The organism is Butyribacter sp., assembly GCF_056818865.1.
In genome coordinates, this window is the sequence record NZ_DBLYGC010000021.1 from 1 (window position 1) to 57,671 (window position 57,671).

General features: G+C 37.2%; 53 protein-coding genes (1 of these 53 running past the window's edge). 51 read left to right on the forward strand and 2 right to left on the reverse strand.

What is annotated here, in order from left to right:
* Positions 1-176: transposase (locus ACZLXV_RS10235; protein WP_482383382.1), on the forward strand; the 176-nt coding region annotated here is incomplete at its 5' end.
* 458 nt (positions 177-634) lie between these two features.
* A complete protein-coding gene (locus ACZLXV_RS10240) occupies positions 635-850 on the forward strand; it encodes a hypothetical protein (RefSeq protein ID WP_482383341.1) in 216 nt (71 codons plus the stop codon).
* Between the two features lie 178 nt (positions 851-1,028).
* Here the strand turns inward: ACZLXV_RS10240 and ACZLXV_RS10245 are convergent, their stop codons facing one another.
* Together ACZLXV_RS10245 and ACZLXV_RS10250 are read right to left on the reverse strand one after the other, a co-directional pair.
* Complete coding sequence (locus ACZLXV_RS10245) at positions 1,029-2,366, reverse strand: MATE family efflux transporter (protein WP_482383342.1); 1,338 nt, start codon at positions 2,364-2,366, stop codon at positions 1,029-1,031.
* A 416-nt stretch (positions 2,367-2,782) separates the two neighbouring features.
* Positions 2,783-3,967, reverse strand: a complete 1,185-nt coding sequence (locus tag ACZLXV_RS10250; RefSeq protein WP_482383343.1) for a glycosyltransferase family protein — start codon at positions 3,965-3,967, stop codon at positions 2,783-2,785.
* Between the two features lie 247 nt (positions 3,968-4,214).
* On the opposite strand from ACZLXV_RS10250, the gene ACZLXV_RS10255 reads away from it, so the two are divergent.
* The 49 genes from ACZLXV_RS10255 to ACZLXV_RS10495 all read left to right on the forward strand — a co-directional run.
* Positions 4,215-4,358, forward strand: a complete 144-nt coding sequence (locus ACZLXV_RS10255) for a hypothetical protein (protein ID WP_482383344.1) — start codon at positions 4,215-4,217, stop codon at positions 4,356-4,358.
* Positions 4,355-4,555, forward strand: coding sequence for a CAP domain-containing protein (locus tag ACZLXV_RS10260; RefSeq protein ID WP_482383345.1), 201 nt, complete (start codon positions 4,355-4,357; stop codon positions 4,553-4,555). Before ACZLXV_RS10255 ends, ACZLXV_RS10260 begins: the two co-directional genes overlap by 4 nt.
* Positions 4,556-4,583: 28 nt before the next feature.
* The gene (locus ACZLXV_RS10265) at positions 4,584-4,979 is read left to right on the forward strand and encodes a hypothetical protein (RefSeq protein WP_482383346.1); all 396 of its coding nucleotides are present in this window, start codon (positions 4,584-4,586) and stop codon (positions 4,977-4,979) included.
* 137 nt (positions 4,980-5,116) lie between these two features.
* Positions 5,117-5,953: a diaminopimelate epimerase gene (gene dapF / locus ACZLXV_RS10270; RefSeq protein ID WP_482383383.1), complete on the forward strand. Its 837-nt coding sequence runs from the start codon at positions 5,117-5,119 to the stop codon at positions 5,951-5,953.
* An 84-nt stretch (positions 5,954-6,037) separates the two neighbouring features.
* Positions 6,038-7,507: a UDP-N-acetylmuramoyl-L-alanyl-D-glutamate--2,6-diaminopimelate ligase gene (locus ACZLXV_RS10275; RefSeq protein WP_482383347.1), complete on the forward strand. Its 1,470-nt coding sequence runs from the start codon at positions 6,038-6,040 to the stop codon at positions 7,505-7,507.
* A gap of 40 nt (positions 7,508-7,547) precedes the next feature.
* Entirely contained in the window at positions 7,548-9,794 is a 2,247-nt protein-coding gene (gene priA / locus ACZLXV_RS10280; RefSeq protein ID WP_482383348.1) for a replication restart helicase PriA, read from the forward strand.
* A gap of 64 nt (positions 9,795-9,858) precedes the next feature.
* Complete coding sequence (def, locus tag ACZLXV_RS10285) at positions 9,859-10,338, forward strand: peptide deformylase (RefSeq protein WP_022224847.1); 480 nt, start codon at positions 9,859-9,861, stop codon at positions 10,336-10,338.
* An 87-nt stretch (positions 10,339-10,425) separates the two neighbouring features.
* Positions 10,426-11,379, forward strand: coding sequence for a methionyl-tRNA formyltransferase (gene fmt, locus ACZLXV_RS10290; protein WP_482383349.1), 954 nt, complete (start codon positions 10,426-10,428; stop codon positions 11,377-11,379).
* Positions 11,372-12,796: a 16S rRNA (cytosine(967)-C(5))-methyltransferase RsmB gene (gene rsmB / locus ACZLXV_RS10295; protein ID WP_482383350.1), complete on the forward strand. Its 1,425-nt coding sequence runs from the start codon at positions 11,372-11,374 to the stop codon at positions 12,794-12,796. The genes fmt and rsmB overlap by 8 nt, the downstream gene beginning before the upstream one ends.
* A gap of 12 nt (positions 12,797-12,808) precedes the next feature.
* Complete coding sequence (gene rlmN, locus ACZLXV_RS10300; RefSeq protein ID WP_482383351.1) at positions 12,809-13,873, forward strand: dual-specificity RNA methyltransferase RlmN; 1,065 nt, start codon at positions 12,809-12,811, stop codon at positions 13,871-13,873.
* Entirely contained in the window at positions 13,851-14,570 is a 720-nt protein-coding gene (locus tag ACZLXV_RS10305) for a Stp1/IreP family PP2C-type Ser/Thr phosphatase (protein WP_022224851.1), read from the forward strand. Before rlmN ends, ACZLXV_RS10305 begins: the two co-directional genes overlap by 23 nt.
* A gap of 54 nt (positions 14,571-14,624) precedes the next feature.
* Positions 14,625-16,712, forward strand: a complete 2,088-nt coding sequence (gene pknB / locus ACZLXV_RS10310) for a Stk1 family PASTA domain-containing Ser/Thr kinase (RefSeq protein ID WP_367336350.1) — start codon at positions 14,625-14,627, stop codon at positions 16,710-16,712.
* On the forward strand, positions 16,712-17,590 hold the full coding sequence (rsgA, locus tag ACZLXV_RS10315; RefSeq protein ID WP_022224853.1) for a ribosome small subunit-dependent GTPase A: 879 nt from the start codon (positions 16,712-16,714) through the stop codon (positions 17,588-17,590). The genes pknB and rsgA overlap by 1 nt, the downstream gene beginning before the upstream one ends.
* Positions 17,591-17,611: 21 nt before the next feature.
* Positions 17,612-18,271 carry a ribulose-phosphate 3-epimerase gene (gene rpe / locus ACZLXV_RS10320; protein ID WP_022224854.1) on the forward strand — a complete coding sequence of 220 codons (660 nt, stop codon included), beginning with the start codon at positions 17,612-17,614 and terminating at the stop codon, positions 18,269-18,271.
* The gene (locus tag ACZLXV_RS10325; RefSeq protein WP_482383352.1) at positions 18,272-19,069 is read left to right on the forward strand and encodes a PilZ domain-containing protein; all 798 of its coding nucleotides are present in this window, start codon (positions 18,272-18,274) and stop codon (positions 19,067-19,069) included.
* Positions 19,070-19,071: 2 nt separating this feature from the next.
* Complete coding sequence (locus ACZLXV_RS10330; RefSeq protein ID WP_022224856.1) at positions 19,072-19,755, forward strand: thiamine diphosphokinase; 684 nt, start codon at positions 19,072-19,074, stop codon at positions 19,753-19,755.
* 89 nt (positions 19,756-19,844) lie between these two features.
* Complete coding sequence (locus ACZLXV_RS10335) at positions 19,845-21,371, forward strand: methyl-accepting chemotaxis protein (RefSeq protein ID WP_482383353.1); 1,527 nt, start codon at positions 19,845-19,847, stop codon at positions 21,369-21,371.
* 231 nt (positions 21,372-21,602) lie between these two features.
* On the forward strand, positions 21,603-22,061 hold the full coding sequence (locus ACZLXV_RS10340) for a ferritin-like domain-containing protein (RefSeq protein WP_482383354.1): 459 nt from the start codon (positions 21,603-21,605) through the stop codon (positions 22,059-22,061).
* A 123-nt stretch (positions 22,062-22,184) separates the two neighbouring features.
* A complete protein-coding gene (locus ACZLXV_RS10345) occupies positions 22,185-23,363 on the forward strand; it encodes a M20 family metallopeptidase (RefSeq protein WP_482383355.1) in 1,179 nt (392 codons plus the stop codon).
* 141 nt (positions 23,364-23,504) lie between these two features.
* Positions 23,505-24,923, forward strand: a complete 1,419-nt coding sequence (locus ACZLXV_RS10350) for an MFS transporter (protein WP_482383356.1) — start codon at positions 23,505-23,507, stop codon at positions 24,921-24,923.
* A gap of 292 nt (positions 24,924-25,215) precedes the next feature.
* Entirely contained in the window at positions 25,216-26,355 is a 1,140-nt protein-coding gene (locus ACZLXV_RS10355; RefSeq protein WP_022224269.1) for a leucine-rich repeat protein, read from the forward strand.
* Between the two features lie 76 nt (positions 26,356-26,431).
* Complete coding sequence (locus ACZLXV_RS10360) at positions 26,432-27,286, forward strand: hypothetical protein (RefSeq protein ID WP_482383357.1); 855 nt, start codon at positions 26,432-26,434, stop codon at positions 27,284-27,286.
* 191 nt (positions 27,287-27,477) lie between these two features.
* Positions 27,478-29,670 (forward strand): alpha-galactosidase, encoded by a 2,193-nt coding sequence (locus ACZLXV_RS10365; RefSeq protein WP_482383358.1) that lies wholly within the window; start codon positions 27,478-27,480, stop codon positions 29,668-29,670.
* A gap of 177 nt (positions 29,671-29,847) precedes the next feature.
* Positions 29,848-30,894: a LacI family DNA-binding transcriptional regulator gene (locus ACZLXV_RS10370; protein ID WP_022224272.1), complete on the forward strand. Its 1,047-nt coding sequence runs from the start codon at positions 29,848-29,850 to the stop codon at positions 30,892-30,894.
* Between the two features lie 267 nt (positions 30,895-31,161).
* Positions 31,162-31,809: a DUF4230 domain-containing protein gene (locus ACZLXV_RS10375; protein ID WP_482383359.1), complete on the forward strand. Its 648-nt coding sequence runs from the start codon at positions 31,162-31,164 to the stop codon at positions 31,807-31,809.
* 62 nt (positions 31,810-31,871) lie between these two features.
* The gene (locus ACZLXV_RS10380; RefSeq protein WP_482383360.1) at positions 31,872-32,498 is read left to right on the forward strand and encodes a DUF4230 domain-containing protein; all 627 of its coding nucleotides are present in this window, start codon (positions 31,872-31,874) and stop codon (positions 32,496-32,498) included.
* Positions 32,499-32,689: 191 nt separating this feature from the next.
* A complete protein-coding gene (locus ACZLXV_RS10385) occupies positions 32,690-33,970 on the forward strand; it encodes an O-acetylhomoserine aminocarboxypropyltransferase/cysteine synthase family protein (protein ID WP_482383361.1) in 1,281 nt (426 codons plus the stop codon).
* Between the two features lie 415 nt (positions 33,971-34,385).
* Positions 34,386-35,840 (forward strand): Ig-like domain-containing protein, encoded by a 1,455-nt coding sequence (locus tag ACZLXV_RS10390; protein WP_482383362.1) that lies wholly within the window; start codon positions 34,386-34,388, stop codon positions 35,838-35,840.
* 116 nt (positions 35,841-35,956) lie between these two features.
* Entirely contained in the window at positions 35,957-36,946 is a 990-nt protein-coding gene (locus ACZLXV_RS10395; protein ID WP_482383363.1) for an Ig-like domain-containing protein, read from the forward strand.
* Between the two features lie 25 nt (positions 36,947-36,971).
* Positions 36,972-38,606 carry a hypothetical protein gene (locus ACZLXV_RS10400; protein WP_482383364.1) on the forward strand — a complete coding sequence of 545 codons (1,635 nt, stop codon included), beginning with the start codon at positions 36,972-36,974 and terminating at the stop codon, positions 38,604-38,606.
* A gap of 21 nt (positions 38,607-38,627) precedes the next feature.
* On the forward strand, positions 38,628-39,407 hold the full coding sequence (locus tag ACZLXV_RS10405) for a CpsB/CapC family capsule biosynthesis tyrosine phosphatase (protein ID WP_022224279.1): 780 nt from the start codon (positions 38,628-38,630) through the stop codon (positions 39,405-39,407).
* Between the two features lie 11 nt (positions 39,408-39,418).
* Positions 39,419-40,177, forward strand: a complete 759-nt coding sequence (locus ACZLXV_RS10410; protein WP_482383365.1) for a YveK family protein — start codon at positions 39,419-39,421, stop codon at positions 40,175-40,177.
* Positions 40,170-40,853, forward strand: a complete 684-nt coding sequence (locus tag ACZLXV_RS10415; protein WP_022224281.1) for a CpsD/CapB family tyrosine-protein kinase — start codon at positions 40,170-40,172, stop codon at positions 40,851-40,853. Before ACZLXV_RS10410 ends, ACZLXV_RS10415 begins: the two co-directional genes overlap by 8 nt.
* Before the next feature lie 35 nt (positions 40,854-40,888).
* The gene (locus ACZLXV_RS10420; RefSeq protein ID WP_022224282.1) at positions 40,889-42,421 is read left to right on the forward strand and encodes a sugar transferase; all 1,533 of its coding nucleotides are present in this window, start codon (positions 40,889-40,891) and stop codon (positions 42,419-42,421) included.
* A 58-nt stretch (positions 42,422-42,479) separates the two neighbouring features.
* The gene (locus ACZLXV_RS10425) at positions 42,480-43,580 is read left to right on the forward strand and encodes a glycosyltransferase family 4 protein (protein ID WP_482383384.1); all 1,101 of its coding nucleotides are present in this window, start codon (positions 42,480-42,482) and stop codon (positions 43,578-43,580) included.
* Between the two features lie 298 nt (positions 43,581-43,878).
* A complete protein-coding gene (locus tag ACZLXV_RS10430) occupies positions 43,879-45,078 on the forward strand; it encodes a glycosyltransferase (RefSeq protein WP_482383366.1) in 1,200 nt (399 codons plus the stop codon).
* A gap of 24 nt (positions 45,079-45,102) precedes the next feature.
* The gene (locus tag ACZLXV_RS10435; RefSeq protein ID WP_482383367.1) at positions 45,103-46,113 is read left to right on the forward strand and encodes an acyltransferase family protein; all 1,011 of its coding nucleotides are present in this window, start codon (positions 45,103-45,105) and stop codon (positions 46,111-46,113) included.
* On the forward strand, positions 46,106-47,284 hold the full coding sequence (locus ACZLXV_RS10440) for a radical SAM protein (RefSeq protein ID WP_482383368.1): 1,179 nt from the start codon (positions 46,106-46,108) through the stop codon (positions 47,282-47,284). Before ACZLXV_RS10435 ends, ACZLXV_RS10440 begins: the two co-directional genes overlap by 8 nt.
* Before the next feature lie 27 nt (positions 47,285-47,311).
* Positions 47,312-47,773 (forward strand): acyltransferase, encoded by a 462-nt coding sequence (locus ACZLXV_RS10445; protein ID WP_482383369.1) that lies wholly within the window; start codon positions 47,312-47,314, stop codon positions 47,771-47,773.
* A gap of 55 nt (positions 47,774-47,828) precedes the next feature.
* Positions 47,829-49,064 (forward strand): hypothetical protein, encoded by a 1,236-nt coding sequence (locus tag ACZLXV_RS10450; protein ID WP_482383370.1) that lies wholly within the window; start codon positions 47,829-47,831, stop codon positions 49,062-49,064.
* Positions 49,065-49,159: 95 nt separating this feature from the next.
* Positions 49,160-49,969 (forward strand): 6-hydroxymethylpterin diphosphokinase MptE-like protein, encoded by an 810-nt coding sequence (locus ACZLXV_RS10455; RefSeq protein ID WP_482383371.1) that lies wholly within the window; start codon positions 49,160-49,162, stop codon positions 49,967-49,969.
* 13 nt (positions 49,970-49,982) lie between these two features.
* The gene (locus tag ACZLXV_RS10460) at positions 49,983-51,233 is read left to right on the forward strand and encodes a hypothetical protein (RefSeq protein ID WP_482383372.1); all 1,251 of its coding nucleotides are present in this window, start codon (positions 49,983-49,985) and stop codon (positions 51,231-51,233) included.
* 17 nt (positions 51,234-51,250) lie between these two features.
* The gene (ectB, locus tag ACZLXV_RS10465) at positions 51,251-52,498 is read left to right on the forward strand and encodes a diaminobutyrate--2-oxoglutarate transaminase (protein WP_482383373.1); all 1,248 of its coding nucleotides are present in this window, start codon (positions 51,251-51,253) and stop codon (positions 52,496-52,498) included.
* A 39-nt stretch (positions 52,499-52,537) separates the two neighbouring features.
* Positions 52,538-54,001, forward strand: coding sequence for a lipopolysaccharide biosynthesis protein (locus ACZLXV_RS10470; protein WP_482383374.1), 1,464 nt, complete (start codon positions 52,538-52,540; stop codon positions 53,999-54,001).
* A 16-nt stretch (positions 54,002-54,017) separates the two neighbouring features.
* Positions 54,018-55,184 carry a polysaccharide pyruvyl transferase family protein gene (locus ACZLXV_RS10475; RefSeq protein ID WP_482383375.1) on the forward strand — a complete coding sequence of 389 codons (1,167 nt, stop codon included), beginning with the start codon at positions 54,018-54,020 and terminating at the stop codon, positions 55,182-55,184.
* The gene (locus tag ACZLXV_RS10480) at positions 55,177-56,379 is read left to right on the forward strand and encodes a Coenzyme F420 hydrogenase/dehydrogenase, beta subunit C-terminal domain (RefSeq protein WP_482383376.1); all 1,203 of its coding nucleotides are present in this window, start codon (positions 55,177-55,179) and stop codon (positions 56,377-56,379) included. The genes ACZLXV_RS10475 and ACZLXV_RS10480 overlap by 8 nt, the downstream gene beginning before the upstream one ends.
* Positions 56,380-56,381: 2 nt before the next feature.
* Positions 56,382-56,684, forward strand: a complete 303-nt coding sequence (locus ACZLXV_RS10485) for an acyltransferase family protein (protein ID WP_482383377.1) — start codon at positions 56,382-56,384, stop codon at positions 56,682-56,684.
* 54 nt (positions 56,685-56,738) lie between these two features.
* Positions 56,739-57,473, forward strand: coding sequence for a 3-deoxy-manno-octulosonate cytidylyltransferase (gene kdsB / locus ACZLXV_RS10490; RefSeq protein WP_482383378.1), 735 nt, complete (start codon positions 56,739-56,741; stop codon positions 57,471-57,473).
* Positions 57,473-57,671, forward strand: the start of a protein-coding gene (locus ACZLXV_RS10495) for an aldolase catalytic domain-containing protein (protein ID WP_482383379.1). It continues 1,376 nt past the right edge of the window; the window shows 199 of its 1,575 coding nt (coding positions 1-199); it begins with the start codon at positions 57,473-57,475; its stop codon lies beyond the right edge, outside the window. The genes kdsB and ACZLXV_RS10495 overlap by 1 nt, the downstream gene beginning before the upstream one ends.

Here is a 57,671-nt window from a genome sequence, read left to right on the forward strand (position 1 = left end):
ATCTAAAGGGAAAAAGTACATTGATGATATTTGAGAGACATGCAAATTTAAAATATAAATATGGAAATAGACATTTCTGGTGTAGAGGATATTATGTTGATACAGCAGGAAAAAATGCAAAGAAAATAGAAGAATATATTCGAAATCAATTACAAGAAGATTTGGAATATGACTAGATGACAATCAAAGAGTATGTTGACCCGTTCACGGGTGAGCCAGTAAAGAGAAACAATTAATAATAAGCCCAGGGGGCTTAAGTAAGTAACTGATGTTGCGGTGGGCAGACCTTTCGGCGAGTCTTTAGACTCAGACGCCGGCAAAGAGGCCTTATAGGCCGCAAAGCAAACCACCGGCTAAGCCGGTGGTTGTTAGATTAGAAAAAAACATTAAAAAGAACCGTTGCAGTAATAGTTAAATGATGTTATTATTTTCCTAAAAAGCAGGAGAAAAAGAACATATATTTTTAAAGATTTTGAAAAGGGGGCTAAAAAGAGATACAGTAGATAATTTTTTTGATGAAGCATTTGAACTGCATGAGCCTTTTGAAAAAGCTTGCATAAATTCATTACTGGGAATAATGGTATCATCAAACCAGGAATTGTTTGACAGTATAAAGAATGGAGGGACAGGAATTATGAATGAGGTATTAAAAGAATTTTTTAAGGATGAGATAAAGGCAAATGAAGAACAGGCGATGAAAAAGGGAATAGAGCAGGGAATAGAACGAGGCAGGATAGAGACTTTATATACTGATTGTAATATGTCAGTACCTGATATAGCCAAAAAAGTGTCAAAATCTGAAGAGTATGTAAAAGAGATTATCAAGAAAATATCAGCAGCTTGTCTGTAAAAATGCGAAAATACAGATACAAAATAGAAAAATTAAAACAAAAAACATAAAAGATGGACTATCTAACATAAAGAGACTGTCGCATTAACAATTTTTAAGGTTTGATGCGACAGCCTCTTTATATTTATACGTTAGATTATTACACCGAAAGGTGTGTTTAAACAGTTACATCCCTAATCTAAGGCATTCTGTTTAATATCTTTCTTGCCATAATATAGCTAAATAGTGCAGTAACAGTCTCTGTAATCCAAAATGCATGCCAGACACCATAAGCACCTATAAATCTGCTTAATATAAATGAAGCAGGTATTATTATTACTACATATCTGAAAAGTGAAATTAAAAGAGATTCTATACCCATGCCGAGTCCTTCTAAAGCACCTGAGGCTGTGACGGATATTGTGGAAATGATGAAACCTAAGCATATGATGCGAAGTGCTGTCTCACCGGCTTTTACGGTTGCTTCATTTGCCGTAAACAGACTCATAAGCTTGTCAGGGAATATAAGGCATATGATTGTTCCGAATATCATTATCGTGCTGCTTAAAATAAGTGATGTATTGTATATTTTATGAACACGTTTTTTTTCGCCGGCACCATAATTGTAACCTATTATAGGACGCATTCCCTGAATCAGTCCGTTTGCCGGAAGATAAAGAAATGTCTGTAATTTATAATATATGCCTAAGATTACTACATACATTCCGGAAAATGAAGTCAGTATGGCGTTGAGTGCGGATGTCAGCACCGATGGGAGTGCCATGTTCAATGTAGCAGGAATGCCTACAGCATACAGTTTCTTTACTATCTGAAAATCAAAATTAAAATTTTTGATATTGAATTTTATTCCTATATCATATTTTGTATAGATGAAAATATAAAGTAAAAAAGTTGAGATTTGTCCTATTGCTGTAGCAAGTGCGGCACCGCTTATTCCAAGCCCTTTAAACGAACCGACTCCAAAAATGAGGATGGGGTCAAGTACAATGTTTACTATACAACCGAACATAAGGCTTATCATTGTGAATGTCATTTTTCCTACTGCCTGAATTACTTTTTCAAAAACAAGACTTATACATATAAATATTGAAAATGAAAAAACAATATGTGAATATCTTAATCCCAGATTTATAATATCTTTATCAGATGTGAACATTCCTAAAAACCGAGGGATGATAAGGTTACATATAAATGTGAGTAAAACTCCGTGTATAATGGAGAAAAACATACCAAGGGATGCTGCATTGTCGGCTTTTTCTTTGTTTTTGGCACCTAGAAAATATGATATTACAGCATTGATACCTACACCAAAGCCTATTGCTATGGCATTGATAAAGTTCTGGACAGGAAAGACAAGTGAGAGTGCAGTCATGGCATTTTCGCTTATTTTTGCAACGAAGAAACTGTCAACAATATTGTAAAGAGAATTTACAAGCATTGAGATTACCATTGGCAATGACATTGATAAAATAAGCGGCAGAACCGGTTTTGTTTTCATAAAATCATTGTTGTTCATTTAGTACCTCATGATATGTTGTGTATAGTAAAATTTCTTATTGAAGTAATATAAAAAATAATGTACGTAAGTAAAACAGTACAAAATTAAAATAATACAAATAATGCAGTGTAAAAAATAAAAGATAATAAATAATACAAAAAAAGCACGCATTAAAAAATGCGTGGCGAAAAGATGATTGTACAGGAAAAATCCACTTAAAAATTTTCAGTATTATATGTGTTAAAAATAGTGTACTGTATCATTGACATTTTGCTAAATAGCTGGTATAACAACGGGCATAATAATACTGTAATTTTTATATATTGTCAATATTAATAATGCAATTTATTATTTGAAACGGTATCAAATAATGACAGGCATTTGCGAAAATACATGAGCGTTTTCGTAAATGCCTGAAAATATTTTATGATATTTTATAAGTATTTTAAAAGTTCGTTGTGTAACTGTTTTGCTCGTGCAATCCAGGTGTGTTCTGTATTTGCAAATTCAAATGCGTTTTTCTGTATTCTTTCAAGTTTTTTAGTATCATTTAATGCCTCTGCGAAAATATCGGGCAGTTTATCCATATGTTTTAAGTCGTAAAAGAGAATATTTTCATCCGGGGTAAGTATTTCGTCAAGATATTTACTGTGGTCTGTTATACAGACGGCTCCGTTGCACATTGAATTAAATATTCTGTCGTGTGCACCGTCTTTAAACCAAGGCATGACATTTAATGAAAGTTTACTGTCGGCAAGAGCTTCAAGGCATCCGTATGAGAGCTGTGCCGGGTCCATATCAATATTTTCGGGATGTTTACAGCGGAGTTTTTCATAACCCTGTCCGACGCAGTGTATTTTAAAGCCGGCATCTGCCAATGTCTTTACAACTTCACCTCTGAAATAGCACCTTATATATGTATCTATGAAAATCATATTCGGAATGGCAGTTTTTACTTCTTCGCGCGTAATGCCGGGAATTGCTTTCTTTAGATGTTCTTCCATTGCAATGTCATCAGGTTTGTCAGGATTTGTGATAAGGTCATGTATTATTTCAAGATAAAACATTGCATACTCATCGCCAAGCCTGTTTATTGCACCGTCAAAAGTTTCAGGCGGTGTGTAATTTCCGGTAAAGCATATATCATATTTGCGTTCGTCTATAGTTTTGAAATTTCCGTCAGGATAAAGAGACGTTCCACCTAGAGGAATAAACGGACCTCTCATCAGTTTAGGATAGAATTTTTTCATGTATTTATCATGAAATCTGTCTATGGAGACTTCGTAAAAAATATCGGGGTGAATGTCGAAAAGTTCAGGATAAAAATAAGGATGGTCTACAGCAATATTTACACAAGGGATTTTTCTCTCATCCCATATGGATACACCGTTCATATTAAAAAGAGATGTTTCGTAATGTATTCCGTCAAAGTTGAACGTGACAAGTATAGTGTCATATGGCGTAGCAAAATCATATAATTTTTCGGCACTTTCCTCTTCGACAGTCTGGTCGAATATAAAAATTTTGTAACCTAGAGCCTCAAAGCCTTTTTTTAGCTGGAGTGAAAAAAATTCAAGTGTTTCTGTACCACCTGTCATCAGAACTATTTTGTGTCTCATTGTTTCCTCATTTCTAAAATTATATCATAAATTTGTGCATGTCTTTTGTACATAACAAAGCTCTGTTAGAAACTTTTAATATAAATGCTTATGCATTTATTGTACCATATAGTCGAAATTTAACAAGGATAATACCATAAATTGTTTTACTTTTACGGGAAAGTCAGATATACTGTAATTACTATACATGCGTTGAAAAAATGGTTATTTAATACAGCAAAAAGATACGAAAAGGAGGAAAAATAATATGAAAACAAAAGTGAAAAAAAGAGTGAGTATTATTTTGACAATGGCTTTATGCATAACACTGGGGAGCAGTTATGTGAGAGCCGATGATACAAGTGCGTCAACAGCAATATTGCGTGGGCATCGTGGAAAGGCTGCAGCATGAACTGGACTATTGTAGACAGCTGGATGGAAGATGGAGATGATTATAATATTGACCGGGTAGGACATAGGAGATGGCTTATAAATCCAAAAATGAAGTACACGGGATTTGGTGCGGTATCAGGAAATAGAGGAACATACAGTGCAGTGTATGCTTTTGATACTAAAAACAGCAAAGCAGCTGAGTACGGTGTTGCATGACCGGCACAAAATATGCCTGTAGAGTATTTTGGAGCAGGATTACGAGGCCGGCGATGTATATAATGTAAGTATAACAGGACTTGGTGATGGAAAAGATGTAAGCTATTCTGTTAATTTCTTCGAGCTTGGAAAAATATCAAAGCCGACAGAAGTTAAGATTAAAAATGCGAATGTTAAAAAGAATAAAGTGACGGTTTATTTCAAAAAGGTTAATAATGCATCAGGGTATGAAGTGCGCTATTCAACAGATTCAAAATTTAAGAAAAATGTAAAAAAGAAATTGGTATCATCCAAAGTATCAAAAACTACAATTACATTAAAAAAGTCATATAAAAAATGTTTTATTAGGATGCGCGCATATACTAAGAAGAATGGCAAAAAGATATACGGCAATTGGGGCAATGCATTTGCAATATCAAAGTGATAGATATATGAATGGCAGTAACCAGGATATCAGCATACATACTGCAAATCGGATTTTGTGTGTTTACAAGTTGCGTGAATTATTTTAATATAATCATAATATGAAATATAATATTTTGTTGGAGGACATTTATGAATATGAAATTTACAAAAATGCATGGATGTGGCAATGATTATGTTTATGTAGATTGCACAAATGAAATGATAGAAAATCCAAGTGAGGTTTCAAAATATGTCAGTGACAGACATTTTGGAATTGGTTCTGACGGACTTATTTTAATATGCTCATCTGAGACTGCGGATTTTAGGATGGCTATGTACAATGCTGACGGTTCAGAGGGAGCGATGTGTGGTAATGGAATAAGATGTGTTGCAAAATATGTTTACGATAAAGGTCTTACAGATAAGAAAAATATTTCGATTGAGACAAAGAGTGGGATTAAGGAACTTGAACTTACCGTAGAGGACGGAAAAGTTTCACTCGTAAAAGTAAATATGGGTGCACCTATTCTTAAGGCAAAGGATATTCCTGTTGATGTTGATACTGAAAAATGTATAGATTCAGATATAAATGTTGACGGGAAAGACTACAAAATCACATGCGTTTCTATGGGAAATCCACATGCAGTTACATTTATTGATGAAGATGTAAAGACATTTCCAATTGAGAAAATCGGTCCGAAGGTTGAAAATCATCCTATGTTTCCGGACAGGGTAAATACGGAATTTGTTCAGGTATTAAACAGACATGAGGTAAATATGCGTGTGTGGGAGCGAGGTTCAGGCGAGACACTTGCATGCGGTACCGGAACATGTGCGACAGTTGTTGCGTGTGTCTTAAATGGTCTTACTGATGATGAGGTTACTGTTCATCTGCTCGGCGGAGATTTGTTTATAAAGTATGACAGAGAAAACGATACAGTTTGGATGACAGGGCCGGCAGTGATTGCATTTGAAGGAACTATAGAACTATAAAAATATAAAATGATGCAGTGGAGCAATCCGTGGCATCATCATAAAAAATGTGCTTAAAAAGCTGTATGGAAATGGAGAACATAAATGAAACTTTTAGATTTGGTGAAAGATTTGGATTTTGAGTGTGTACAGGGAAGTACAGACATTGATGTTACAACACTTGTGTATGATTCACGAAAGGTGGAGCAGGGAAGTGTTTTTGTATGTATAAGCGGTGCCGTGAGAGACGGACATGATTTTGCAGAGGATGTTGTAAAGTCGGGCGCAAAGGCACTGATTGTTGAAAAGGATGTTGAGGTATCAGGTGATGTTACGGTTATAAAAGTAAAGAATACAAGACTTGCTTTAGCTGTTTCATCAGCTGCATATTTTGGCAATCCTGCAAATGAGCTTACAACCATCGGAATTACAGGAACAAAGGGAAAGACAACTTCGACATATATGGTTCGTTCGATATTAGAGGAATCAGGTATTAAGACAGGTCTTATCGGAACTATTGAGAGCATAATAGGAGACGAGGTTATACCATCGGCGAATACCACGCCGGAGTCATACATTGTACAGCAATATTTCAGAAAAATGGTTGACGCAGGCTGCAAATGTGTTGTCATGGAGGTTTCATCACAGGCACTTATGCTTGACAGAGTAGGCGGATTTGTATTTGATTACGGTATATTTACAAATCTTGAGCCGGATCACATAGGACCTAATGAACATAAAGACCTTGATGATTATATTCACTGTAAGAGCTTGCTTTTTAAGCAGTGTAAGCATGGTATTTTCAATGCGGATGACAGTCATCTTGAAAAAATTCTTGAAGGTCATACCTGTGAGGTTGAAACTTACGGATTTTCTGAAAATGCTGACATAAAAGCGTCAGATGTTCATCTTATGGATAAAGGAGGAACTCTTGGTGTTGCATATCACATGAGCGGTCTTATGGATATGGATGTTGAGATTGATATTCCGGGGAAGTTCAGCGTATACAATTCCATGACGGCGATTTCAATATGCAGACATTTTGGAGTGAGAGAAAGCGTTATACTTGATTCACTTTCAAAGGTAAGAGTAAAGGGAAGAGTTGAGATAATACCTGTATCTTCAAAGTTTACTATTATGATAGATTATGCGCATAATGCCATGAGTCTCAACAGTCTGCTTACAACACTTAAAGAGTATTCACCAAAGAGACTTGTATGTCTGTTTGGATGCGGCGGAAACCGTTCGAGAGAACGCCGTTTTGAGATGGGTGAGGTATCTTCTAAACTTGCGGATTTTACTATTGTCACATCTGATAATCCGAGAAATGAAGAGCCACAGGCAATCATCGATGATATTGTGACAGGCGTTAAGAAAGCAGATGGCGAATTTATCACGATTATTGACAGGGCAGAGGCGATAAGATATGCGATTGAAAATGCAAAAGAGGGTGATGTTATCGTGCTTGCAGGAAAGGGACATGAGGATTACCAGGAGATAAAAGGAAAGAAACATCATATGGACGAAAGAGAACTTATTGCTGATGTTGTTAAAGATGGTAATTTTATTAAATAATGGTGTTTACATCAAATAAACATAAAATTAGGGGAAAGAAATGATATTTGCTGATGTGATAGTAGATATATCAGTCAAAAGCCTTGACAGACCGTTTCAATATATCGTGCCTGAGGAGATGGAGTTTGATATTGACATAGGTTCCGTTGTGAAAATTCCGTTTGGAATGGGAAACAGGACAATGACGGGATATGTTGTAGGACTTTCTGGTGAAGCTAAATTTGATATATCTAAAACGAAAAGCATACTTGAAATAATGAAGCAGGGAGTGGTTGTAGAATCACACCTGCTTTCCCTTGCTTATTGGATAAAAGAAAATTACGGCTCAACAATGAATGATGCCATTAAGTCGGTTATGCCTGTAAAAAAAGAGGTTAAAGAACAGGTTAAAAGAATAATATATCCGGCTGTTGATATGGAAAACATGAAGATTAAAAGAGACGAATTTGAGAAAAAACACAATAGTGCGAGGGTAAGGCTTCTTGATGAATTTCTTAAAATGGACAAAGAAACATATAATGCAGGTCTTGATTATTCTTATATAACAAAAAAACTTAATCTTACAGCCGGTGTTATAGATGGACTCAGAAAACTGAAAATAATTACGGTTGATGCAATGCAGCAATACAGAAATCCTGTCAATGCCGTTAGCGATACACCTGAGACAAGACCTGTTTTAAACAGCGGACAGAAACACATTGTCGATGCAATACTAAATGATTATATAACAGATGTAAGAGGGACATATCTTATACATGGCATAACGGGAAGCGGCAAGACAGAAGTATACATGAATATTGTTGAGAAAGTTGTCTGTCTTGGAAAACAGGTCATAGTGCTTATTCCGGAAATTTCGCTTACATTTCAGATGGTCAACAGATTCTATAAAAGATTTGGAAACAGAATATCAGTAATGCATTCAAAGCTGTCGGCTGGAGAGAGATTTGACCAGTATACAAGGGCGAAAAAAGGTGAGATAGATGTTATGATAGGTCCTAGGTCAGCATTGTTTACACCTTTTGAAAATCTTGGTCTTATTGTGATTGATGAGGAACACGATACGAGTTATCAGAGCGAGATGCCGCCTAAGTATCATGCAAGAGAGGTAGCAATACAGAGAGCAAAGATGGTCGGAGCAAGTGTTGTCCTGGGTTCAGCAACTCCTTCAGTTGACTCGTATTACAAGGCACTGAAAGGCGAATACAGATTGTTTGAACTTAATGAGAGAGCCGGAAATGCTGTTTATCCTAAAATTTATATAGAAGACCTAAGAGAAGAATTAAAAGCAAGAAATTATTCAATTTTCAGCAGAAAACTTGATGAACTCATGCGTGACAGGCTTGAGAAGAAAGAGCAGATTATGCTCTTTTTGAACAGGCGTGGATTTGCAGGATTTGTCTCCTGCAGACAGTGTGGCGAAGTGGTAGGATGTCCGCACTGTTCAGTGGCATTAAAACCACATATGGCGGGAGACAGAGTGTCATATCTGATGTGTCATTACTGCGGTTACAAAATGCCTATGCCTGATAAGTGTCCGGAGTGTGGTTCGCCGTATATTAGCAGTTTTGGGATAGGAACAGAACAGGTGGAACAGATGGTCAAAAAAAGATTTTCGGCGGCAAAGGTTCTTAGAATGGATGCAGATACGACAACAGGAAAAAATGCCCATCAGGATATACTTAAAAAATATTCAGGCGGAGATGCGGATATTCTTATAGGGACGCAGATGATAGTTAAGGGACATGATTTTGCCAATGTTACACTGGTTGGAATACTTGCTGCCGACCTTTCGTTGAATGTTGGAGATTATCTTGCGGCAGAGAAAACTTTCCAGCTTACGACACAGGCATGCGGCAGGGCAGGCAGGGCAGATAAGCCGGGAGAGGTCGTTATACAGACTTATCAGCCAGAGCATTACAGTATAGTCTGCGCGGCACGAAATGATTATAAAAGTTTCTATGAGCAGGAGATACTTATAAGAGAAATGTTGCAATATCCGCCGATTTCAAATATACTAGGAGTGTTGGTGCTTTCTGAAAATGAGAGCAGTGTGGATAATCTTGCAAAGATATTGGCAGATAAAATGAAATTATATCATGATGTTACCGTTCTTGGACCAACGCCTGCCGCAATCGCAAAGGCAAAGGATGTGTACCGCAGGATGGTCTATGGGAAATGTACAGATTATAAGATATTATGTTCAGTAAAAAACAGTTTTGAAGAATTTATGCAAGAAACGGAATCATTTAAAGATTGCCGGCTTAATTTTGAATTTAACTGCATTTGATTTTTTCTTTTAAAGTATATTAAAGATTAAAAATAATATAAATAAGATGGAGGATAAAAATATTATGGCAATAAGACAGATTAGAACAATTGGTGACGAAATACTTACAATGAATACAAGACCTGTTAAGGAGATGACACCGAGAATAAAAACTCTTATTGAGGATATGCTTGATACTATGTATGAAGCACAGGGAGTAGGTCTTGCAGCACCACAGGTAGGTGTGTTAAAGCAGATAGTTGTTATAGATGTAAGTGAGGAAGGCAATCAGCCTATTGTTCTTATAAATCCTGAGATTGTCAAGTTATCGGGAACACAGACAGGACAGGAGGGATGTCTTAGCGTGCCGGGAAAAGCCGGTATAGTTACAAGAGCAAACTATGCTAAGGTAAGAGCATTAAACGAGGATATGGTTCAGATAGAAGTTGAGGGAGAGGAACTTCTTGCAAGAGCGCTACAGCACGAAATAGACCATTTATCAGGTGTTCTCTATGTCTCAAAAGTTGAGGGTGAACTTGTCAGTGCATCCGCTGAGGAAGAATAGGGATAATCTGTTAGAAAATGATGCAAGGTTCAAAATACCCTGGACATCACAAAATATGAAAAGCTACATGCAGAAAAGAGGTTAAGTATGAATATAGTTTTTATGGGAACACCTGATTTTGCAGTTGGAACATTAAATGCTCTGATAGAAAGTGAGCATAATGTAATAGGAGTTGTGACACAGCCGGACAAACCTAAGGGACGCGGTGGAAAGATGATGTTTACACCTGTAAAGGAGGCTGCCGTCAAAGCAGGATTACAGGTTTATCAGCCTGAAAAAGTCAGAGACAGAAAGTTTATTGAAATATTGGAAAAATTGTCTCCTGATGTTATCGTTGTCGTTGCATTTGGACAGATATTACCTAAGGAGATACTTGAACTTCCTAAATACGGATGTATGAACGTTCACGCATCGTTACTTCCGAAACTAAGGGGAGCGGCTCCGATACAATGGTCTGTAATAGATGGAGATGAGGAGAGCGGAGTTACCATCATGCAGATGGATGAAGGTCTTGACACGGGAGATATGCTTCTTGTGAAAAAATATAAGCTTGACAAAAAAGAGACAGGCGGAAGTCTTTTTGATAAGCTTGCGTCATTTGGCGGTCCAATGATACTTGAAGTATTGGAACAGGCACAAGAGGGAAAATTAAACCCTGTAAAGCAAGATGATTCCAAACATACTTACGCAAAAATGTTGAGTAAGGCAACTGGAGACATTGATTTTACAAAGACTGCCGTAGAGATTGAGAGACTTATAAGAGGTTTGAATCCATGGCCGAGTGCATTTACTCATATTCACGGAAAAATGCTTAAAATATGGGAAGCAGATGTTTTAAGCGGTGAAGAGGTACAAAAATATGATATGACGGATTTAGAACCGGGACATATTGCATATGTCGATAAAAATAAGATGCTTATAAGTACAGAAGAAGGATACCTTGATGTAAAAGAGGTTCAGCTTGAAGGTAAAAAAAGAATGGAGATATCAGCGTTTCTTCGTGGTTATAAAGTAGAAAAAGGGGAAGCTTTAAATGGCTGATGAAGTTAATAACATAAATAAGATTAACAACATTGATAAAAATAATTACATTAATAAAATTAATGTAAGAAATCTTGCACTTGATGTTGTGGTGGATGTCATGGATAAGGGTGATTATTCTGACAAGGCGATACACGGTGCACTGGAAAAACATGGTGATCTTGAAAAAAGAGACAGAGCTTTTTTTACAAGACTTTGTCAGGGAACTATAGAATATGCTGTTCAATCTGATTATATTATAAATCTTTTTTCAAAGACAAAAGTCAGAAAAATGAAACCCGTAATACGCGGTATTCTGCGCATGGGGGTGTATCAGATAATGCATATGGACAGCGTTCCTGACAGCGCTGTATGCAACGAAGCTGTCAAACTTGCAAACAAAAGAAAATTTACAAATCTAAAAGGATTTGTAAATGGAGTTTTGCGAAATATTTCAAGGGAAAAAGATAATATAAAGTTTCCTGAAAAAAATAACGGATTTTGCAAATATGCTTCTGTTAAATACTCAATGCCTGAATGGATTGTCGAGTATATAAGAAGCCGTTACGGAGAAAAACGTGCAGAAAATATTTTTGAGGGATTTCTAAGTTCTGATAAGGGCATAAGTGTGAGATGCAATATTTCAAAAAGCACTCCCGATGAAATATTTATGATGCTTGAAAGCCAGGGAATGCAGGTTAAAAAAAGTGAACTTTTTGGTTATGCATTTAATATAGACGGATTTGATAAAATAACAGATATAGATGCATTTAACAATGGATATATACAGGTTCAGGATCAAAGTTCGATACTTGCGGGACATGTTTATTCTGTCAAGGGTGATGAAAATATAATTGACATATGTGCCGCACCCGGAGGAAAGACGCTTCATGCGGCGGACAGATTAAATGCGGCAGAAAAATCAGGCATTGGAAATATCATTTCATGTGACCTTACAGAGCAGAAAGTTAAACTTATAAGTGATAATATTAAAAGAAACGGTTTTAGAAATATATCAGTTGTGAAAAATGATGCCCTTGTCTATAAGAAAGAATGGGAAAATACAGCAGACATTATTATAGCAGACCTCCCATGTTCGGGACTTGGAGTAATCGGTAAAAAATGTGATATAAAATATAAAACAAAAAGAGAAGATATTGCTTCACTTTCAAAAATACAAAAAGAGATATTAAAAAATGTCAGCAGATATTTAAAAAAAGGTGGACAGCTCATTTACAGTACATGTACAATAGCAAAAGAAGAAAATGAGGATAATGCAGAATGGATACTTGAAAATCTGCCTTTTGAAAAAGCAGATATTTCAAAGAGAATGCCGGAAAAGTTAAAAAAATATATGACAGACAATTCATATATACAGATTTTGCCTGATATGGCACAGACAGACGGTTTTTTTGTGGCAGCATTTATAAAGAAGTAGGATGGTGATATATTGGCAGAAGATAAAATTGACATTAAGAGTTTGGACTTCATGGAATTGCAGGAACTCTTAGAGAGCATGGGTGAAAAAAAATTCAGAAGTAAACAGTTATATGACTGGATTCACAAGAATCTTGTTTTGAGTTTTGATGAGATGACCAATCTCTCAAAGGATATGAGAAAAAAGCTTGCTGATACATGTACAATAGAAGGTGCAAGAATTATAAAAAAACAGGTTTCATCTGACGGAACAGCAAAATTTCTAATGAGACTTTCAGACGGAAATACAGTCGAGAGTGTGCTTATGAAATATAAGCATGGAAACAGTGTATGTATATCAACTCAGGTGGGCTGCCGTATGGGCTGCAGATTTTGTGCATCGACTGTCGGAGGACTTATAAGAAGCCTTAAAACCTCTGAGATGCTTGACCAGATATATGAAATTCAGCGAAGTACCGGCGAGAGGGTTTCAAATGTCATTTTGATGGGAATTGGAGAACCGCTCGACAATTACGATAATGTCGTTAAATTTATCAGAATGTTATCTGACGATAAAGGGTTAAATATAAGCCAGAGAAATATTACGTTGTCAACTTGCGGACTTGTCGACAAACTTAAAAAACTTGTAGATGAGAAACTTACAATCACGATTGCGATTTCACTTCATGCACCGAATGATGAACTCAGGCGGGAAATGATGCCTATTGCTAACAGATATTCAATAGAGGAAATAATTGATGCATGCCGTTATTATGTGGATAAGACCGGCAGAAGAATCACATTTGAGTACAGTATGGTTGAAGGGAAGAATGACAGCAGGGAATGTGCCATGCAGCTTGTAAATCTTGTCAAAGGTTTAAACTGCCATATAAACCTTATACCGTTAAATCCGGTTGAGGGCAGAATGGGACAGCGCTCAAAGGGAGCAGATATACAGGCTTTTAAATTGCTACTTGAAAAAAATCACACAAATGTTACTATAAGAAGAGAGATGGGCAGGGATATTGATGCTGCCTGTGGACAATTGAGGAATAAAGAAAAAGGAGGAAACTACGATGAAAGCATATTCAAAGACTGATATTGGAAGCAAACGAACCATGAATCAGGATTCTGTTTACTGTAATGAAAATTCAGTTGGTAGTTTCCAGAATTTGTTTATTGTAGCGGATGGAATGGGAGGACACAAAGCGGGAGACTATGCTTCAAGACTTTGTGTCGAAAAAATTGTTTATGCCGTAGAACAAAGTAAGAGCATAACTCCGGTTACGATTTTGGAAGAGGCTGTTACAGAAGCTAATAAAGGTGTATTGGAAGAAGCAAAAGCAAATGCTGAATATGAGGGCATGGGTACAACTATGGTTGCATGCACACTTCAGAAAGATACATTATATATTGCCAATATAGGCGATTCACGTTTATATATTATAAACGACGATATAAAACAGATAACAAAGGACCATTCATGGGTAGAAGAAATGGTCAAAAAAGGTGAGCTTACAGAGAGTCAGGCGAGAATACATCCGCAGAAAAACATAATTACAAGAGCCTTGGGTATAGATGAGGTTGTTCATGCAGACTATTTTGAGATAGATGTAAAACCTGACGATAAAATACTCATGTGCAGTGACGGTCTTACAAACATGGTTGAGGATGAGGATATTGAATACATAATACGTCACAGCAGTTCTATAGAGAAAGCAGTGGAAAATCTTGTGGAAAAGGCAAACGAGAATGGTGGAAAAGATAATATTACGGTCATTTTAGTACAGATATAGAATAAGAAGATGTTGAATGAGAAAGCCGCCGTGTAAGGCAGAATGGAGGAAAGTATGATTAATCCCGGAATGATGATTAGTGATAGATATGAAATTATCGACAGAGTGGGTTCGGGTGGAATGGCAGATGTTTACAAAGCAAAATGTCATCGTTTGAATAGATATGTTGCAATAAAAGTATTGAAACAGGAATACAGCAGTGATGCTAAATTTGTGGCAAAATTCAGAGGAGAAGCACAGTCGGTTGCCGGTTTATCACATCCGAATATTGTAAATGTATATGATGTTGGAGAGGACAATGGTCTTTACTATATAGTAATGGAACTTGTTGAGGGCATAACTCTCAAGAAGTTTATTGAGAAGAAGGGAAAACTCGATGTAAAAGAGGCTGTAGGAATTGGAATACAGATTGCCCAGGGTATGGAAGCGGCACACAACAATCATATTATCCACAGGGATATTAAACCGCAGAACATAATCATATCAAAAGAAGGAAAAGTAAAAGTAACAGATTTTGGAATAGCAAAGGCTGCTACTTCAAATACGATTACATCAAATGCTATGGGTTCAGTCCACTATATAAGTCCTGAACAGGCGAGAGGCGGTTACAGTGACGAGAAAAGTGATATTTATTCACTTGGAGTTACTTTATATGAAATGCTTTCAGGTAAAGTGCCGTTTGAGGGAGAGAGCACAGTGACGGTTGCACTTGCTCATATTCAGAATGAAGCGACACCGCTTGAAGAACTTGATGCAACGATACCTTTGAGTCTCTCAAAGATTGTACAGAAATGTATGCAGAAAAAGCCTGATATGAGATATATGTCATCAGCAGCGCTTATTTCTGATTTGAAGAGGTCATTATCCGAACCTGACGGAGACTATGTCAATATTGTAGATGATGAGGATGATTTTTCACCTACAATAAAACTGTCAGATATAAACGATAAAGTAAAAGAAAATTATGCACCTGAAGAACCGCAGGAAGAGCAGCTTGAACAGGAACAGTCCGATGATGCCATAGACCCTAAGTTAGAAAGAATATTAAAGATATGCAGTATTGTTGTAGCGGCAGTTATAATTATAGTCATATTTTTGATAATCGGAAAAGTAAGCGGATGGTGGGGAAAGGGCATAAAGGAAGATACGAATACACCATCAGTTACAACGCAGGCTCCGGTAGAGGAGACGCCGGAAGTTACAGATGAGCCACAGGTGGGTATGGTTGATGTTCCAAATATTTCAAATCGTACACTTGAGGAAGCTCAGGAGATACTTGAGGAGAAAAAACTTAAATGGAGACTTGTCCCGGTTGAATCCGACGAGACACCAAATACTGTTTTGGAGCAGGATCCGGAGGCTGGAAGCAGTGTTGAAGAATATTCGCGTGTTACAATCAAATACAGCAAGGGAGACAGCGGAGTGACAGTACCTGACCTTGTGAAATATACGGAGGCAGCAGCCAAACAGAAACTTGAAGAACTAGGTCTCACTGTTTCCGGTACAGTAAAACAGTACAGTGATACGGTTGACAAAGGGCTTGTCTGTGGAACTGACCCTGTAGTAGGCTCAAGCGTAAAGAAATATTCATCTGTAAAGCTTATCATAAGCAAAGGACCTGAGAGCGACAATGTCACGATGCCGAATATTGTTGGAATAAAAGAGGCAGTTGCTCTTGACAGACTTACTGCAAGAGGACTTACCGGAAATACAACAAATGTTTCATATATATATTCAGATAAATATGCGAAAGGCATTGTTGTAGGGCAGGCTATAGAGGCAGGAACAAAAGTCCCTGTCGGAACGGTTGTCGATTATACGGTAAGTATGGGACCAAAGAAAACTGAGCCAAAGGTGACACCAAAACCGACACCTGTACCAAACTACACTTATGAAGGAAGTGTTACGGTAAGCGGAAATCCATTTGATTATGAAGATGATGACCCTGAGGTAATAAAACTTGTTCTCGAACAGGATGGAAAGTCGAAGACAGTATATAAGGGCACACTTTCATATGACGATTTTCCTAAGAAATTTACAATAAAGGGATGGAGTGAAAATAACGGTACCGTAACTTTATACAAGGGAGATGTTGCAACAGGCAATTCATACAATGTAGAATTTAAAAAGGTTAGGCAGTAATGCAGGGAAAAATAATTAGAGGAATTGGTGGATTTTATTATGTTCATATAGATTCAATAGGCATTGTTGAATGCAAGGCAAAAGGAATATTCAGAAACAAAAAAGTTAAGCCTTTGGTTGGAGACAATGTTGAGGTTGAAATACTTGATAAGGAAAAACTTCTTGGCAGTATAGAAAATATATTGCCAAGAAAAAATACGATAATAAGACCTGCAGCAGCAAATGTTGATCAGGCTATTGTTATATTTTCTGCTTCGGTTCCGAAGCCGAACCTGAATCTTCTTGACAGATTTTTACTTATGATGAAGACACAGGGAATTGCAACAGTTATTTGCTTTAATAAAAAAGATGATGCCGAGGAAGAATATCTTGAAGAACTTGCAGACAATTATCGAAAATGTGGCAGCAGAATTTTTATGACAAGTACGGTGACAGGAGAGGGAATAAAAGAATTTGGAGAATGTCTTAGAGGAAAGACCTCTGTGCTTGCAGGTCCTTCAGGTGTCGGCAAATCATCGCTCATAAATGTACTGTTTCCAAAAGCAGATATGGAGATAGGCGAGATAAGTGAAAAAATAAAAAGAGGAAAGCATACGACCAGACATTCAGAACTTTTTTCGTTAGGTGACGGGGTCTATCTTATGGATACACCAGGATTTACATCTTTGGGACTTCCTGAGATGGAAAAGGAAGAACTGAGGGAATATTATCCTGAGTTTGAGGAATATAAAAATACCTGCAGATTTTTAGGATGTGTTCACATTCATGAACCGCAGTGTAGTGTTAAAATTGCACTTGAAGAAGGAAAAATTCCTAAGGGGCGTTATGATAATTATAAGCAGTTTTTCGATGAAATAAGCAGTAAAAGAAAATATTAAGCACAGGAGGAACACTATACAATGGAGGACAGAATTAGTAAACTGGCACCATCAATATTGTCGGCAGATTTCTGTAGGCTCGGGGAGCAGATAAATGAACTTGAAAACAATAATATAGATCTTTTGCATATTGATATTATGGACGGAGTTTTTGTACCGTCAATATCTTTTGGAATGCCTGTTATCAAGTCAATAAGGAGGATAACAGATATGTTTTTTGATGTTCATTTAATGATAAGTGAACCCATAAGATATATAGAAGCCTTCGCAAAATGTGGAGTTGACGGAATTACAGTGCATGTTGAAGCATGTAAAGATCTTGAGGCAACGTTAGATAAGATAAAAGAGCAGAACATGAAATGTGCCGTGGCAATAAATCCAGATACTGAAATAGAAGAAATCACACATGTGCTTGAAAAAGTGGATATGGTCTTGGTTATGAGTGTATATCCGGGATTTGGAGGGCAAAAATTTATATTGGAGTCTTTTGAGAAGGTGGAGAGATTAGACAAGATAAGAAAAGATAAAAATTTGGATTTTCTTATTGAAATAGATGGTGGAGTTAATGTAGAAAATGCCGGAAAGATAGCAGAAAGCGGAGCTGACTGGCTTGTTGCAGGAACTGCCATATTTAGCGGAAATATAACTGAAAATATAAACAAAATAAAGGAGGAGATTTAATTGCTTCTTGAGACTATTCCTTTAGGCAGGACAGTGGAAATATATGTAGACAGGGAAGGCTATAGATACAGACTTACAAGCAAAGTAGAATATGCAGATGAAAAAAAAGTGTGCGTTACACTTATAGCGGCTCGTGGACGTGCATTCAAATTTATGCCGGAAGATAATGTCAGTATAATATACAGAGACAATGAGACTATGTGGGAGTGGCCGAATTGCAGGGCAGGAATTGCGAAAATGGAAGGTGTCCTGATACACTATTTTGAGATAAGTGATAAAGGAAAATCCTTTAACAGAAGAAATGCTTACAGAGTGACACTTGATACTGAGACAATGTTTGGATTTTATATGAATGCTTCGACAGGTATGAGGGTCTCTGAAATGCCATATCCGGATACTGATGATCCTGATTTTTTGAGTTATAAGACGCCGGTTCCTGAATTTGTTCAGGGAATGGTAAAAGATGTAAGTGAAACAGGCGTTAATATATGTCTTAATGTTTCGATGAAAACAGACGATGCAGTTTTCTTCAATATTCCTTCACCTCTTGGAGAACTCAAATCTAAAGCACAGATTGTGAGAAAAAGTGAAATAAATTCCAAGGGAAGCAAATATTCATATTCATATGGATGCGTTTTTCAGCAGACTGATAACAGACTGATAAAATACATATATGACATTCAGAGAGAGAGGTTGAAAAAGCAGAGAGAACTTCAGGAGAGAGAGGAAGAACTCAGAATGGAGATTTCTGCACAAAAAGGCCAGTTGGTGGGTGAAAATCCGGAAAGTGCCGAGTGATTATGAAAATATTTAATAAAACACTGATTATCAGCGGTGGAAAAACGGACATAGATTTTGCAAAAGAATATTTGGAAAAACATCAATTTGATACGGTTGTGTGTGCTGATTCGGGCCTTAATACGGCTTATGCGTTAGGATTAAAAGTTGATTATTTCATGGGAGACTTTGACAGTGTTTCATCAGATGTGTTAAAATTGTACATGGACAGAAAAATTCCAAATTCAACAGATGCAGAGTTTGTTCAGTATCCGGCAGAGAAAGATGCGACAGATACTGAACTTGTGCTTGATTTTGTGCTTGAAAACAATCCGTCAACAATCGTTATATTGGGAGCGACAGGCGGAAGGATAGACCACCTTCTTGCCAATATCGGAATATTATTGAAAGCATTAAAGAAAGATATTGAAACATATATTGTTGACAGATATAACAAAATTTTTCTTGTTTGGAAAAATACGGAGTTATATAAAGATGATATGTGGAATAAATATATCTCATTTTATCCCTATACGGATGAAGTGACAAATTTAAGATTATCAGGATTGAAATACGAACTGTACGGGGAGGACATAAAGATTGGAAGCAGCAGAACAGTGAGTAATGAATTTCCGGATGACTGTGACAAAGCCAATGTATCATTTGATGATGGGATTTTGATAGTCATACAGTCGAAGGACAAATGATAGCAGCAGGACAATAGGGGACTAAGATTAGGGGTTGCACTTTTTGCTAATGATAGTTCCAGTTTAAGGTTGCAAAACAGGAGGTAAGTATGAATGAAAAAGAAATTGTAGAGAAGTTTGTCGTAAAGTTCAGGAAGTACAGCAAAAAATCTGAGCGCGTTAAAAAAACAAATCAGATGGTTATAGCATGTATGACCATAATCAAAGGTTTTCTGATGTTTGGATTTATAACTCAGATAATTTTGGGAAAACAGGGGGAGATAATGATAGTAATACCTGCAGCCATGTTAGCTGTAAGTATTATAGCGGATTGGTTATTGTATATTAAGGATTATTCATCAGCTGTCTTAAAAAATGTGATGATTTACGGTTTTCTGATAGTATATGCACTTCTTAATTTCATGAACGGTTCAGAGTTTGTAATCTTGTACATTATTCCACCATTGCTTTGTTGTATGCTTTATTATAACAAAAAGTTTAATGTAAGTATTGTGATAGCTGCGATACTCATAATTGTGATACGTGCAGTAAAAGAAATGATTTTGATTGGAACAGTAAAACAGTCAGAATTTATGATGATGGCAATTACGGTTATGACACTTTTGTTTTTCCAGTGGGCGGCAAGGGTGTTAAAGCAGTTTGATCACGATGCCATGCATACAATGCAGGATGAGCAGAAGAGACAGGATATAATGATGAAAGATATCATGGATGTTGCTGATATGACTAGAACAAAAGTTGAAGAAACATCGGACAGAATGATAGGATTGAAGAATTCAACAAATTCGGTAAACCAGTCATTACATGAGATTGCACAGGGGATATTAAGTACGGCAGAAAGTATACAGGAGCAGTCGGAGATGACAGGTAAGATTCAGACTGCAGTGCGGATTGCCAAAGAGAATACGGCAGAAGTTGTCAAGTCAGCCCAGACATCGGCAGAGCAGATGAACAATAATACTCAGCGAATGGAGATGTTGAAAAAGCAGTCTGATGACATAGAGGCAGTTGAACTTGATGTTGAAAAGGCAATGGATGAACTTAGGGCTAAAGCAGAGGAAGTTTCAAATATAACCAAGGTTATCTTTTCAATATCAGACCAGACGACACTCCTTGCATTAAATGCTTCCATAGAGAGTGCAAGAGCAGGAGAGGCAGGAAAAGGTTTTGCTGTTGTTGCTGACCAGATAAGAGACTTGTCGGATCAGACAAAGAAGTCAACAGAACAGATAGAACAAATTGTCAATCAGTTAAATGAAAATGCCGACCTTACGGCAAACCTTGTAGGCAGATCAAAAGCTGCGGCAAGTAAACAGAAAGAACTTATTGAGGAAAATGTAAAGAGCTTTGACGAGCTTAGCAGACAGTCAGAAGAACTGTCAGAGCGTGCAGACAATCTTGAACGTGAGATTGAAAATCTGTTGGAATCAAATAACCGTATAGTTGAGAGTATTACACAGCTGTCTGCTGTAAGTGAAGAAGTCACTGCAAGCACGCAGGAGGCAAGCAATATGAGTGAGAATGACATGAAAGAACTTGAATCTGTTGCAGGTAGTGTATTTGAGGTTCAGGAAACGGTTGATAAGTTGAAGAAATATAATTCAGATAAAGCATAGTAAATGTTTTATGGTGCGATAATAAATAGTCAGGGTGAACATATTGATATTTGCTCTGGCTATTTTTATGAAAAATTAGGTTTTTCTAAGTACGGTGAGATAGGACTTGATGAGGGGTGTCCTCATATCTGGATGAAGAAAGTATTAGTTTAAATATGCGAATAAAAAAATTTTGTTTGAGCATACTATTTTGGAACAAAAAAATTAAAAACATTATCAGGAGGGTTTCAAATGGTATTAGAACAAAAAGAGATGGATGTTATAAAGGAGTTACAGACACAGGAAAAAAGCTGTGTAGAGAAATATCGCAGATATAAAGAGCAGGCATGTGATATGGAACTTAAAAATCTGTTTGAAAAAATTGAAAAACTTGAACAGAAACATTATGACACACTTGGAAAGGTTCTTGAAGGAGAGGTGCCTGAGTGTAACTGCAATGATGATGATGGTAAAGACTATGAACCGCCGGTGACATACACTCAGGCTGATAACAGTGAAGATAAAAAGACAGACTGTTTTTTAGTGACAGATTGTATTGGAACAGAAAAGATGGTTTCGTCAGAATACAATTCAAAAGTATTCCGATTTGCAAATGCTGCACTTAGAAAACTGATGGCGGATATTCAGATTGAAGAACAGAATCATGCGGAGATGCTTTATAAATATAAGACGGCTAACGGAATGGCATAAGCTTTTTGAATTCCTTGTATTTTTATATCTGCTTTGGTAAAATATATAAAGTATTAAATTTTTGATTTTAAATCTTAAAATCGGAGTTTGCAAAGTCATGCTGACACAGAAGGAGGACCAAAGATGGATTTTTATAATAGAGCATTGGAATTAAAAGACGAGACGATACAAAACAGACGGAATATTCACAAAAATGCGGAAGTCGGTCTTGATACACCTAAAACTAAAGCATTTGTAATTGAAAAATTGAAAGAATACGGATTGGAGCCTGAAGAATGCGGTTATGGAGTTACGGCACTTCTTGGGAAGAAAGAAGGTAAAGTTCTTTTGCTTCGTGCAGACATGGATGCACTGCCTATGGCTGAGCAAAGCGGTGAAGAATTTGCATGCCCTTCAGGAAAAGAGGCTCATACATGTGGCCATGATTTTCATGCCGCTATGCTTCTTACTGCCGCAAAGATGTTAAAAGAAAACGAAGATTTGATTGACGGAACCATTAAATTCATGTTCCAGCCGGCAGAGGAGACATTTGAAGGCAGTAAAAACATGATAGAGAACGGCATTTTGGAAAATCCGAAAGTAGATGCAGCACTTGCGTATCATGTATCACCCGGAAAGATGCCTGTAGGTTTGTTTATGTACAACTCAAAAGATACTATGATGTATTCTGTTGACGGTTTTAAGATTACGATAAAGGGAAAAGGCTCTCACGGGGCGTATCCTCATGTAGGTGTTGACCCGATAAATATCGGTGTTCATGTTCATCTTGCATTGCAGGAACTTATAGCAAGAGAAAGTGACCCGTCAAAAGCATGTGTTCTTACTGTTGGTCAGTTTAAGGCAGGAACGGCGGCAAATATAATTCCGGAACAAGCGGTTTTACAGGGGACTATCCGCACAAATGACAATGAGGCAAGAGAGAAACTTGTGAGAAGAATGAAGGAAGTGGCGAAAAAAACGGCAGAGGTTTACAATGGAACAGCAGAGATTGAGATGATTTCCGAGGTACCTCCACTTATATGCAATCCTGAATTTACAAATGAGATTGTAAGTTATATGAAAGAGACAAACATTCCGGGACTTATGCCATATCCTGATGTGTCAGCAAGTGCTTCCGAGGATTTTGCCGTTATAGCAGAAAAAGTTCCAAGCACGTTTATGTATTTATCGGCAGGCTATATGGATGAGCGTGGAGAATATCCGGCACATCATCCGAAGGCGAGATTTAATGAGGACGTTTGTCCGATAGGCTCGGCTTGTCTTGCACATTGTGCCGTAGAATGGCTCAGTAAGCACAAATAATTTCTAAATCAAAGAAATTCTGTGAAAATAAAATAAGATGATAAAAGGGGTAAAATACCAGATAGCAATTTGTATGTAAATATATATTGCTATCTGCTTTTGAACCTTGCATAATAATATAAAATTACAAGGAGAAGAAAAATGGCAGATACACAGAATACACAGGTTGCAATACCGCTTCCTGAAAATAAAAGAAAATGCGTACAGGCAGGCTGCATATGCATGATGCTTTCGGTAGCGATGTACGGGCTCGTTTTTGCAACACTCACATCACCTATATTGGAGAGCGTAAATGCGATGGGATATGTCGGATTGTTTTCGATATTCTCGGCACTTGGTTTGTCTATTATGACACCAATCGGTGGTAAACTCGGTGATTTGATTGGACGCAGAAACATAGTAGTGATTCCGGGAATTATATGTGCGGTATGCGGTATCGCATTTGCATTTGTGCGTTCGCTTGTTCCGCTTATGGTATTAAGACTTTTGATAAGTCTTGCACAGGGAGCATTTACCGCAGCACCTTACATTATAACAGGACTTATAAATGAGAGAAAAAAAGTGCCAAAGGCGATGGGAATGCTTGCGACATCGATAGCGGTAGGTGGTTTTGGCGGAAGTATTTTAGCAGGAATTCTCACAGATATGGGAATGCTTCAGGCAGCGATAATTATGCCGGCAGTACCTCTTATAGCAGGAGTGATTCTTATCGGTTTAAACCTTCCAAACCAGAAGAACGAGGAAAGCGTAAAACTCGATGTACCGGGAATAATAACACTTGTTATTGCACTTTGCGGCATATTGCTTGCACTTAATTTTGGTTCTTCTGTAGGATTTACACATCCTGCAATTATAGCCGGCTTTATTATTGGTATTGTGGCGTTGATTGTGTTTGTCAAAATTGAAAACAAAACGGATGAACCGCTTATACCGATGTACTTATTTAAAAACAAAAAATATACTGTTCTTCTTGTGATAGGCTTTATATGTTATTTTTATCAGAATGCTATGAATGTATATGCACCTATAGGGGCATTGCAGGTTATGAAAGCATCTACAAGTCTTACGGGAGCGTTACAGATGCCTAGAACCTTGCTTACAATAATACTTCCTACAATTGCCGGAGTATGGGTTGGCAAGAAGACTGCAAATGCATGGAAAGCTATGGTTGTGGCAACTGTTTTTGTTGTGATACCTATGGCTATGATGGCATTTACCACACCATCTACATCAATAATGTTATATTTTATTGCACTTACTGTTACGGGAATTGCCGAAAGTTTCAGAGCAGTTTCAATTACGCCGACGGCACAGGCAACTTTGGAACCGCATGACATGGGTGTAGGAACATCACTTGTGAATTTTGCAAATTCGCTGGCACAGACTATCTCGGCAGCAGCTTTTGCGGTTGCTTACAATGCGTGCACGGCATCTGATCCTACGAATACCGCATTTATAAAAAATGGTGTAAATGCAGTATTTATAGTGGCAGCTGTAGTTACAGCGGCAGGATTTATTTTGGCTGTTGCAGTTATAAGACCACTTATAAATGAAAAATAGTTGTCTGCTTATTCAGATGTAGTAATAATGTTAATTAAAGATTAAAGCCTGTTTCTCAAAAAAGAAAGAAAATCTGTTTTGGATTTCCTTTCTTTTTTGTTATATATGCACTAAAAACAGGTGAATTTCGCTGATAAAATTGTCTTAAATTACATGCAATTGCATTGGTATTTTAAGGGTAGTTAAATTATAAACAATGATATAAAATTTTAAATATAATGAATGATAAAGTTAATTAAAAATACTTTACAGAGTTATAATTTAACAGCTTAAAAATAAAGGAGAGATTGTAATGAAAAAAAGAAGGTTGAAAAAAGTAATGACAGGAATGCTTACGGGTGCACTTGTTATTTCCGGGTTTGGGATAGGAGGCTTTGCACAGAAAGCAAAAGCAGACAGTACAGAGCTTAACTTAAATGGAAAGTACCATGCGGCACTGGGAATCCAGACGTGTAATGTGGAGTGGTTTTCACGTTTTGGATATTATGGAAAAGATGACAACAAATATTATGGTACAGATAAATTTGCAAAACTTGTAGGAAATGATAAAACTGCAAAGGGAACTTTCAATGATGTTGAGATTGCAGGGAACGGAACGTATGAAGTATCACTGACAAATGCAGAATTTCAGGGTGAAACAGCAATATCACAGCTGCATATTGCAACGGATATACCGGTCAAAGATAAAGATGACCTGATTAAATTTACGGATGTAAAGGTTACGGTAAACGACAAAGAGTTTGTTTCTTATGACAATGCAATACTTGAAAATGAAAAATATAATAAAAACGGAGCAGTTATACTTATTGCAAATCATTGGAGAACAAATGTTGTTGCAGCACTTAAAGATAAAGGTGTTTTAGAGGATTCAAGCAACGGATACAATCTTTTGAACGGCAAAGGCAAAGAGAATATATCAGTAACATTTACAGTATCAGGATTCAATTATAATAAGGGTGAAACTCCTGACGGAGAGCCAATAATAATTGATGTTTCACCGGCAGCAAAAGTCGGTACAAAAAAGAAAGTATCAGGGAATACATATGTAGTTACAAAGTCTGATAAAAAAACAGGAACTGTAGCACTTGTTGCAGGAAAGAAAACAGCTGCAAAAGTTACAATACCGGGTGCCGTCAAAATAGGAGATTATTCATATAAAGTCACAGAAGTCAGAGCTTCGGCATTTGCCGGAAGCAAAAAAATTACAAGCATAAAGCTTGGAAAGAATGTTGTAAAAATAGCCGATAAAACATTTAGCGGATGCAGTAAACTTGACACTATTGATTTATCTTCAAATACATCACTGAAAAGTGTTGGAAAAAATGCAATAAAAGGAGTATCAGCAAAGTGTGTAATTAAAGCTCCGAAAAACAAAAAGGCAGCATATAAGAAATTATTTGCAGGAAAAGGGAAAAAAGTAACAGTGAAATAATTTATCACTATCAGGTTGCAAAGCGGATTGTGAATATCCGTCTGACCATATAAAATAAGGAAGGAATGGTACTAAAATGAAAATAGCAAAGAACTTTAAAAAGGCAGCAGCACTTACGCTTGCAGGAGCAATGGTATTGTCACTCTCAACAGGAGCACAGGCTGATGCAGCAAAGAAGAAAAAACTTGATCTTAATGGAAAGTATCATGCGACAATGGGCATCCAGACATCGACAAAGCTTTGGTATAACCATTTGGGATATTATGAGAAAACTCAGAATAAGTATTATAAGACTGATAAGGCGGACAAGATAGTATATACAAACCCTGATACACAGGAAGAAACAACTGCAACAGGTACATTTACTGATGCAGAGATAGCAGGAAACGGAACATATACTTTGAAACTTGAAGGAGCAGACTTCCAGGGAGAGACAGCGATTTCACAGCTTCATATTGCTACTGACATTCCTTTAAATGACAAGATTAAATTTACAAATGTAAAGGCAAAAGTGGATGGCAGAGAAGTTACTTCATTTGATGAAGGAGTTCCTGAGAATGAAGAGCCATACTTACAGGGAGGAACAGTTATTCTTCTTATGAACCATTGGCGTCCTGAACTTGTTAAACAGCTTCAGGAGGACGGACTTTCAGAGAGTGCTGAGAGCGGATACGATTTGCTCAAAGGTACTACTGATGAAAGCGTAGAGATTACATTTACTGTTTCAGGATTCAATTATGACAATCCGGATGCTGTGGAGGAAACACCGGAACCTACACAGGCAGCAGACAGCAGCAGTGTTTCGGGTTCAACTTCAGGCAGTGAAACAGACAGTGACAGTTCCGGAGTTCCTGTTGTACCTATTGTTATAGTAGTTGTGGTAGTAGTTGCGATCGGCGGCGTTATGGTTTTCAAATCTAAGAAAAAATAATTTTAAATTTCTTATACTTTAATATTTAAATGCCCTATAAGCAGCAAAAATGTTTATAGGGCATTTTTGCCGCATAATAGAGGTTTCAAGATACAGGTGAAAAAAGTTCTACAGGACTTCCTAAATCAAATGTGTTATACTATGATTTGTACTTGCGCACAAACTTGAGATGCCCTGAAAAGAGGGCAAGAATGGAGAATGATATGATTATTTTTGACGAAAAAGAAAAGATATTTAAAATTGACACGGAAAATACAAGCTATGTGATGGGAGTTATCGACGAGAAATATCTTGTACATATTTATTATGGAAAGAAACTTTCTGGTACTCATCTTGCCTATCTTCTTGATATGGACAAGGAGGAACTTTCGGAAATTCATATAAATTACGGAGAGAAGTCATCATTTCTTGACAGACTTCCTATGGAATATCCGACATCGGGAATGGGTGATTTTAGACAGAGCTGTATAGAAGTGGCAGAAGATATAGGAAAATACGGTGTAGAGCTTTACTATGAGTCGTATGAGATTATTGACGGAAAACCTGAACTTGAAGGACTGCCTTCGACATTTGGTGATGATGTACAGACGCTTTGTATAAATTTAAAAGACGATATCCTGAAACTGGAAGTTGAGCTCAGATACTCTGTTTTCACCGGAAATGATGCAGTTATGAGAAGTGCTGTTATCTCGAATTATGGAGATAAGCCGTTATACCTTGACAAAGTATTATCTGCTTGTGTTGAACTTGGCTACGGGCAGAATGAATATATTACTCTTCACGGTTCATGGGCAAGAGAGAGAAGAATTGACAGACAGAGAGTGGGATTTGGATACCACAGTGTAGAATCGTCACGTGGAATATCAAGCCATCAGGAACATCCTTTTATGGCAGTTGTCTCTGAGGGGGCAACTCAGGAAACAGGCGATGTATATGCGATGAATTTTGTGTATTCGGGAAATTTTGTCTCATTTATTGAAAAGAGCCAGTTCGGTTCACAGCGTTTTGCAATGGGAATAAATCCCAGAGGATTTTGCTGGAAACTTGGTGCAGGAGAAAAATTTGCCGCACCTGAAGTTGTAATGGTATATTCCGATTCAGGTCTTGACAAAATGACTTCAACATTCCATGACCTTTACAGGGAACATCTTATAAGAAAGTCATGGGTTTACAGTAAAAGACCTGTGCTTATAAACAACTGGGAAGGCACATATTTTGATTTTGACGAGAAGAAGATATTTGATATAGCCAAAGAAGCCTCAAAACACGGAATAGAGATGTTAGTCATGGATGACGGCTGGTTTGGAAAAAGAAACGATGACAGAACAAGTCTCGGAGACTGGTTCGTAAACGAAGAAAAATTAAAAGGTGGCTTAAAGAAACTTGTAGATAATGTAAATTCTTTGGGAATGAAGTTTGGAATATGGTTTGAGCCTGAAATGATTTCGCCCGAATCGGAGCTTTACAAAAAACATCCTGACTGGGCAGTACATATTGAGGGAAGAGAGCCGGGACAGGTCAGAAATCAGCTTGTGCTCGATTTGAGCCGCAGGGAAGTTATAGAATATGTATATGAATCAGTAGCGTCTATTTTAAGACAGGCAAACATTGAGTATGTAAAATGGGATATGAATCGTCCGTTTACCGATATAGGAAGCAGTGAGCTTGATGCTGACAGACAGGGAGAGATAATGCACAGACATACACTTGCGGTTTATGAACTGCAGGGAAGACTCTTAAAAGAATTTCCTTATCTTCTTCTTGAAAACTGCTCAAGCGGCGGAGCGAGATTTGATCCCGGAATGCTTTATTTCAGTCCTCAGATATGGTGCTCGGATGATACGGATGCGATTGAAAGGCTTGCTATCCAGGAGAGTACGGCACTTATGTATCCGCTGTCTGTAATAGGAGCGCATGTGTCTGACTGCCCAAATCATACGGTAGGCAGAGTTACTCCGTTTAAGACAAGAGGAATTATTGCTATGGCGGGAACTTTTGGGTATGAGTTAGATGTTACAAAGATACCTGAAGAGGACAGAGATATGATAGCTTCACAGGTTGAGACATACAAAAAATACTGTCCGCTCATTCAAAGTGGTGACTATTACCGCATAGCGTCTTATCAGAATAATCATTATTTTGACTGCTATGAGATAGTGTCAAAGGATAAAAAAGAAGCAATCTTTGTGTTTGTACAGGTGATTGCACAGCCTAATATGCATAGCATAAGAGTTAAACTTAAAGGTCTTGATAATGAAGCAAAATACAAGATAAACGGAACCGTATATGATGCAGATGCGCTTATGAACGGTGGATTTATTATTAAGAGACCTTGGGGAGATTTTCAGGCAGAATTGTTCCATATTGAAAAAATTAACGATTAAGTTATGGATTACTGACAATTTACTTAAATTATGATAATTTTTAAGTAAAAGTTAATATGTTCATGTGCTTACAGAGGAGGCATGAAAGGTTCGGCTGTTGCATATGTATCATCATATTTGCTCGGAGGCGTTATGGAAGAACTTAAGGTAAAATCATAGCAATTGGAGGAAGAAAATATGGCAAAAGCAGTAAAATTATCAGATATTGCTGCGAAAATCGGGGTAAGTACAGTTACGGTTTCAAAGGCTTTATCAGGTCAAAAAGGCATGAGTGATGAGTTGAGAGAGCGTATAGTTGCCCTTGCTGATGAGATGGGTTATGTCAAGAGAGTACAAAATAAAGAAAAAGAAACAGGCAGAAGTTTTAATTTGGGTGTTATAGTTGCCGAGAGATATATAGTTGAAAAACAGTCTTTTTATTGGAATATATATCAGGAAATTTCCCAGAGAGCAATCAAAAAGAGATGTTTTACAATGATTGAGATTGTAGAATACGCAGCGGAAAACGGATGTGTTATGCCAATACTTTTATCTGAAAATAAGGTTGACGGCATTATCGTAATGGGAGCATTCGGAAAAAAATATATGAAAGCAGTAGAGAGATGGACGAAAGATTTTCCGGTTCTTTATTTCGATACCACTATAGGTGATGAGGCAGGAGATTATATTGTGAGCAACAATCTTTACGGTGGATATAATATGACAAATTATCTTCTTGACAGAGGACACAAAAAGATAGGATTTGTAGGCACAAGACTTATGATACCGAGTATTGATGACAGATTTTTTGGATATCTTAAAGCTCTTATGGAAAGAGGTATTGAGTACCGCAAGGACTGGATTATCGATGACAGAGACAATGTGTATGGAAAAATGGACTATGACAGACAATTTATTCTGCCAAAGGAAGTTCCAACGGCATTTTTCTGTAACTGCGATAAAGCTGCAAGTCTCATTATCAGAAAACTTGAAGAAGCAGGGTACTCAGTGCCAAATGATGTATCGGTTGTCGGATTTGACAATTTTGAATATGATCAGGAAGCGGATATAGGAATTACTACATATGAGATAAATATAGGTGAGATGGCAACGAGGGCTGTCCACATTATGATTCATAAAATGCAGAATGCATCTTATTCTGCAGGAGTTTTTTCTATACAGGGAAAAATAATAGAGCGTGATAGTGTGAAAACCATAGATGGGAGCATACCATATGCCGATTAAAAATGAATTTTAATCTTTAAATAAATCATGCAATAAAGGGAGAAACGCTTATCCTTGAACTTGACGGAAAAATGCAGATAGTTGCCTCTGTTGCCAAATAATTTTAATATGATATGACTTTGGAACGATATAAATTTTTTAGGGGAATTTATATCGTTCTTTGTCGTATTTCTATTTGTTTAATGGAAAATTGTATAAGATTGACAAATGTATTGTTGTAGGTTAGGATAGGGATTATAAATAGGTGAAGTCTGAAAGTGAGGTTTTATGTTTGTTGTAAGATGGTTTTTAGGGCTTGGAACACGTATTAAGAGTATTTTGATTACTGCGCTGATACTTATTCTGATTTTTGGTACGATTTTGGTGAAAGTTCATTTTTCAAAGAAAGCAGTACCAAAAGTTTCATATTCTAATGTTTATTCCGAAAGGATTGAGGGGATAAGTGAACTTGCGGTATTGGGTACAACGTACAATGGGATTACCGAGGTTAGAAATGAGTGGTTTTTAGATGTGCTTGACGAAGTTGCACTTATGGAATATAAGGCGGAAGTAAAAGTCGGAGTTGAACTTTCAAAAGCAGAAGTAAAAGTTGATGACAAGAAAAGAAAGATTGATATTAAATTGCCGTCAGCGGATGTGATTGATATAAATATATTAAAAAGCAGCATAAAATGGGATCAGGTTTCATGGAACAAACTCGAGGGAAAGCAGTTTTTAAAGCAGGGACAAGCCCAGGCGGAACTTGAATGCAGGGAAAAAATAGATAAAACGGATATGGTCGAAAAAGCAAATATGAGAGCAAAGGTACTTGTCGAGGATATGTTTGAGAGTGCAAAAAAGTGCGAAAATCCATATACGGTAAATGTATCAGTAAAGCAAAACGGAGACATCAGTGAAAATGTCAGTGTCAGATAGTGAAATGAGAATTAAATCTGTGATACATTTGGTGTACTGTTAAAAAGATGAAGTGAGGTAAAATGGCAGACAATAAAATGACGGATAAAAGCTTAAAAGAAAAGGTTTTGGACAACAGACTTGTTCGCAGCATAATAACTGTTGTGGCGGTTATGTGCGTGGCATTTATAATACTTTTGGTAAAAATTAATATTGACAATAAAGATGCACGAAGTTCTGTTGTGACTGAAGATTTTATAAGCGGACAGCTTCAGGAATTAAACGAACTTGCCACTTCTAAAGTCATATATGACGGGGTCGTTGAAATGGAAGATGACAGCGGTATATTTAAGAAAAAATTTTATGTTAAATACACCGGTGAGGTTAAATCTTATGTAGATATGTCGAAAGCAGATATTAAGATAGATGACAGAAAAAGAAAGATAAGTATCACACTGCCGCATGCAACTGTCGGTGAGCCTAACATAGGAAACAATTATCAGTTCTATGATACTTCCTGGATAAAATCAGATAGTCTGGAGGCGGGCACAAAAGCACTTGTTAGAGCTGAGGAAGACTGCAAAAAGAAAATTGATGAAAAAACAATGATTGAAACAGCGGACGGTTATGCAAAAGAAGCAGTTGAAAATCTGCTGTCATCATTTAAAGATATTTCAGAGCCTTATACTTTCGAGGTGAAATTTAAATAAGAACAATATAGTATTGTTTACAATAGCTGCTGTGACGATTGTTACGGCAGTATTTTTTGCGATTTTTTTATAATCATGGTATAATGATACAAATACTACTAAATCTGTAGCATTTGTAGAAATTTAATGGCGCTGTTTATATTGAAAGTATGAACAGCAGAAAAAAATGATAGGAGAGGATTTAAAATACTATGAAAGATTATACGATTAACACTAACTGTGTTCAGGCAGGATATACTCCGGGAAACGGTGAGCCAAGACAGATACCGATTTATCAGTCTACAACGTTTAAATACGATACAAGTGAGGACATGGGAAAATTGTTCGACCTTGAAGCAGAAGGATATTTTTATTCAAGACTTCAAAATCCTACAAACGATCTTGTGGCTGCCAAAATTGCACAACTTGAAGGAGGAAGTGCAGGAATGCTTACATCATCCGGACAGGCGGCAAACTTTTTTGCAATGTTTAATATCTGTGAGACAGGAAGCCATATAGTGTCATCTTCATCTATATACGGAGGAACATTTAATCTTCTTGCAGTTACGATGAAGAAAATGGGAATAGATGTTACATTTGTCGACCCGGATTGTACAAAAGAAGAGCTGAATGCTGCATTTAAGGAAAATACAAGAGCGGTATTTGGTGAGTCGATTGCAAATCCGGCACTGACCGTACTTGATATTGAAAAATTCGCAGAGGCGGCACACGAACACGGAGTACCTCTTATCGTAGATAATACATTTCCGACACCGGTAAATTTAAGACCGATAGAGTGGGGAGCAGATATTGTTACGCATTCGACAACAAAATATATGGACGGACACGGAGCTGCTGTTGGCGGAGCAATTGTTGACAGTGGAAAATTCGACTGGATGGCACACGCAGACAAGTTCCCGGGACTTTGTACGCCTGATGAATCATATCATGGCATTACATATGCAGAGAAATTCGGAAAAGAGGGTGCATTTATTACAAAATGTACATCACAGCTTATGAGAGATTTGGGATGTATTCAGTCACCTCAGAGTGCATTTATCCTTAATCTCGGACTTGAGTCTCTTCATGTACGCATGCCAAGACATGTAGAAAACGGACAGGCTGTTGCCGAGTTTCTTGAAAAGCATGAAAAGGTGGAATATGTGAATTATCCTACACTTCCGTCAAACAAATACTATGAAATGGCAAAAAAATACCTTCCGAACGGTGGTTGTGGTGTTGTCTCATTTGAGATAAAAGGCGGAAGAAAAGCGGCAGAGAAATTTATGAAGAATTTGAAACTTGCAGCTATAGAAACACATGTAGCAGATGCGAGAACATGTTGTCTTAATCCAGCGACATCTACACACAGACAGATGACAGATGAGCAGTTAAAAGAAGCAGGAATATCTGCCGGTCTTATAAGAATATCTTGCGGTCTTGAAGATAAAGAGGACCTTATAGCGGATATTGCACAGGCACTTGAAGCGTAAAGGCAGTGCATGTGTTTTTGTGAAATTCTAAATGTATATAATGACAGATAGACAAAAAGACAGAAAGAAAATAATCTTCCTGTCTTTTTGTCGTTAGATGGAAGTCTATAAATAAGCGTCAAAAGTGTTAAAAATTCTATATCTTCCAGTGATAGATTTTGGGTTTTGATATATGCATTTGCAGTATAAACGATATAATTGGAACCCTTGCATAAAGATGTGTTACTTAATCTAAAGCTGTCGAAAAATATTATTTGACATAAAAGTATCATAAAAAAAAGTCCAACTTGACCTTGACAATAAAATATCTCACCACTATAATGATAGCTGTATTAATAAGTTACGTTTACATAGAGTACAGAAACATCATATATCTGTGTATTCGTTACCAAAAAGAAAAAATGGAGGCAGACACATGAGAAGAAAAGTGGGAAGAAAGGTCATTTCGACTGTATTATCAGCTGCTTTAATTACATCTGGAATCGCATTTCAGAGTAGTGACATATCAGCAGCTAAGAAAGTTACAAAGTTAACTTTAAACAAGAAGAGTGCTACATTATATCAGGGAGCTGATAAGGCATATTCTTCAATTACATTGAAAGCTACAGTAAAACCTAGCAAGGCCGCAAAGGTTAAATTTACAACAAGCAATAAAAAGATTGCTACAGTAACAGCAAAGGGTGTTGTAAAAGCTAAAAAGGCAGGAAAAGTTACAATTACTGCAAAAGCCGGAAGCAAGAAAGCTGTATGTAAGATAACAGTAAAGAAAGTATCTAAGAAAATCAAAAAGATAACAGTAAAGAAATCTAAAGTTACAGTTTATGTTGGCAAGACAAGCAAAATTTCTACAACAGTAACTCCTAAAAAAGTAACAATTAAAAAGCTTGCATATAAGACAAGCAATAAGAAAGTTGCTACAGTAACAGCAAAGGGTGTTATTAAAGGTGTAAAAGCCGGAACAGCAAAGATAACAGTTGCAGCAGTTGATGGAAGCAATAAGAAAGCTACAGTTGCAGTTACAGTTAAGAAAAAGGCTGCAAAACCAAGTACAGCTCCTACAACAGAGCCAAGTACAGCTCCTACAACAGAGCCAAGTACAGCACCAAGTATAGCTCCTACAACAGAGCCAAGTGCAGAACCATCTACAGCACCAAGTATAGCTCCTACAACAGAGCCAAGTGCAGAGCCATCTACAGTACCAAGTATTTCACCAAGCCCAAGTGCAACACCTGGCAACAATGGCGGCGGTTCATCATCAAGCGGAGATACAACACCTGTATATTCAGAAGTAAAAGCTATTGACAATGGTAATGGCACTGTTACATACCCTCTTAATACAGATAAGACTTACAAAGTTATATATGGTAGTGAGAGTGCTGAGATTACAGCAAAAGATGTTGAAACTATTATGACATATGTTAAAACATATGCAGGACAGGCAAATACATATAATACTGTTGCATCAGCATATGAGAAATTTAATGCAAAGATTAAAACTGCTGAAGGACAGAGTGCAAGCTTAGACAATCTTGATGCAGGAAAAGTAACAGTAAAACTTACAGGTAATGACACATATCATATAACAGTTGCAGGAAAAGCAAATACTTCAGCAAATGGAGAATATGATGTAAAAGTTACAGTTTCAGGTGACAATGTTAAGGTTGAAACAACTGATTCAACAAACAAGACAGTTACAGGAACAATAACAAGCATTACAGCTAAGAAGATTGTTGCTAAAGATATTAAGGTTACTAAAGATACAAAAGTAGTTGATATTGCATCAGCAACAGTAGAACTTAGCGACCCATATGTAAGAGTTACAGTTCCAAAATCTGACAAACTCAGCAACTTAAAAGTTTATGCTAAATAGCATTGTTTAAAAACCCCTTTGTTAAATATTATATGGTGGCTGCCGTAAATTTTGCGGCAGCCATAAATTAACAAATCTGATAAAAACGGATAAGTATATTGAAAAGAGTATCGAATATGAAAAAGACAAGAATAAGGAAAAGTATAGCAATATTGACATCGGCTGCAATTTTATTAACAGGTATTTCAGTATCAGCAGCCACAAAAAATATAAAATTTGTAAAGAGCAAGCAGACAGTTTATGTAGGAAAAAAATTAACTTTGAAAATAAGCGTGCCAAAAAAATATAAGAAACAGACTTCAAAAATAAAATGGAGTTCTTCAAATAAAAAAGTGGCAGTTGTAAATAAAAAAGGCGTGGTTACAGCAAAGAAAACAGGTAAAACAGTGATTAAGGCGAAGTTTTATGGGACAACAGCTAAGTGTACCGTTACTGTAAAGAAAAAAACAACAACAGTAAAGCCGACGGTTAAGCCTGATACAACAGCAACACCGGCTCCAACAGCAGTGCCTGCAGAAAGCAGTACACCGACAGAAAGTTCAGTACCAACAGAGAGCAGCAAGCCTTCTGAAACTAAAACACCTGTAGAGAGCACAAAACCGACAGAAAGTGCAGCACCAACGGAGAGTAGCACACCGGTTCCGACAGAAAGTGCGGCACCGACGGCAGCACCGGAACAGAGTACACAGCCAACACAGACACCAGATGCAGGCAAAGGAAAGCTTACTCCTGTTTCAGGCAATGGTGCGGTGGCAGCATATGGTGTTGTCAAAATCAACGGAGAAGTAAGAACTGTTTATCTTGTAAACAGAGATTATGACGGAAGTCTTAAAATTGGTTTCAAAGGAAATGTTTATGAGCAGAGCGGAAGTGTAAAAGACGGCTTGGTTATGCTTGACACATTGTATGTGACAAAAACAAATTCGGCAGGAACGATAAAAGTATCAAGGAAAAGTCCTGATACAGTTTGGACAATATCTGACCTTGTAGATAATAAAGACTATTATTTCTATGTTGAAAGAAGAAATACATATGATACATCTTATACAAATTGTGGAGCAATTTACTTTATAGGAGATGTATCTGACGTAGTATCAGTATATTGATTAATAGTATGGGAGTCTTAATTAAATGAAAACATTAATTCAAAAGATATGCATTGTTATGGTGGTGATTGCAGGTACATTTGCATTTGGAACGACAGGTGCAAGTGCTGCGGGAGGTCTTAATGCCGCTGAGCAAAGAGCAATAGCGGCTGCGCAGCAGCCGTTTGAATACAATGGAAAAACATATGTTGTAAATTCGTCATATATATCACAGGCGACAGCCAAGTTATCTGCTGATAATGTGGATATGTCGGATGCTGAGGCGAATCAGTATATTGCACAGTTTGGTGGCAGTCATCAGGAACTTGTGGAAGAGGGATACTGTAATGAGGTGTCATCAGGCAGTGGAAATGACGGAACTGATGCTTCAGAAAAAAAATCTGACAGCAAGAAAGATAATAAAAAAGACAAAAAAAATACGGATGGCAGCAGTAAAAAATCAGATGATACCGAAAGTGAACATTCGACTAAAACATCCAGCTTAAACAGAATCTTTTTGAAAAAGTTTTTAGGTGCGGGTAAACAGCAGACTGATACCACAAATGAACAGCAGCCGGAAAATACAGCAACAGCAAATCCGCAGGAAACATCGGCTGCTGAAAATGTCTGGGTTGATGAGGAAGACAAGCTTAATACAGTTTCAACTATAACGGCAGATGATGTTGACTATACATATGCAGACAAAGTTGATATTTCGTATGGCAGCAGACAGTATGACTCTGAATATGATTTTCTGAAAGATATTCTGCATATCAAGGAAATAAAAACATTGTGGTTCTGCGTTTTAGCGGCAGCAATATTGGCACTTGTCTTACAGATAGTATATATATTTACTGTTAAAAAAAGAGGTCATAAGAAAAGAAAATTAAGATGTGCGATAGCAGTATATTCAGGAGCAGTTATAGCCTGCATTACGATATTGATGATAGCATCACTTGTAGTCAGATGTGGATTCTTAAACACAAGTACGGTAGACAGAGAACTTATGGAGAGTGACTATTTTTCGGGAACTGTACAGACTGTAAGAGAGATGGCAAAAAAAGATTTAAAAGCAGCAGGATATGATGAAAGTCTGGCTGAGGACATATTTAAGCTGTCAAATATTTATATTACGCAAAAGCAATGTATTAAGGATGTACTTAAAAAGGGTGTAAATAAGCAGAACTTTTCAAATCAAAAGATTAATGAACTGCTAAAAGAAAAAATAACAAACGGCTCTGAAAAAGAAAATCAGAAATTGACTGAAAAATTGGAGTCAGATTATAAGTCTGCATTTTCATTTAAATATGGAGATGCTGTATACAAATGCAATAAAGAATTTAATGCAGTATTTATCGGAATGCTTATATCAATGGTACTCATTTTTGTGATTATGTTTGTTATGATATTCCAGATGTACGAATATAAGCATAAAGCGGTAAGAGTGTATGCATTTGCTATAACAATAGCATCTGTACCGGCGATAGCAGCAGGAGTATTTTTAAAGATAGCCGGGGTGCTATCAAAAGTTAAAATATCTCCGGTATATTATCAGGATTTTCTTACCAAATATCTTGGATGGAATATAAATATATGTATTTATATGGGACTTATAAGTCTGCTTATAGGTATAAGTTTATTTTTTGTCAAGAATTATCTGCACAGACTTTATGTAGAATAACCGGTCAGGAGGTGAGGTAAAATGCAGCCGCATAATGAAAGCTCAAATAACGATAAAGCAAATTATGATAAATCGAATCGCAATGGGTCGTACTATTATGATTTGCATACCCATATAATTCCCGGTGTGGATGATGGCTCAGACAGTCTTGAAGAATCATTGGAAATGATAAGACAGATGCGTGAACAGGGAGTTCTAAATATAGTTGCAACACCTCACTATCCGGATGGGCAAAGTGAAAAAATAAATGATGTGTTTATATTACTCAAAGAAAAAGTAAATGAATTGTATCCTGATATGAAACTGTATCTTGGAAATGAACTTTTGAATGGTCCGGGTATTATAGATGCATTAAAAAATAAAAATGCATTGACTATAGCTGATACAAAATATATCCTTGTAGAATTTCTTCCGGGGGATTCGGCAAAAAAAATATATGCCGCATTAAGAGAATATATTATGGAAGGGTATATTCCGATTGTCGCACATATTGAGAGATATGAAAAATTATATAAAAATTATGATTTTTTAGATGAACTCATAAATATGGGTGCGTATATTCAGATGAATACGGAAAGTATTGTAGGAGGTTTGTTTGACAGGCATGCTGCGTATTGCCGCAAGCTTTTGATGAATGGTTATGTACATTTTCTTGGAAGTGACTGTCACGGTGCAAACAGGAGAAAACCACTCATGAAAGACGCAATTGAGAAGTTAAAACTGGAATTTGTTAACAGCAGTCTTGCAGAAAAAATACTATTTGAAAATCCAATAAAAATGTTGGAAGGAAAATACATTTGAGGAGTAATCTTATGGAAAAAGAACAGAATGATGAAGTTGAGATTGACTTAGTTGAGATTTTTACTCTGCTTAAGGAAAAGATAATAAAAATATTTGGAATCGGTGTAATACTTGCGGCATTGATAGGTATTGGAACATTGTTTCTCATAAAACCAAAATATGAATCAACATCAAAACTCTATATAGTAGGTGAAACAAACTCAATAATGTCACTTACATCATTACAGGCAGGTTCACAGCTCGCACAGGATTACATACATATAGTTCAGAGCAGACCTGTATTGGAAAAGGTTATATCAAATTTAAATCTGGATATGGAATATGATGATTTGCTTGACATAATCACACTTAATAATCCGTCAGACACAAGAATACTTGAAGTGACAGCAAACACGGATGACCCTTATGTGGCAAAAGAAATAGTAGATGAAATCGGAAAGGTGTCTGCTGACAGAATCAAATCAATAATGGGAGTTGAGCCTCCTACAACAGTTGAATACGGACATGTGGCAGACGAAAAATCAAGTCCAAGCCTTGTGAAAAATACGGCGTTAGGATTTTTGGCAGGAATATTTGTAAGCTCATTTATCATAATAGCTCTTTATCTTTTGAACAATACGATTTCATCAGAAGATGATGTAGAAAAGTATCTTGGACTTAATAATCTTGGAATAATTCCAATTGAAGAAGGTTCAGTTGAACAGATGATGAGAGATAAGAAGAAGAGAAAAAAACGTCAGAAGCAAAAGGCAGGTGTAAAACATGAATAAGATAAAGTTTGAAACCAGAAAAGAACTTGACTACAGGACAAATGAAGCTTATAAGGCATTGAGGACAAATATAGCCTTTTGCGGTGACAATGTCAAAGTAATAGATTTTACAAGCTGTACACCAAATGAGGGAAAATCAAGTGTTACATTTAATCTTTCGGTATCGCTTGCTGAGGCCGGGAAAAAAGTAATTATGATAGATGCAGATATGAGAAAATCGGTTCTTGTCGGAAGATATAAGGTAGGAAGTGTTGAAAAGGGACTTGCTCATTATCTCACAGGTCAGAATACATTTGATGAAGTTTGCATGGAAACAGATATTGAGGGAATGGACATAATATTTTCCGGCAATTATGTGCCAAATCCGGCGGAACTTCTTGGCAGTGAGAATTTTGAAACGCTTATGAAATTCTGCAGGGAAAAATATGATTATGTCATAGTTGACACACCGCCGCTTGGCTCGGTTATAGACAGTGCCATAGCAGCTAAATATGCGGATGGAGCAGTTATAGTCATAGAAGCAGATGCCATAAATTATCATTTTGTGCAGGATGTAAAAAAACAGCTTGATAAAAGTGGAGTAAGAATACTTGGAACCGTACTAAACAAAGTTCCGGTAAAAACAGGGAAATACGGTTATGGAAATTATGGATACGGCAATTATGGTGAGTATTAGTAATTTTTGTTAAGGTACGAGGAGCCTGAAAGATAATGTATGAAAAGAGACAAAAGAAATGGGATAAACATATTGATTTTATTCTGCTTGATAAACTATCCATAACAATTGCATTATTTTTGGGTTATGTAGTAAGACATGGTTTGGATCTTACTCGTAAAAATATATTCCCGACCATATACATAAGACTATGGATTATATTGTTGATTTTTGACATGTGTGTAGGCTTTTTGTTTGAAAGCTATACGGGAATACTAAGACGTGGATATTTAGATGAGCTGAAAAAAGCAGTCAAGCATGGCTGTATAACAGATATGTTTGTTATGGTTACTCTGTTTATAAGTAAAGAATTATCATTATATTCAAGAAAGACCATGTCTGTATATTTCATAGTGCATATTCTTTTGATGTATACATTAAGGTGTTTAAGAAAGCATTCTTTACGGAAAAAAATGATAAACAATCCGTATGTTGAACATATGCTGATATTGACAGACAAAAAACATAAGGATACATGTGTTAATAAATTATCAGAGGACAAGTACAGAAATTATAAGATTGTCGGAGTAGTAATAGCGGAGCAGGAAGACATTGTAAAGAAATATAAGGTACAATACGAAAAATTATCGAAAAAAGAAGAAAGTGTAAAAAAAGATGATTTTTTAGAAGCAATGGAGGAAGTTGCAGCTACATTTGATGGCATAACGGCAGATACATCAGACATCATGGAAGTTTGTAAATTTGATGAACTGGAAGATTACCTTCTGAACAATGTAATTGACAGCATATTTGTTGATATGGAAATGACAGAATACGCAAAGAGCTTACTAATCAATTATTTGATGTCATCAGGAGTAACGGTACATATGAACCTCATAAATCTTCCTCATGAACTCTTAGATAAATCCGTAGAACAGATTGGTGAATTTACTGTTCTTACTGCTGGGATGAGAGTGGCAACAAAAAGACAGCTTATAGAAAAAAGGCTGATGGATATAGCAGGCGGTCTGACAGGTCTTATTATAACGGCGATTGCATTTGTCATATTTGCCCCGATAATATATATCCAATCACCCGGACCTGTATTTTTTAAGCAGGACAGGGTTGGAAAGAACGGAAGAATATTTAAATTATATAAATTCCGTTCAATGTATATGGATGCAGAAGAAAGAAAAAAAGAACTTATGTCCCAGAACAAGATGGATGGACTTATGTTTAAGATGGATAATGACCCAAGAATAACACCGATAGGAAAATTTATCAGAAAATATTCGATAGACGAGCTTCCACAGTTTTTAAATGTCATAAAAGGAGATATGAGTCTTGTAGGAACAAGGCCACCAACGGTCGATGAATACGAGCAGTATCAGCTTCACCATATGGGAAGACTTAGCTCAAAGCCGGGAATAACAGGACTTTGGCAGGTGAGTGGCAGAAGTGATATGACAGATTTTGAAAAGATTGTGGAACTGGATATAAGATATATATCTAACTGGTCATTGAGTGAAGACATAAGGATTTTGTGGAGAACAGTGAAAAAGGTAATTCACGGAGAAGGTGCGGAGTAGTTTGGGAAAAGGAAGTGAAGATATTGTGGTATGTAATTCAGACAAAATCAGGGTGGCGATGTTCGGTCAGAAACGACTTTCACGAGAAGGCGGCATCGAAATTGTTGTAAAAGAGCTTTGCACCCGGATGGCACGAGATGGATGTCAGGTGACTTGTTACAACAGGTCAGGGCATCATGTGAGTGGGGCAGAGTATGATAGGAAAATTGAATATGAAGGAATATGTCAAAAATCTGTTCCGACCATCGAGAGAAAGGGTTTGGCTGCTGTATCTTCTTCTGCATTTGCAGCTCTTTATAGCGCATTTGGAAAATACGATGTGATTCACATCCACGCTGAGGGACCTGCATTTTTTGCGTGGCTTCCAAAGATGTTTGGAAAAAGGGTTATCGTGACGATTCATGGAATTGACTGGAAACGCGAAAAATGGCAATCCGGATTCGGCTCAAGATTCATTCGGCAGGGCGAAAAGAACGCAGTAAAGTATGCGGATGAAATTGTTGTTCTGAGTAAAGGTGTCCAAGATTATTTTCGTGAAATCTATGGGCGAGAAACTCATTTTATTCCGAACGGGGTGAATTGTCCGGTAAATCGAAAGGCTGATTTGATAACAAATCAATTTGGACTGACGAGCGATTCTTACATATTGTTCCTTGGCAGGCTGGTGCCGGAAAAAGGCATCCGATATCTTGTGGAGGCGTTTAAGAATGTCAAGACAGATAAGAAGCTTGTAATAGCTGGTGGTTCCAGCGATACAGATTCTTTCACGAGAGAGTTAAAAGATCTAGCGAAAGATGATCACAGAATTATATTCACGGGATTTGTTCAAGGAAGCCTGCTGGATGAACTATACAGCAATGCCTATCTCTATACACTGCCTTCAGATTTGGAAGGAATGCCATTGAGTCTATTGGAAGCAATGAGTTATGGAAACTGCTGTCTGGTGTCTGATATTCCTGAATGTGCAGAGGTCGTGGAAGACAAGGCAGTGATTTTTAGAAAATCGGATGTAAGTGATCTTCGAGAAAAATTGCAAGATGCCTGTGATCATCCGGAAGATGTCATGAAACTAAAAAAACAGGCGGCAGATTTCATCTGCGGAAAGTATGACTGGGATGATGTTGTTGAAAAAACATTAAATCTGTATAGGAGAGAATGATGGTGTGAGTATTAATAATCAACAATCTCCTCTAACCGAACGCAGGCAGTGAGATGTACATAGTGAAAACGCCAGAAAAATGGCGTATTTACGGCACTTTTCGAGAGCTGGGTAGAGCTGCGAGAGCATTTTTTATCTCGCTACCTAGGTTCGGTAACAGCAGATGATTTTATCATAAGGACTTTCAGTATGACTACCTGCGTTTGTATGGAGCACTCTGGTTTATGAACAACACATTGGAAGTGTTTCATCTGAACAGAGATAGTGAAATAGAACATAAAATAAGGAGAAAAATAACGTGAGGACGCTGATTTTGAATAAATTTCTGCACCGAAACGGCGGATCAGAAACGTACATATTTAAATTGGGTGAGGCGCTGGAGCATCACGGACACGAGGTTCAGTACTTCGGTATGGAGCACGAAGGCCGTTGCGTGGGCAACCGGGTCAATGCTTATACGTCCGATATGGATTTTCACGGTGGGAGCAAGCTGTTGAAGCTGACCTACCCAATCAAGACGATTTACAGCAAAGAAGCAAGAGTACAGTTGAGAAAAGTTTTGGACGACTTCCAGCCGGATGTCTGTCACCTGAACAACTTCAACTATCAGCTGACACCTTCCATCATTCTGGAAATCGTGAAGTGGCGTAAGGAGACCGGAAGGGATTGTAAAATCATCTTCACGGCGCATGACTACCAGTTGGTTTGCCCGAACCACATGCTGAACAATCCGAACACCCACCAGAACTGTGAGAAGTGCCTCGGCGGCCATTTCGTGAACTGCATGAAAGGCAAGTGCATCCACGGCTCCACGGCGAAGTCTGCCATCGGCATGATGGAGGCCGAGTTCTGGAAGTGGAAAGGGACTTACAAGTACATTGACACCATGATCTGCTGCTCTGAGTTTATGAAGAGCAAGATGGACAGCAATCCGCTGTTTGCGACGAAGACCGTGGCAATGAATAATTTCATCGATAAGGTGGAGTGGAAAGAGACAGAAAAGAAGGATTATGTCCTTTACTTCGGTCGCTTCTCTGAGGAGAAGGGCATCGGTACACTCATCAAGGTCTGTAAGGAGCTGCCGGATGTGCAGTTTATCTTCGCAGGCACCGGCCCGTTGGAAGAGACGGTAAATGGAATTAAGAACATCAAAAACGTTGGCTTCCAGAAAGGTGAGGCATTGGAAAAGCTCATCCGTGAGGCAAGGTTCTCCATCTATCCGTCTGAGTGGTATGAGAACTGCCCATTTTCCGTGATGGAATCCCAGATGTACGGCACACCAGTGCTGGGAGCTGATATCGGCGGCATCCCAGAATTGATTCAGGTCGGTAAGACCGGTGAGCTGTTTAAGAGCGGAGATGGCGACGAGTTGAAGAGCAAGATCCGGAAGCTCTGGGATGATAAGAAGCTGTGCGATGAGTATAGCAAGAACTGCAAGGACATTAGCTTTGATACTATCGATGAGTATTACGAGAAAATTATGAAGGTGTATCAGTAAGACTGGTACGTGAGGAGAAAATTTATGGCTACAAAAGCGGATCGATATGAGGGAATAGATGGATTGAAGGCGTATGCCATTATTGGCATTGCGCTGATGCACGTTCTCGCAAATGGAAAATATGGGATAGGAGGATTTGTGTTTGGAAAACTTATCCCTAATTTCGCAAACCTCGTTTTTCTTTTCATGATGGTCAGCGGTTTTGGTATGTGCTGTGGCTACTACCAGAAAATCATAGACCGTAAGATCAGCGTTGAGGAATTTTACAGCAAAAGATACATCAAAATCTGGCCGTATTTTGCATTGCTCTGCGCGCTGGATTTTGTGATTTCACCGAGCAAGAACTCACTGTATGAAGTGTTTGCAAATCTGACTTTGTGTCAGGGACTTTTGCCGAATGCAAATATTTCGGTTATCGGTGTGAGCTGGACACTGGCGGTCATTTTTGTGTTTTATATGCTGTTCCCGTTTTTCTGCTTCCTGATTGGAAATAAGAAGAGGGCATGGGGAGTGGCAGCCGCGGCATTAGTGTTCAACTACCTGTGTGGAAATTACTTCAATGCCGGTAGAGCCAATATCGTTTATGATGCAATTTATTTTATTGCAGGAGGCCTAATCTTCCTTTACCGGAAAGAGCTTGCTGAATTTGCAGTAAAATCCAAAGTTATCGCCGGAGCAATTCTGCTGATTGCCACAGTTGCTTATTTTGCAGTAGGTGGCAATACGCTAACAATGTTGTTCTTCTGTGTGGCAGCACTGGTCGGTACCCTCGGATGCAATCAGGGGGGGGTACTGGTCAATCCAGTTGCCAAGTTCCTTGGCAGTATCAGCTTCGAGATCTACCTGTGCCACATGGTAATTTATCGTGTGCTTGAGAAATTGCACCTTGTCCATCTGTTTGGTAATGGCTTACTTGCATATATCTTCACAGCAGTTGCGGTCATCTGCGGTTCTGTGGTGTTCTCGGTATGTGCCAAGTGGTTCTTAAATAAAATTGAAACTTTGATTGTTAATAGGAGAGTTAATCATGTCTGAAGAAAAGAAATTGAATGGTACGGTTATCGTCACTTATCGTTGCAACGCTCGTTGCTCCATGTGCAACCGTTATAAAGCACCTTCCAAGCCGGAGGAAGAAATCAGCATCGAAACCATCAAGAAACTGCCGAAGATGTACTTCACGAACATTACTGGTGGCGAGCCGTTCATCCGCACCGACCTGAAGGATATCGTGCGTGAACTATACAAGAAGTCTGACCGTATCGTTATTTCTACGAATGGTTTCTTCACCGACCGTATCGTTGATCTGTGCAAGGAGTTCCCGCAGATCGGTATTCGTATCTCTATCGAGGGTCTGGAGCAGACCAACAACGAGATTCGTGGCCTGCAGAACGGCTACCAGCGTGGTTACGGCACACTGAAGAAGCTGCGTGAGATGGGCATGAAGGACGTTGGCTTTGGCATGACCGTTCAGGACAAAAACGCTCCTGACCTGGTTCCTCTGTACAAGATTTCCAATGAGATGGGCATGGAGTTTGCAACTGCTTCTCTGCACAATAGCTTCTATTTTGTTGAAGCGAAGAACATCATTCATGACCGTCCGATGGTGGCTAAGAACTTCGAAAAATTGGTTAATGAGCTGCTACGTTCCAACAGCCCGAAGAAGTGGTTCCGTGCTTACTTCAACCACGGTCTTATCAATTACATCTATGGCCAAAAGCGTCTGCTTCCGTGTGATATGTCTTTTGACACATTCTTCATTGACCCATATGGAGATGTTATGCCTTGTAATGGAACAAAAGATAAAGAAGTCATGGGTAATCTGAATAACCAGAGCTGGGATGAATTGTGGAATAGTCCGGAGGCGGAGGCAGTTCGTAAGAAGGTGCGTTGCTGTGACCGTGACTGTTGGATGATTGGTAGTGTGAGTCCTGCTATGCATAAATATATCTGGGAGCCTGGATTCTGGGTGGTATGGCATAAGCTGAAAGCACTGTTCATGAAGAAACCATATTCTATGTACGAGTTGAAGGTTGTACGTGATTTCAGAGATGGTAAGGTAACGAAAGAGGAACTGGATAAGTGTAGCACATGTGATATGTGTGCCGTTGTTAATAATGGATTAAGTGAAGCAAGTAAGGCACAGCTGGTAGGTAAGACCGGTGAAGAGATTGTGGATGCTGATATTGCGGAACAGATGAAAAGGTAAATTTTAAGTATCGATGGAGAAATTGAGATGAGGAAAAAGATTAAAAGATACTGGATAATGATGAGACTTATGTTCTTTAGACACGGAATTCAGGCAGCAACGTACTTAAAGGCTAAATCCATATTTAAGCATATGGGAAATAATTGTGCATGGCATGCAAAGAAAATTCCATCAGAACCAGAACTAATTTCGTTGGGGAATAATGTTCATATTTCCGCTGATGTAAGATTTATTACACATGACATTATTGGAGATATGTTTAATCGAAATCCGGAAATTAGTAAAGAATATCATTTCCCGTTCTATACAGGGACAATAAAGATTAATGATAATTGCGTAATAGGAGCAGGAGCTACGTTGATGTATAATACAGAAATTGGTCCGAACTCTATTGTTGCAGCTGGTGCTGTAGTGACAAAAAATGTACCAACTGGCGAAATATGGGGGGGTACCTGCGCACTGCATAGGTTATACATTAGAACTTGTTGAGAAACGAAAATGTGAAACATAAAAAGAAAGTGAAATATATGATAGGTATGTTAATATGACTCGAACAAAGGGAAACTACAATTACTATATTTTTATTTTGATTTTCTATTTGATAATCTTTAGAGAATTATTAGAAAATTACCTGCCAATATTTGGATATTTAGATGAGCTTATATCTTGCATGGCTATTCCGATTGCAATCAAAAAATTGTATGAGAGACATGGACTTCTACGCATCAGAAAGAATAGCTACCCATTTTGGGTTGGTGTTGCAATTCTGTTTGCATTAGCAGGAAATATAGTATATGAATATCAGGATATGCTGAAAGCTGTTTTACCAGATTTGTTATTGAACCTTAAGTTCTGGCTAAGTATTTATGTAGGTATAACATTATTCAAGAGTATTAATCTGTCTTTGAATGGAGGAAAAATTGCTAATCATATTAAAGCGGTAGTATGGCTTTATGTTTTGTTGCTTTTCTTGGATAAGTTTTTGAATTTGTTTCCAGGTGACTACAGATATGGAATGAAATCCACGTTTCTTTTTTATGGACTTCATACAATATTTTGTGCTATGTGTGTTTTTTTACTAGCACTTCTATTATTGGTAAAGGATAAGACGAGACATTTTACATTATATAGTGTTATTCTTTTGCTTTTAATGGCTTCCACTATGAGAAGCAAGGCTTTTGGCGGAGTGATTCTGTATATTCTCTTGTATTATTTGATTAATGTTTATAATAAGAAAATTAAGTTAAAAAGTGTAATTCTTATAGGTTGCTTATGCTTACTTATTGGATGGAGTCAGATACAGTACTACTTCTTTAGTTCTATAAGTGATGGAGCGGCACGCAATGTTCTTCTTCGAACATGTTTCGACATCGCAAAGGAACATTTTCCATTAGGAGCAGGGTTGGCAACATTTGCGTCGCATTATTCTGGTGTGGTATATTCACCGCTCTATTCAAATTATGGAATATCGAATATTTATGGACTGACAAGAGACCATCCTAGCTTCATTTCCGACTCTTTTTGGCCTATGGAAATTGCACAAAATGGGTATTTGGGGGCCGCATGTTTTATCATGGCATTATATAAATTGTTTGTAGAAATATCAAAAATTAAAATCAAGAATCGTAATGCCTATTTTAGTGCACTTTTTGCACTTGGATATTTATGTGTTTCGTCGCTTGCAGAATCGGCCTTTGTGCATTTCTTGAGTATTCCAATTGCATTGGTTATTGGTGGATGTTTGACACAAGCTCATTATGTACGAGAGGATGATCGGTAATTAAAAAATTCGTGTATAAGCTAAGCACCATGATTTTCGGTATTGTGAAATGAACTATGTGCTTAATGAAGATATCAAAGGAAGGTAAGCAGTAAATGAAAATAAAGTCAATTATTCAGCCAGGAGTAAAGCTGATAAAAACCTGTGCTGATAACTTATCATCAAAACATTACAAAACTACACAGGATAGCAGATTAATTAAGCAACTGAAAAACTCTAGTCAAAATAATCGTTGTTTTATTATTGGTAATGGTCCAAGTCTTAAAATCGCAGATTTAGAAAAACTGAAAGGTGAAGATTGTTTTGCCTGCAATAGAATATACAATCTTTATGATAAAACAACCTGGAGACCAAAATATTACTGCTCTCAAGATAGCAAAGTGCTAGAGCAGATTAAAGGAGATTTACAATTTGCGATAGAAAACTGTGAACTGTGCTTCTTACCATATAAATTCAGATCCATGTTTTCGGATGAAATATTAACCAATGAAAAAGTTAGACTCTTTTTTAAGCCTTATGTTTCAGTATATAGTCCGGATGGTACATATCCAGAAGGCTTAATGCCTTTTTCAGATGATATAAGTGTTGGAATATATGACGGATTATCTATCACATATGCAATGATTCAGATTGCGGCGTATATGGGGTACAAAGAGATTTATCTAATTGGAATTGATCATAATTATAATATTAAAAATGGTGTGGTTGAAACTGCTGGCAGCTATGCTGAAGGGATTAAACCAATTGATATGTCTACACAGTTTCCACCGGAATTGTTACTCTGTGAAGTATCGTTCAGAGAAGCAAGAAGATGGAGTGAAGCACACGGTGTAATGATTGGAAATGCAACACGTGGCGGAAAACTTGAAGTCTTTGAAAGAATAAATTTAGATGATTTAGTGTAAAGGGAGTCGTAAGATGATTACAATTAGGAAACCATATACAAAAGAGTATCAGGGAACAACTCGTCTGTGTGCAGATATATTATTAGGCGACGTGAATAAAACGTTTTATTTTGAAGTCGCTAAAGAATATGAACCGTATCTTTGCACTGAGGTTTCTGACGCTTTTTTGGTTGGTATATTAAATTACGCCATGTTCAACGGTGAAGATATAAAAGTGGAAGGAGCAGTTAGCGAGAGACTTTTATATCAAATAAAAACATATTTTTTAGTGACGCTTCCGGTTGTAAGACCACGAGCGTATAAGAGAATCAATGTAGAGGCGGAACCTTATATTGGAAAAATAAACACAGAAGGTGCAGTTGGGACTTCAGCAAGTGGCGGTGTTGATTCTTATTATTCTATTTCTGTTCATACGAAGGATGTTCCTCAGGATTATAGGCTCACTCATTTATTGATTGCCAACCAGTTTAATCATTATGTCTCAGAGGAGGATACGAGAAAGAAATTTGAAGATTTGTTGAGCAGATCGCAACCGATAGCAGAAAACTATGGATTAAAACTTGTGGGGGTGTACACCAATCATAATGACTTCTTATTTGATGGTTTTGTACAAGAGTATTCTTTGAGAATCTGTTCTTATGTGCTTGCATTGCAGAAATTGTTTGGTGTGTATTATGTGAGTTCTGGAGTGCCTTTTGGAGAATTCGATTTTGCAAGTCACGATTCTGATGGGTTTGATGTTTTAAATCTCGCTTTAATGAGTACAAATAGTTTGACATTTTACTCATCAGGTGGAGAAGTGTGGAGAACGCAAAAGATTAAGAGGTTTGCTTATGACCCATTCATACAGAAGAATTTAAAGGTCTGCAATAACAATGATGATAGGAATTGCTGTACTTGCGAAAAATGCATGAGAACAATGCTTTCACTTGACATAATTGGAAAATTGCCAAAGTTTAAGGAATCGTTTGATCTTTCAGCATTTCAAAGAGGAAAATTCAAGTACCTGATAGTCGTAGAATCGAATACCATTGAGGCAAGCAGAGATTTGCTAAGAAGTATTAGAGAATATGATTATCACGTTCCAACCATGACAATACTAATAGGAAGAACGCTATATAGGCTTGGATGCTATATAAAGAGTAAAATTAAAAAGATTCACTTTTTAAGGGAAATCTATTTCAAATTGAAAATTGATTATCTGATATATGGAGAAAAGCAGGCAAGAACTTATAGATACGGAACAAAATATGAAGTTCGTTAACAAAGGAGAATAAAATCATGTTTGATGTATTTGAAAAAAACGAGTCTGAAGTACGTTCGTACTGCAGAAAATATCCGGTTATTTTTGATAAAGGATTGAATTCGGAATTGTATTCAGTTGATGGTAGAAGATATATAGATTTTCTTGCCGTGGCTGGTTCTATGAATTATGGGCATAATAACCCTGAAATTAAGGATAAAATATTGACATATCTGCAGGATGATCATGTCATTAATATGATGGATATGTATACTTCTGCAAAAGAGGAGTTTCTAAGTACTTTTTCTTCTAAAATTCTTGAACCGAGAGGATTGAATTACAAGGTGATGTGTTGTGGCCCAACAGGGACAAATGCTGTTGAAGCTGCTATTAAATTGGCTAGAAAGAACACAAAGCGAACGGAGGTATTGGCATTCGGGGGGGGGTTTCACGGAATGACACTCGGATCTCTTGCACTTACAACGGATAAGGTTAGTAGAGAAGGGGCTAGTTTGCCACTTACAAATGTAACCCACATTCCGTATGAAGGCACGCAGGGGATTGACTCAATTGCCTATTTAAAGTGGGTTTTGACCGATGATCATTCAGGTGTTGATAAGCCTGCTGCGATTATATTAGAAACAGTGCAAGCTGAAGGTGGCATTAATGTAGCAAGTGTAGAATGGCTTAAAGAGGTATATCAGATCTGTAAAGATAATGACATCATAATGATTGTGGATGATATTCAGGTTGGAAATGGAAGAACCGGTACGTTCTTTTCTTTTGAACGAGCTGGGATCAAACCAGATATGGTGGTTTTATCAAAGTCCATTTCTGGCTTTGGTATGCCGATGGCGATTTTGTTGATAAGACCGGATCTTGACATCTTTAGACCTGCAGAACATAACGGTACCTTCAGAGGCAACCAGCTTTCTTTTGTTGGTGCAACGGCGGGTATAAATTATTATGTCGAACACTCCATGGATAAGGTAGTTCAACGCAAAGCGAAGATGATCAGTGATTTTTTAGAAAGTGAAATTATTCCTTTAAATAAAAACTTATCCTACAGGGGAATAGGATTTATATGGGGAATTGATTTTAATGCTATTGATTCGACTCTTGCCTTGAAAGTAGTTCATAAGGCATTTGACAATGGATTAATTATGGAGGTAGCTGGAAGAAAAGACGGTGTATTAAAGATAATGCCACCGTTAACGATTCAAGATGACATTTTGAATGAGGGCTTAAATGTAATGAAGGAATCCATAGTTGATGTACTCAACTAAATTCGAAATTAAGCTTCCTTCCAAATTATAAAGAGGATCATGAAGAATTTAATTGAAAAATATAAATCAATGCCAGTTCAGGTCAGGGCTAGTTTTTGGTTCCTGGTTTGTGGTGTACTCCAAAATGGCTTAAGCGTTATTACGCTTCCTATTTTTACGCGCTTACTCAGTACAGAACAATATGGTTTATCGAGTACATATTTTGCGTGGAATGATCTCGTTGTTGTTGTATGTACACTGCGCCTTAGCTATGGTGTCTTCGACAAGGGCATGATTAAGTATGAGCACAGTAGAGATAAATTTGAGGCTGCACTACTGGGTTTAACGACGACAACCTCGCTTTCGATGCTTACCTTATTCTTAATATTCCATGATGCAATTGAAAAATTGACGGGTATGAGCTTTGTGCTTTGCCTTTCGCTTTTCCTTGCACAGATTTGCGCTCCTGCGATGTTGTTCTGGACTGCTAGAAGTAAATATGAATACAAGTATCGGAAATTTACCATAGTTACAATTGCGACTGCAGTAGTAGGAACGCTTTTAAATTTATGTGCGGTTCTATTTATTAATTACGATAAGGGTGTTGTGAAAATCCTATCGTATCAAATTATATGGGCTCTTATTTATCTGATTTTTTATATAAGAATTTTCTGGCGAGGGAAAATTTATTTTGACAAAGGAATATGGTCTTATGCGCTTAAATTTAATTTGCCTCTTATCCCCTATTTCTTGTCAACGCTCGTTTTGGACAAGGCAGATCGAATTATGATTGGTCAGTTTTGTGGTCAGTCAAGCGTTGCACTATACAGTGTTTCATACAATTTAGGACGGCTGATGGTTTTACTCACGTCAGCGTTGGATGCAACGTTTACACCTTGGATTTATCAGAAGATAAAGAATTATCAGGATAATAAGGAAACAGACGTAAGGAGTATTCATAATATAACAGTAATGTTGATGGTTGGGTTTTTAGGAATGGCAACATTGTTTATGCTTTTTGCACCTGAACTTATAATGATTTTTGCAGATAAAGCGTACGCAGATGCAGTCTATGTTATTCCCCCTGTAGTAGCTGGTTATTTCTTTGTTATGTTGTACAGTCTTGTATCCAAGGTTGAGTTTTATTATGAGAAAACTAAAAACGTAGCGGCTATAACTGTAATCGCATCAGGGCTAAACATTGCTTTAAATTATTTACTTATTCCGAAATTTGGCTATGTGGCAGCAGCCTACACAACCTTGATTTGCTATATGGTTATGGCAGGATTCCATATGCTGTACTCAAGAAAAATCGCTGGCGTAGAATTGCAGAATGGATCAATATTTCCATGGAAAATGTTTGTACTGTTATCTGTTGTGATGCTTACTATTACAGGAGTAGTAAATGCAATATATCCGTATGTTGTCGTGCGGTATATTTTGATTATTGGTATGTGTGTGTTGGTTTTACTGTATAGAAAGAAAATTCCAGAGGTTATTGGATTACTGAAGAAAAGATGCTGAAGGGGGATTAGAGACAATGACTATAAAACATATCGGATTATTAAACATTCAGCGATGCGATAGTCATGGTGCTGTTTTGCTTGCGTATGCAATGGAACATTTTTTATTAGAAGAAGGATATGCTGTAAATACGATTGATTATAAATATGCAGGTCGTATTGTGGAGAATAATGTTCTGAAAAAATTGATTAACAAGTTATTGATTAAATGGAAAAAACAATTACATATGTCCTATGCAAATAAGACGGTTTGTGGTGAATCTGTTAAGTCTGAATATGATATACAGCATTCGCATTTTGAAGAGTTTAGAAAAAACTTGTTGACGCTTACAAAAGAGGTTACCAATGTTAATGATCAAATAGTTAATTCGTTTGATGCCATCGTTGTGGGAAGTGATGTTGTTTGGAAACCAGAAATCGCTCGGTGTATTGATCGCGAGCTTTATTTTCTACGTTCCCCAAAGAAAGAGATTAGAAAAGTGGCTTATGCTGCTTCTATTGGCACAAACGATGCGGAATTTCTTGAGAAATATGAGGAGTGCTATGAAAATGCATTTGATTGTCTTGATTTTATATCCGTTCGCGAAAAGTCAAGTGTTTCATTTATAAGGAAATTTACTGATAAACAGGTAGATGTTGTGATTGATCCAGTTTTTCTTCTTGATAAGTCAGAATATATGAAAATTGAAAAGAAGACAGATTATAAAGTTAAAGGAAGCTATGTATATGTTTATATTTTAGGAACAAACGAAAAAGCAATCAAACTTGCTAATGATTTTGCAGCCAAAAATGGATTATCAATTGTTTTGGATATCAATGAATCATTTGAACTTTCAAATCTCATTACTGTTCCATGTCAATCCGCTATTTCGGCTGGACCACAAGAGTTTCTATATAATTTGAGAAACGCATCTTATGTAATGACTGATTCATTTCATGCTACAGCTTTTTCAATAATATACAACAAACCGTTCTGGGTATTCAAACGAGGAAAAATTAGTGTAAGAATGAGTGACTTGATTAATACGTTTTCATTAGGTGGCAGAATGGTATCTGATACACTAGACGATAGCAATATTGATTGGGTGTGTGTGAATCAGGAGATTCTTAAGAGAAGGAAAGCAGGGGCAAAATGGTTGCTTAATGCTTTGGATAATCATAAAGAGAGGGAGGCATATGAATAGGAATATATCACAATTAGATGAATGTTGTGGCTGTGGTGCCTGTGTATGCGCATGTCCAAAACAATGTATCTCGCTAAAATATGATGACGAAGGATTTTATAAGGCGTATATTGATGAATCAAGATGTGTTAACTGCGGAATCTGTATGGAAAGATGTCCAGTAAATAAAAAGAAATCTGATAATTCGGATGAGTTTAGTAATGAGATTTGTGCTTATGCTGCTACTTCTAAGGATAATGAAATCTATATGAAAAGTTCCTCTGGTGGGATTTTTTCCGTGATTGCGAAGAAAATATTAAAAAATAATGGATCGGTATTTGGCTGCGGATCAAATGATGATTTGCGTCCTATTCATATGGAGATTCGTAATGAATCGGATTTAGATAGAATCAGGAGGAGCAAATACGTTCAAAGCTACATGGGAAATGTATACAGTAAGATTAAGGAAAGACTTGAACAAGAAATAGATGTTCTTTTTGTTGGCACTCCTTGCCAGGTCGCCGGCTTAAAAAAGTACCTAGGAAGACAATACGACCGTCTTTTGACAGTAGATTTAGTTTGCCATGGGGTTCCTAGTCCGCAGATGTATATGAATAATATCGAATACGTAGAAAAAACAAAGCATAAAAAACTGAAAAGTTTTGAATTTCGCTTGAAATCTCAGCAGTCAAAACGATACTTTACATATACATATACATATACATATATAGACGGAAACTCCGAAGTTAAACCATATTACAAGGATGCTTTTTATAATGCATTTTATGATATGCATTCACTTAATGAAATCTGTTATAAGTGTCCATTTTGCAATTTGAACAGGCAAGGAGACTTGACGATAGGTGATTATGAGTGGGGAAAACAGTATCACACAGAATTTAAAGATGACGATGACATAAGTTGTATTCTGTGTAACACAAAGGCAGGACAGAATGTCCTTAGCGAGGTGAAAGATGCATTAAAGATTTCACCAACAAAAATTGAATGGATAATTGAAAAAAACAAGAATCTTGTTAGGCCAACTGTTCGTCCGGTATATAGAGATTGTATATACCGAGACATAAAAAATATGGGATATGAAAAATGGGCAGACGGCTATTTTCATTCGTTACGATATTATAAAAAAACGCCACTATTTCGACCGGTTGTAAAGCTGAAAATATTGCTTAACAAAATAGTGGGAAGAGGATACTAGTTATGGAAAAAAGAAAACAGATTGAGTGGATTCAATATGCAAGGGCTTTCTGCATAATTGCAGTAATATTCATTCACTGTAAAAGTGCAGAAGAATATAGAGTGCTTGAGGGTACGAACATAGTATACTGGGCATGGATGCTCATTCGAAACTTTTTAGATTTCCCAGTAGGATTATTTTTTGTGATTTCTGGATATTTAGTCAATGAGAAGAATGTGCTCTGCGGTACTTTTTTGAAAAATAGATTGATTAGATTAGGCTTGCCTTTTCTTGGTACTCAGCTACTTAACATGTTGTATGTGTGAAAAATTTTAGGAAAAAAGATTGCTTCAAAGTTTTTTGGAATGTGAGGTTAGAAAATGAAAGTAGTAGGAATTATTCCAGCAAGATATGGATCAACCCGTTTGCCGGGAAAACCGTTAAAGGATATTCTTGGGCATCCAATGATTTGGTGGGTATATAAAAGAGTATGTACTGTTGAAAAGTTGGATGAAGTGTATGTTGCTACAGATGATGAAAGAATCAGAATTGTTTGCGAAGCAAACAAGATTCCTGTTGTGATGACAGCTAGTACACATAGAGCAGCAGCACATAGATTGCAAGAGGTCTCAGAAACAATTAAAGCAGATTTCTATGTTCAATTAAATGGTGATGAACCTTTGATTAATACTGAGGCAGTTGCTGCAGCTATTCCAGATAGTGTACCGCAGAATGTAGAGTTTGGAACAAATATTATTACGGAGATGACTGATCCGGCTCAAGTAATGGATCCATCAAATATAAAGATGGTATTTGATGATAATATGAACGCTCTGTATATGTCAAGAACACCAATTCCGTATCCGTTTAAGGCTATTGATTTTAAGTATTATAAGCATGTTGGTATCATTGGGTACAATAAAAAAATGCTTGATTTTTACAAAAATTCAAATCCAGGTCGGTTTGAATTGATTGAAGGAATTGATACTTTAAGATTCTTAGATTATGGAAAACAGTTGAAACTTTCTTTGATAGCAGAGTGCCATAGCTTATCAGTTGATACAGAAAAAGATCTTGAGATGGTCATTAAAATGATGAAGGAAGGAAATAAATAATGGCATCATATGATTTAAAATTGTTGGATTGTACTTTGCGTGATGGTGGGTATGTGAATGACTGGAAATTCGGTTTTAATTGTGCAAAAGATATCATTACTCGTCTTACTAAGTCGAATATTGATGTCGTAGAAGTTGGATTTTTGCGGAATGTAGATGAATACAATCCAGATGTCACAGTGTGCAATCGTATCGAGG

Excerpts from the sequence above, each read along its gene's own strand:
- ACZLXV_RS10240 (WP_482383341.1), top strand. The coding sequence starts at position 635 with ATGAATGAGGTATTAAAAGAATTTTTTAAGGATGAGATAAAGGCAAAT.
- ACZLXV_RS10245 (WP_482383342.1), bottom strand. The coding sequence starts at position 2,366 with ATGAACAACAATGATTTTATGAAAACAAAACCGGTTCTGCCGCTTATT.
- ACZLXV_RS10250 (WP_482383343.1), bottom strand. The coding sequence starts at position 3,967 with ATGAGACACAAAATAGTTCTGATGACAGGTGGTACAGAAACACTTGAA.
- ACZLXV_RS10255 (WP_482383344.1), top strand. The coding sequence starts at position 4,215 with ATGAAAACAAAAGTGAAAAAAAGAGTGAGTATTATTTTGACAATGGCT.
- ACZLXV_RS10260 (WP_482383345.1), top strand. The coding sequence starts at position 4,355 with ATGAACTGGACTATTGTAGACAGCTGGATGGAAGATGGAGATGATTAT.
- dapF (WP_482383383.1), top strand. The coding sequence starts at position 5,117 with ATGAAATTTACAAAAATGCATGGATGTGGCAATGATTATGTTTATGTA.
- ACZLXV_RS10275 (WP_482383347.1), top strand. The coding sequence starts at position 6,038 with ATGAAACTTTTAGATTTGGTGAAAGATTTGGATTTTGAGTGTGTACAG.
- priA (WP_482383348.1), top strand. The coding sequence starts at position 7,548 with ATGATATTTGCTGATGTGATAGTAGATATATCAGTCAAAAGCCTTGAC.
- def (WP_022224847.1), top strand. The coding sequence starts at position 9,859 with ATGGCAATAAGACAGATTAGAACAATTGGTGACGAAATACTTACAATG.
- fmt (WP_482383349.1), top strand. The coding sequence starts at position 10,426 with ATGAATATAGTTTTTATGGGAACACCTGATTTTGCAGTTGGAACATTA.
- rsmB (WP_482383350.1), top strand. The coding sequence starts at position 11,372 with ATGGCTGATGAAGTTAATAACATAAATAAGATTAACAACATTGATAAA.
- ACZLXV_RS10305 (WP_022224851.1), top strand. The coding sequence starts at position 13,851 with ATGAAAGCATATTCAAAGACTGATATTGGAAGCAAACGAACCATGAAT.
- pknB (WP_367336350.1), top strand. The coding sequence starts at position 14,625 with ATGATTAATCCCGGAATGATGATTAGTGATAGATATGAAATTATCGAC.
- rsgA (WP_022224853.1), top strand. The coding sequence starts at position 16,712 with ATGCAGGGAAAAATAATTAGAGGAATTGGTGGATTTTATTATGTTCAT.
- rpe (WP_022224854.1), top strand. The coding sequence starts at position 17,612 with ATGGAGGACAGAATTAGTAAACTGGCACCATCAATATTGTCGGCAGAT.
- ACZLXV_RS10330 (WP_022224856.1), top strand. The coding sequence starts at position 19,072 with ATGAAAATATTTAATAAAACACTGATTATCAGCGGTGGAAAAACGGAC.
- ACZLXV_RS10335 (WP_482383353.1), top strand. The coding sequence starts at position 19,845 with ATGAATGAAAAAGAAATTGTAGAGAAGTTTGTCGTAAAGTTCAGGAAG.
- ACZLXV_RS10340 (WP_482383354.1), top strand. The coding sequence starts at position 21,603 with ATGGTATTAGAACAAAAAGAGATGGATGTTATAAAGGAGTTACAGACA.
- ACZLXV_RS10345 (WP_482383355.1), top strand. The coding sequence starts at position 22,185 with ATGGATTTTTATAATAGAGCATTGGAATTAAAAGACGAGACGATACAA.
- ACZLXV_RS10350 (WP_482383356.1), top strand. The coding sequence starts at position 23,505 with ATGGCAGATACACAGAATACACAGGTTGCAATACCGCTTCCTGAAAAT.
- ACZLXV_RS10355 (WP_022224269.1), top strand. The coding sequence starts at position 25,216 with ATGAAAAAAAGAAGGTTGAAAAAAGTAATGACAGGAATGCTTACGGGT.
- ACZLXV_RS10360 (WP_482383357.1), top strand. The coding sequence starts at position 26,432 with ATGAAAATAGCAAAGAACTTTAAAAAGGCAGCAGCACTTACGCTTGCA.
- ACZLXV_RS10365 (WP_482383358.1), top strand. The coding sequence starts at position 27,478 with ATGGAGAATGATATGATTATTTTTGACGAAAAAGAAAAGATATTTAAA.
- ACZLXV_RS10370 (WP_022224272.1), top strand. The coding sequence starts at position 29,848 with ATGGCAAAAGCAGTAAAATTATCAGATATTGCTGCGAAAATCGGGGTA.
- ACZLXV_RS10375 (WP_482383359.1), top strand. The coding sequence starts at position 31,162 with ATGTTTGTTGTAAGATGGTTTTTAGGGCTTGGAACACGTATTAAGAGT.
- ACZLXV_RS10380 (WP_482383360.1), top strand. The coding sequence starts at position 31,872 with ATGGCAGACAATAAAATGACGGATAAAAGCTTAAAAGAAAAGGTTTTG.
- ACZLXV_RS10385 (WP_482383361.1), top strand. The coding sequence starts at position 32,690 with ATGAAAGATTATACGATTAACACTAACTGTGTTCAGGCAGGATATACT.
- ACZLXV_RS10390 (WP_482383362.1), top strand. The coding sequence starts at position 34,386 with ATGAGAAGAAAAGTGGGAAGAAAGGTCATTTCGACTGTATTATCAGCT.
- ACZLXV_RS10395 (WP_482383363.1), top strand. The coding sequence starts at position 35,957 with ATGAAAAAGACAAGAATAAGGAAAAGTATAGCAATATTGACATCGGCT.
- ACZLXV_RS10400 (WP_482383364.1), top strand. The coding sequence starts at position 36,972 with ATGAAAACATTAATTCAAAAGATATGCATTGTTATGGTGGTGATTGCA.
- ACZLXV_RS10405 (WP_022224279.1), top strand. The coding sequence starts at position 38,628 with ATGCAGCCGCATAATGAAAGCTCAAATAACGATAAAGCAAATTATGAT.
- ACZLXV_RS10410 (WP_482383365.1), top strand. The coding sequence starts at position 39,419 with ATGGAAAAAGAACAGAATGATGAAGTTGAGATTGACTTAGTTGAGATT.
- ACZLXV_RS10415 (WP_022224281.1), top strand. The coding sequence starts at position 40,170 with ATGAATAAGATAAAGTTTGAAACCAGAAAAGAACTTGACTACAGGACA.
- ACZLXV_RS10420 (WP_022224282.1), top strand. The coding sequence starts at position 40,889 with ATGTATGAAAAGAGACAAAAGAAATGGGATAAACATATTGATTTTATT.
- ACZLXV_RS10425 (WP_482383384.1), top strand. The coding sequence starts at position 42,480 with ATGTTCGGTCAGAAACGACTTTCACGAGAAGGCGGCATCGAAATTGTT.
- ACZLXV_RS10435 (WP_482383367.1), top strand. The coding sequence starts at position 45,103 with ATGGCTACAAAAGCGGATCGATATGAGGGAATAGATGGATTGAAGGCG.
- ACZLXV_RS10440 (WP_482383368.1), top strand. The coding sequence starts at position 46,106 with ATGTCTGAAGAAAAGAAATTGAATGGTACGGTTATCGTCACTTATCGT.
- ACZLXV_RS10445 (WP_482383369.1), top strand. The coding sequence starts at position 47,312 with ATGAGGAAAAAGATTAAAAGATACTGGATAATGATGAGACTTATGTTC.
- ACZLXV_RS10450 (WP_482383370.1), top strand. The coding sequence starts at position 47,829 with ATGACTCGAACAAAGGGAAACTACAATTACTATATTTTTATTTTGATT.
- ACZLXV_RS10455 (WP_482383371.1), top strand. The coding sequence starts at position 49,160 with ATGAAAATAAAGTCAATTATTCAGCCAGGAGTAAAGCTGATAAAAACC.
- ACZLXV_RS10460 (WP_482383372.1), top strand. The coding sequence starts at position 49,983 with ATGATTACAATTAGGAAACCATATACAAAAGAGTATCAGGGAACAACT.
- ectB (WP_482383373.1), top strand. The coding sequence starts at position 51,251 with ATGTTTGATGTATTTGAAAAAAACGAGTCTGAAGTACGTTCGTACTGC.
- ACZLXV_RS10470 (WP_482383374.1), top strand. The coding sequence starts at position 52,538 with ATGAAGAATTTAATTGAAAAATATAAATCAATGCCAGTTCAGGTCAGG.
- ACZLXV_RS10475 (WP_482383375.1), top strand. The coding sequence starts at position 54,018 with ATGACTATAAAACATATCGGATTATTAAACATTCAGCGATGCGATAGT.
- ACZLXV_RS10480 (WP_482383376.1), top strand. The coding sequence starts at position 55,177 with ATGAATAGGAATATATCACAATTAGATGAATGTTGTGGCTGTGGTGCC.
- ACZLXV_RS10485 (WP_482383377.1), top strand. The coding sequence starts at position 56,382 with ATGGAAAAAAGAAAACAGATTGAGTGGATTCAATATGCAAGGGCTTTC.
- kdsB (WP_482383378.1), top strand. The coding sequence starts at position 56,739 with ATGAAAGTAGTAGGAATTATTCCAGCAAGATATGGATCAACCCGTTTG.